A 57,671-nucleotide genomic window follows, 5' to 3' on the forward strand; every position below is an offset into this window, starting at 1 on the left:
TTCACAGGTAACAACTGCTCTACAACACTGACTTGATGTGATTTCTTTTCAGAGAGCTGTGTATCAATATTTGGTACTGGTACAAGCATGAAACCCAATTTATGAGCCCATGCTTTTAACATTGCAGGGTTTTGCGTAAACATTTGGATTGCTTCAAACTTCTTGAGGCTTGGCAAATGGCTTTCCATATTTGGATTTGCATAATTCAAGATTGTCTTATGTGAGTCATTCGTCACCATGGCAATATCTTTAGGATCAATACCAGGAGTTTGGTGCACCATTTTGTATAAAGCTGTTTTGGCTTCTCTACTTAAATCAATGTCGTTTATTTGCATGTGAACCTTTGATATTTTTCACGTTTATTTGTGTAGGTCGATTTGGGATAATTTGTTTAGTCAAAACATCGAATAGAACTAAAAAATGTTTTTAATTACTCAAAGACCTAGCTTTTCATTAATTTTTTTAAAATCTGGGCTTAAATCTATAGCTTTAAATTTACCCATAGTCTTTCTTTCAGCTACTAGGGCAGAATTAATCGACATCTTGGTTTTACCTTTCAACCACGCATTTACTGATGGTTGTTCCAAACCCAGTGCTTTAGCTGTCAATGTCTGACTTCCAAAGTGATCGACCACTTTTTTATATAAATCTCTTAGCTCAACACTCATAATAGTTTAACTCCTATATATTATAGAAAATATATAGTTTTAACTATCTAATGTCAATAAATTTAACTATTTGAGTAAATATAGTCGAAACTATAATATATAGGTATATACCAAGGAATTTTATTAATGTCTGATTTAGCTTCTCGTTTAAAAACTTCACGCTTGAAAGCTAATAAATCTCAAGCTGATGTTGCTGAGTCAGTGGGAATAAAGCAGCCCACATACCAAGCATTAGAGTCAGGAAAAACAAAAAAATCGGCGTTCATACCTTTAATCGCTGAGTTTTTGTCAGTAGATCCTCTTTGGCTAGCAACAGGGAAAAATCCAGAAGCTGTTTTCGATATCCATACACCAACTGTTGTTGATAGTTCTTCAGATAATGATTTCATTTGGATAGATATTGTTGAGGCTAGCTTTTCTTGTGGTGATGGAGAATCTATAGAATTTCACTTCGATACCATTAAAGGAAAGTTTCCATTCCCTCCTAGCTTTTTTAGCAAGAAAGGCGTCTGTAAAAACAACATGAAAATTATCAAAGCCAAAGGCGATAGTATGACCGATCTTATTAATGATGGTGATTATGTTGGAATTGATACAGCTCAGACGGAAATTATAGATGGTGGAATATATGCAATCTATTTTACAGGCGAAGCAATGGTAAAACAGATATTTAAAGAAGCTGACGGATCTGTAGTTTTGCATAGCTTAAATACAAAATATCGGGATCGTATTGTGAATGAGCAAAATGGCTCAAGTTTTAGAGTTATGGGGCGTCAATTTTGGCGAGCTGGTTAATTTCCCTGAAAATTAGTACTAACAAATAGAATTTATAAAGGCTACATATCCAAAATTATTAAATACAATATGGGATTAGAATGAAAATGGAAAAATTTATTCAAAATAATTTATTATTAGGGAGGCTATGCGAAGGTGCAGAAAAAATCTCTGGGGGACAACACCCTATGTTTAAAGGCAGTGTTGTAACTAAAGACGGAGAGACTGAGGCATATATTAAAAATTGCTCCAAATTTTCTGTTGTTTTTACAGAAGTAATTGTGGCATTGATTGGGAGAATGTATGATCTACCTATACCATGTCCAATTATTATTAAACTAGATCCTGACCACCCTGACATTGCTGTAGCAAAAACCACCTATTTGTTTGCTTCCAAAGCTCAAATTGCGCCTAATTTTGAAAGATTTTTACGTAATTTTGATGAAAAAGAGCAAATTATCCTAGAACATAAAGATATTAATAAAATTATTACTTTTGATGAGCTAGTAGCAAACCCCGATAGAACAGGTGGAAATATTTTATATGATGGAACCGATATCCAGCTAATTGATCATGAATACTGCTTTCACGAAAAACAAAATCCAATGGATAGCATTTCAGACTTATGTAAAACGGAAAATCTGGCTGATGTCTATAGATATCACAAAGGCCATAATGACGTAACCGTTAGTAAGACCATGAAAAACATAAGAAGTTATATCAAAAGTCAGATTGACACAACGACTAATGATTCATTAGATGCCATATCTAGTATTAATTTCTTAGGTATTGATTATAATAAACGGGTTGAGTTTGTTAGAAACTTTATCCTAACTAGACTTCCAGTGTTAGGTGTATTGATCGAAGCATCGATTAGCAACAATAAGGAAGATGATGATCTGCTAAGCCAAGGTGGTGGTTATGTTTGACTCTTTAGATTTCCCTACAACCCCATCTTTTAAGGCATCATGGAAAGCTATTTATTTTGAGCCTGTGTTATATAGCGGGGAGAGAATAACTATTTTGATAGCTGTAAGAGATGCAAAAAATAATAAAATAATTTATTTCAATGCTCTACATGATACTGTTATTGATAAATTATATGGCTCTAAAGCATTATCATTTAGAAATTTAGTTAAATACACCAAAGAATTCTTAGAAAGAAATAATGGTGAACTAGATGGTTGCATTGGTGGAGTTTATGAGGGGAAATGGTACAATGCAACCTCTTCCGACCTATCTGGAGTTGCACAACAAGGACTTCGTAAAACAGCAAGTCTAAGCACCCTGGCTATTCATGAGCTTTTACAAGAGCCTGTTGATGAAGAAAAGACTTTGAATATGCAATGGACTGACCGAGTCAAAGGTGAGTTTCTTAAGGCAAATCCTTCATATATAGATGCCTTTAATCAAACACTTTCTATCAAGCATGTGAAAATTAAATGTGGATTCTATACACGAGAATATAGTGCTAAGTTCAATGTATGCATGCCTAGAAATATTAATGCTCTTAAGTCAAGCCTATTTGATTTATTAACGTTGAGCGAATATAACTTAAGTAAAAAGTTTGACTTAATCTTGCTGTTTGAAAAAGATAGTTTGCATTTTTCAAAGGCTCAAAGGCAAAGTCTCTTAGAAAATATTGATATCTTAAGAGAAAGATGCGAGCACATGCCTATTGAAGTCATTACGTGCGATAATGAAAAAGATGGAGCTGAAAGATTAAAAAGTAGATTGGTGGCTTAATACTAATTCTTTCTGAGGTTACATCTTAAATATAAACACCCCTAGCTACAATCTAACCACCATTCAGCCCTGCTTATGCAGGGCTTTTTTTGATTGTTACAAATTAAAAATTAAACCAAAAATCAAAAAACTATATTTTATAGACAAAACTATTGACTAAATAAATAGTTTAAACTATATTCACCTTATCAAAGACAACAAAAAGCCCATTCCGACTCCTACATCCAAATGGGCTTTTCACACAACGAGGTCATTATGAAACAAGTAAATCCAAAAAGTCAAACCACTACATTTAAGCCATCTATGGGTAAAGCAGCCACTGCCCTTTGCACCCTTATCATTGCCACGGCGTTCTTTTACCTCTTATTGGTACAAGCGGACCGTGAGCAGGCAAACCACGAATTAGCTGTTGCAAATGCTCGTGCACAACTTGCTGAACTTAATGCTCAAGAAGCTGTACGTAGGTTAGGAGAAAAGTAAGATGAATGCATTTTTAAACACAGAACACTTAGCTTGGCTCGAATCTCGTAAAAAAGGCATTGGTGGTTCAGATGTCGCTGCAATCTTAGGTTTAAGCAAGTACAAATCTCCATATCAATTATGGCTAGATAAAACAGGTCGTACTGAAGTTGAAGATACTCAAAGCGAACCTGCGTATTGGGGCAATGAACTAGAAAATGTTGTCGCTAAAGAGTTTCAAAAACGTAGTGGACTAAAAGTACAGCGTGTAAATAAAACGCTAGTACACCCAGACTATGACTTTGCTCGAGCTAATATTGACCGTGCTGTAATCAACCCTGAAATATCAGGAAATGTACGCTTAAAAAATGGCGAATTAACCACGGACCATATTTTAGAGTGCAAAACAGCAAATCAATATTTGGCCAAACTTTGGGGTGATGATGTCGAGTCTGTACCCGACTATTACTTAACTCAATGCCAGTGGTACATGGGTATTACTCAAACTCAAAAATGCTCACTTGCGGTTTTAATTGGTGGCCAAAAATTCCTTACTTATGAAATTGCTTACGACCATGAGCTATTCATGATGCTCATAGAAGAATGTGGCAAATTTTGGCATGAGCATGTGCTTGCAGATGTTCCCCCTGCTCCATCTACATTTGACGATGTAACACACCGTTGGTCTAAGCATGATCCAGATACTTCAATTGATGATTATGAGCTGACCACGCTCATTGATGAATACAAGTCTTTAAGTGCCGATATTAAAGAGGCTGATGAAGAGCTTAAATCACTCAAAACAAAGATTGGTACCCACATTCAAGATAAAGAAATTGTATTGAACGGTAATAAGCGTATCGCAACGTTTAAGTATCAAGAGCGCACAACGATTGACAGTAAAGCTCTAAAGACTGCTCACCCCGAGCTATTTGAGCAATTCTCTAAAACATCAAGCACACGTGTTTTACGTATTAACTAAATTACCAGGATTAAATAAATGAACGCACTTACAAGCCCAACAGCAGCAACGACTAATTTTTTAACGCCAACATCACTACAAGAAGCCATGCAAATTGCAGATATTCTTGCGAGCTCTGACATTGTTCCAAAAGACTATCAACGTAAGCCTGGCAATATCTTGGTTGCTATGCAATGGGGTGCTGAAATTGGCTTACAACCACTTCAAGCAATGCAAAACATTGCTGTAATTAATGGTCGTCCATCTATTTGGGGCGATGCCATGCTGGCTCTCGTACGCGGCTCAGGCTTGCTTGAGTTTATTCGTGAAGAACTTTCTGATGATGAAAAAGAAGCCATCTGTACAGTAAAACGTAAAGGTGAAGAAGCAACTATTTCAAAATTCAGCATGGAAGATGCCAAGAGAGCTGGATTGTCAACAAAACAAGGCCCATGGTCACAATACCCTAAACGTATGATGAAACTACGTGCACGTTCTTATGCTCTACGCGATGTTTTTCCTGATGTACTTAAAGGTATGGCTATTGCCGAGGAAGAACAAGACAAGGAAATTGATGTTACTCCAAATGATGAAAACACGACTAAAGCCAATAGCGGTTCATCTGCCCTAAAAAAACGTTTGGCTACCAAAAACAAAGTTGTGAATACTCTAGCTGTAGATCTCACACCATACAAAGAACGTATTCAGAGTGCTGAATCTATTGAAGAGCTAAAACAAGTCGGTGTTGAAATTAAAGCACTCGGTTTGGGTGAGCCTGAACACACAGATATGGCGAACTTATACAGATCAAAAATGAGTGAATTTGTCCTACCTGATGAAGAAATTCAAAGCATTGTAACAGCGCTAGACAATGCCAAAAGTATTGAAGAACTGGCCAATATTCTAGGTGAACGCTTTGAGCCGTTTACGTCAAAAATGACAGATAAACAAATTGATCTGATTAATAAAACATTTGATGCACAAGAAGCTGCATTGTCTGAATAAATACCATGGTGCCCTCAGTAGTGAGGGTACCAAGTTTGAAAATTGAGGCTTGGGAGAATAGAAAATGATTGATTGGAAAAAAGAACAGAAAGAATTTCATAAAGAGTTTGGCTCACTTGATAGCTGGGTTGGTTGGAAAAAACGTGCTGAGCTTGCATATGACGAAGCTGATGCTTTACGTGCTGAAATCAACCACCTCAAACAACAACTCGCAGAAGCACATAAAAGCCGTATAGAGTTTGTTGAATACCATAGACACATTGAGCATATTGTTGCTAACGCTGAGAAATCATATGAAAGTAACTACTAACAAGTGCGATAAAATCGATACATCAATGATGCTGATTTTACGCTATAAAAGACCTGTTATTTCATTAAGAGACATTGTGGAAGATTACATGCCACACTTAGACATGGCAGCAGCTAAGCAACGGGCTTCTAAATGTAAATTACCCTTCCCTGCATTTAAAGTTGATGGAAATAAATCTGAATATTTTGTGAATGTAAGTGATGTTGCTATTTGGTTGGATGATTTACAAAAAGAGTCGCAAAAAAACTGGAGTGAGGTGAAGTAAATTCACCTCTTTTTATACTAAAACTCAATTAAAGTGCTACGATATTGCTACATGCTACACATGATATAAAACAAGTATTTGTAAAATATAAATTATTTAAAAAAATCTATCCCACCTGCCATCGGTGCAACCCAAATCTTCTGATCTATTGATTTATCGAACAACTCTGTAACCACTTTGTTTTTACTCAATTTTATTGTTTCCATATTCTCAAGGATTCTACACTATTCTTTACGCCTATTTTACGCCATAATAACCTCATTGGCGTAAATAGAGTTTATGGCGTAAATGGGAACTATTGCAGAACGCACTACATCTGATGGCAAGACTAGATACAGAGCTCAAATCAGAATAACTCGTAAAGGATTACCACCTTTTATTAAAACAAGAACTTTTGCTAAAGAGTCATTAGCCAAGGAATGGATTAAACGACTTGAGGCAGAAATACTGATTAACCCAGCTATTTTAGATCCTAAAGAGCAAGTTGTGTCAAAAACTTTAGAACAATTTATCACACAATACTTAAAAGAAATTAGTAATGAATTTGCACAGACTAAAACAGCGGCATTAAAAAACATATGTACCTAAGATATTGCGATCAAAGATGTATATACCCTATCAAGACAAGACTTTTCATCTTTTGCAATTGAAAGACGCAAAGGTAATCCGGTGGAAATGATCGATGGTGTTGCTCCATCAACTGTATTAAAAGACTTATCACACATTTCATCCGTACTAAATCATGCCGAACTCGTTTGGGGTGATGATATTGCCCATACAAAGAATGAGCTATCACACTCCTTAATTGGGTTAAAAAAAGCTAGAATTGTTACAAAATCTAAAGAGCGTGATCGTTTAATTGCACATGAAGAGCTTCAAATTTTAACAAATCACTTTTATAAAGGATGGAAACGTGTACGAAATGCAATCCCTATGCATTTAGTCATGTGGCTCGCCATCTATACTGGTCGCCGCGAAGGTGAACTTTGCGAAATGCGATTAGAAGACTTTGATAAAGAAAATAACCAATGGAAAATTAGAGACATTAAGAATCCAGATGGCTCAAAGGGCAATCATAAAAATGCTCATTTAGAACCTAATGCATTTCTAATTATTGAAGAACTACTTAAGCCATCCATTCGCAACAGAATGCTAGAGTTAGGCTACAGTAACGATCTTTTATTACCTGTTAATGTACAAACGGTCAGTGATTATTTTAGACGGGCATGTCAACTAAATGGAATTGAAGACTTGAGAGTTTATGACACTCGCACATAGGTAAATCATTGAGGTAAAACTTGAATCTGTCTAAAAAATCAGTGGATATTCAATATTTTGTCCTTGAGGAGAAATGCAGTCCACGATAGTGTATAGGATCATTACATTAAAAAAGGCGCTTTATACGCCTTTTTTAATGTAGCTTACTTACGTAGTACTCGCTAACAATGTTGTTGTACCATACGTATTTTGGGAAGAAGTCAATGATGAATTAACGCCTGTATTTGAGCTTGTAGCCATTGCATTTTTCATTGCGTTTAAGTTACTTGCAACTGTTGGGTCGGTTTTACCAATCGCTTTAAAAATTTGCGCAGATGTAAACTGGGCCCCTGACGAAAACTTAACAGTTGGTACAACATTTTCTCCACCTTTCAACCAGTTCTGCACAGTAATTTGATCTTTAGTATTTTTGATCTTAATCAACAAATCATTTTTAACAACACCAAACGTCACTTCATTGTTGTTAATACCATTAAAATAAATTTGATCATTGCCACCACCGATATTATTTATCGTATCTTGACCAAAACCTTTGTTGAAAAGGTACGTATCATCACCCTTACCACCAAAGAGTGTATCACTTCCTGTACCACCATCTAAAAGATCATTTCCATCGCCACCCTCTAAGTAGTCAATCCCATCACCACCCTCTAACTCATCATCACCTGCCATACCATATAATTTGTCATTCCCTGCCAAACCTTGAATTAAGTCTGCATTGGCTGTGCCTTGAAGCTTGGCATCATTTTTTGCTGTTCCTACAATTTTATTTTTGCTTGGAATGACCGGTTTTTCTGGTGTTGTGGTCACTTGACCGGGTAATGTTGTCAGTAGTTTTGGTATTTGAGTTGCCATAATTGAGTAACCATCTTCAGGTTGAACATACGTAATAGCTTTATCATTTCCTAAAAAGTGGTCTTTGATACGTACTTGTTGTTTTAAGTCTTTATCAACTAAAATAACAAGATCATTTTTCTCTTGATGATAGCTTAAACGATTGGCTTTAATATTAATGAAGAATACGCCATCATTACCACCACCTGTATTATCAATGGTATCTATGCCATTACTTTCAGAGTAAAGGTATGAATCATCTCCTTTACCCCCAATCAATAAATCGTTACCATCTTCTCCAGCTAATGTATCATTACCTGAACCTCCAAACCACCAGATAAGTAGTCGTTTCCATCCCCACCATCTAGATAATCATCACCTGAAAAACCATAAAGATAATCGTTACCGGTAGAACCTTGAATGAGGTCTTTACCACTTGTCCCGACCAGTTGCTCACCTTGTGAGTTCGTACCTGTAATCACTTTATCGTAACCATTGGCACTCGGTTTTGGCGTAGGGACAACAGGTGTTGTTGGTTGTGGATTTTGAGTTATTGGCGGTGTGGCTGGTGTTTTAAATTGTTTGGCAATATCACTGGCTAAAATAGCATATCCACCGTCTGGCTGCACCATTGCAATCGCTTTTTCACCACCTAAGAAATGATCTTTAATACGTACAGATTGCTGTGGGTCTTTGTCCACTAACACGACTAAGTCGTTAATGTCTTTTGTAAAACTTAAACGATCTTTAGTAATACCATTAGTAAAGAATAAAATGTCTGTACCGCCACCTGTTTGGTTAATAATATCTTGTCCATCACCTAAACGGTAAACATATTTATCATCGCCTACTCCACCATCAAGTATGTCATTACCTAATCCACCATAAAGTGTATCGTCGCCTGAACCACCATATAAAATATCGTTTCCTTCACCACCATCTAAGTAATCATTACCTTCATATCCATAAATAGTTTCATTTAATCTCGAACCAAACAGGTTATTGTTATTTTTATCCCCTCTTAATTCTAAAATAGAACGATTAATCCATTCTTTAGAGATAACATGTTTCCCTTCACTTAACTCAATATGAATAAAGTCTGCAGTATTTTCTTTAAAGTAATTTCGCAAAGTAATTTCATCATTACTGTCACTACCAAAAGATAACTTTAAATCATTGCCTACTTTATTTGCTTTTATATTGTTTAGAGAATAGCCCTCAATCAGCAACGTATTTTTTTGTTGTGTTGAAGTGTCAAAAGTAATAGTATCTTTATTACCCCCTTTGGCATAGTGAACTGTATTTTTACCTTTACCAGCATAAATATTGTTATTATTATTTAACCAAAACTCATTATCTAAGTTATTTCCAAAGACAGTTTTTGCATCTCCCTTTAATATAATATTTTCAATCCCATCTGGTATATAAGTATACGTACTACTTTCACTACTTAAATCGTATGGGTTAATTAAGATTAGATCTCCCCAAAGTTCTAATGTATCAATACCGGTCTGACCATCTTCTATAACTTTATCACCGTAAACAACTTTTAAATTGCCCATTTCATCCTTAGCAGTATGATCAAAATTTTTCATTACATAGTAATCACTGCCTTCCCCGCCATATAACTTATTTGCACCTACACCACCATTTAAATAATCATCCCCTTCACCACCATATAGAATGTCGTCTCCTTCGCCACCATCTAAGGAGTCATTTCCTTCTCCACCATATAGAATATCATTTCCTACGCCACCATAAAGATGATTATTACTACTATTTCCTATAATCTTATTATCAAGTTGGTTGCCAATAACCTGACTATTTTTTTGTCCTATGAGTTCAACTTCCTCAATATATAAGCCCATGGTATCCAAATTATTTTCTGTGATGACTTTATCATAGCCCCCATTTTCTTGTTCTAAGTCTAATCGTACCGTATCCCACTCATCAATTACATACGTATCATTGCCCAAACCACCTTGTAAGTAGTCAGCACCTTCTCCACCATCTAAATACCCCCCATCATTACCTCCAATTAAAGTATCATCTCCATGCCCTCCGTAAATACGAGACCATTGATTTCCAGCATAAATTCTATCATTCCCATTTCCACCATAGATTTCATCTGAAGTTGAATACTTGTTGTTTTTATCTTTTTCAATCACATTATTAAACGTATAAATGATGTCATTTCCTTCTCCACCATAAACCGTATCATGAGCATTTATATCTGGTGTCACAATTAAATCATTACCATCTTCACCATAAACTGTGCTACCACCTAGTCCTGTATCAACTTGGTCATTTCCCTCCCCTGCATAAATAACATCTCCCTCATAATAATATGTACTTACACCTTTAATTACATCATCTTCTGAACCATATGTTTGCTTTACTGTTCCTTGATTGAGAAATTCATCCATAGTGATGACAGTATCAATAAACTTCATTGTATAGCTATTTGTACCAGAAAGATCATATGTGTTAGAAAACCCTCTTGGATTAATAACAGATACTTTAAAGTTTTTTAAACTATCAATTTGCTCTATATTTTCTATACTAAAAACTACATCCTTTACTGTGTATTTAGTTTCAGCTCTTAAAGAATATGATACTGTAATGTCAGAAGAGTCTTTATCTAAAAAAACCTCTATTTTTTTATTTTTTGAGTTAAAGTTAACCGTCGTATTACGCTTGGTATCTGAGTTAACCGCATATACTGTATCAAATTTACCTTGATCAATTAACCTGCCTTGTTTTGGATAAATATTATCATTAGAGTGATCTCCTGTTTGAACAGTATAAAAAGGAGCAAAATTTAATTCAATAGTGCCTGTTAAGTCTTCATCACGAATAATTGTATTTTTTGCACCATCTTTAAATGCATACGTATCATTTCCTTTACCACCATAAAGAATGACATCGTCTTGCTCAGCAATTAAATGATCATCACCATTTCCACCATATAAGGTGTCAAGCTTTCTTCCTATTAAAGTATCATCACCATCTAAGCCCCAAATATCAGTAATATATTGTGTATTGTTATACAAATAATCATTTTGGTCTGTTCCAGTCAAGATTTGTTTAATATGCTTATTCAGATCTATTGTATTCCAACTCGCATTTTTAAACTCAACAATATTAATATTTGAATTCTGTTTAAATCCCTGTACTTTAATCTCACTATTACTTTCACCATATTTAATGATTAAATCATCATTTTGAATGGTAAAAGAAGCGTTTTCCCACAAGGTATCTTTTAAAACAAGTTTTATTTTCCCTTCGGTAGAAATTGTATCTTTACCATCACCTTGTTGGAAAATATAAGTGTTTAAATTACTTTTATTACTTTTTGAATTGAAGACATCATTATCTTTTCCACCCGTAATAATATGATTTCCTGCCTGTGTTGTGATAATGTCACTACCTGAACCTGTAATAATTTCACTATTACCTGTACCAACAGTCACTTGGTTATTTCCATCACCTGCTTGGATTTTTTGATCACCATCTTTTGCAGTAATCACATCACCGCCTGAACCTGTAATAATTTCACTATTACCTGTACCAACAGTCACTTGGTTATTTCCATCACCTGCTTGGATTTTTTGATCACCATCTTTTGCAGTAATCACATCATCGCCTGAACCTGTAATAATTTCACTATTACCTGTACCAACAGTGACTTGGTTATTCCCACCACCTGCTTGGATTTTTTGATCACCATCTTTTGCAGTAATCACATCATCGCCTGAACCTGTAATAACTTCACTATTACCTGTACCAACAGTGACTTGGTTATTCCCACCACCTGCTTGGACTATTGCATTACCACCTTTTGAAATAATGACATCATTACCTAAACCCGTTCCAATATAATTTTGTCCTTGACCTACTTCAACGTAGTTGTTTCCATTACCAGCATAAACTTTATTATCACCACTAGTTAAAGTAACTCTATTGTTACCATTGAATAAGTGAACCTCTTGCTCTCTTGTTCCAAAAATGACATTACTATTTTCATTACCGTAAAAAGTGATCCCAGCACTATTTAGATAAGCACCTTTATAAACACTATTTAATGTCATGCTAGTCTGAACATTTTCCATAAAAAACTTCTTTTGAAAGCCCTCTATAGAAATTTCTTTTTCTTGAATAAATGTTTTGGAAAAATTCTTTAAATCAAATTCTACTATATTGTCACCATGGTAAAGCTTACCCTCGTAGTAATAATCAAAATTTTCGACTAATTCAAAATTCAGCTTAATAACATTATTAAAATCATTTTCTATAATTTTATCATGTCCAAATTTTTCATTAAAAATATAAGTATCATTCCCTAAACCACCAATTAAAGTATTGTTTAGCTGATTACCTAAAATAGTATCGCTTTCACTACTTCCTATTGCATTTTCAATTTCTGTACCATAGCCAATTACCAGTTGGCCTTGATCTAAAATACTTTCAGATTTTTTACCAATATAACTCCACCCACCTTGATTTAAATCTAAATACACAGATTTAAGTTGTGATGCAGCACTTAATGTATCAATACCCGCGCCATCATAAATATAATTCGTATTAAACTCATATATATTATCTTCAGGTTTTAAATCAGAGCGCACCCCATGCAAATAATGTATAGCAGCAATATCATACATTCCCAGAGTAACGTCATTTTTCTGATTTGATGTATAAGACATGACTGTATTGTTTTGATTGTTCTCTTTTTCAGGTAAAACAGGGGCTTCGAAGGGGTGTTCTAAACCTAAGGCATGTCCAATTTCGTGGAGCACCACCTCAAAACCATACATCCCTTGATTAAAAGAACTCTCTTCTTTAAATATATTAGAATTTAAATGAATTTCACCTGTTTGTGCACTGGCGTAACCTGCTGCCGCCCCAGCCTCACCACTCGTTAAATCATCTAAATAAAATTTAAAGTCGACTTTGTCACTTAACTCTGTTGCCTGCTGAAATTCGATATTTGTTATACGGCTATATTCTTTTAATGCAAGTGCAATGGCATTGCTTTGTTGCTGAAAAAATGCTTTAGAATTCGATAGTTTTTCATTAAAAAATAACCCATAAGTCACCGTATTTTTACCTTTGACTTTAATATACTCTTCAGTTGCTAGTGCATTAATAAAATAAGGTAAGTCATCTCGTCCTGTTTTAATGTCCTCTAAATGCTCTGGCGGAGGAGCCATAGCCATAATGTCTGCTGTATTCCAAACTGAGCCATTTGAAAAACGAATTTCTGAAATCTCAATTTGTTCAAATTTTTCTGTATTTTCTAAATAACTGTGGTTACTTTTATTACTGATTTTATAATAGTCTTTAACAGTAACTTGGTCATTTTCTCCATACTGTACAACAAGGTCTACATCATTCTGTCTTGAAACACCTCTGACTTGATTTGGATCAAATTTAAACAATATGTAATTTTCTTTATTTAATGAGGCGATATCACCGACCTCCTCTTTAATCACATCTTGTCCATCTCCGATAGAAAAGGTATATAAGTCTGAACCATTACCGCCTGTTAATGTATCGTTACCTTTTCCTCCATCAATGATATCATCACCCTCACCCCCATAAATTAGATCAGCACCCTCACCACCATAAATAATATCATCACCTTTATCACCAAAAAGCATATCGCTTCCTATACCACCGTAAATTAAATCATTTCCTTCATTACCGAGTATTGAATCGTCCCCTTCATCACCAAATAAGTAGTCATCTCCTTTACCACCATCAGCTAAATCATTTCCATTACCACCAAATAGGTAGTCATTACCATCCTCCCCCCATAAACTGTCATTACCATTGTCACCGTAAACAAAGTCATTACCTTCATTCCCATTTACTTTATCATCATCATTTCCCCCGTAAAGAAAATCATCCCCTTCATCGCCCGATAAATTATCATGACCATTTCCTCCATAAATGATGTCATTACCTGAGCGCGATAAATCAGTCTTTGGTGGTGGTGCATCTGTTGGAGATAAATTGATGACATCTCCATTAATCACGTCGTTGCCATCGCCTCCATAAATAATATCTGAATCATAATCCCCAGATATTTTATCGTTACCTTCATCCCCATAAATATAGTCACGACCCATTCCACCAGAAATTGTATCGTTTCCTTCACCACCATACAGGTAATCATCCCCCCCAAATCCAAATAAATAATCCTGATCATGACCACCATAAATATGATCATTGTCTGCTGATCCTGTTAAGAAATCATTTCCTTTACCACCATAAATAATATCTTTTCCTCTATTTCCATATCCTTGATCACCTAAATCAGCAAAACTTCCTGAAAAATATAGTTTTTTATCCCCTGATTTCAAATATGGCTTAAGATAAGGTACAAGTGTAGGTGTGCTATTTAGAAAGTAAGCATAAGATTGTGTTCTATCGTCAAAAATTTTATCGTATGCTAATTTTATATCCCAGTCGTAGTTGATATCATAAGTTTTTAACTGATTTTCTATGGCTCTGATTTCTTCTTTTAACTTTTCTGCTTCGTCTGGATTTGAAGATTGAAATTCTTTCCGATCACGGTGATTAGGTAAAAGCGCTTGAGCTATATCATATACTGTAATATATTGAGTCACTTGTGCAGAACTTAAAATGACATCATCGCCATCGCCTCCATAAATCTCATCTTCTCCTTTTCCACCCCAAATATAATCATCACCTATTCCCCCAGAAATATAATCATCACTCTCTGTAGCTAGAATAAAGTCATTTCCTGCACCACCATACAGATTAGCTTTACCTCCTGTACCTGAAATTAAGTCATTACCATCGCCACCAGATATATCTCCAGCTTGTTTAATAATATGATTACCGCTAGACCCAGAGCTACTTTCTTGTGGATTATTTTTTATTGTTGGCCGTTTAGAAAAGCTAAGACCAAAGTCACCGTTGGTTTTCCAGTGATTTAAAAATATTGAGTTTTTAAGATCGCCTGCTTTAAAAATAACAATGGTTTTATTGCTACCATCACCTTCAAGCTGATTTAAAATAAACTGACCATCTGCACTACGCCACGCAGAAATGTCTTCATCATAGTTCCCCACCTCTATTGGCTTACCATCAATTTCAAGCGTACCATCTTGATCTGTAATTAATGTAGTTGCTGTAGATAAATCGGTAAATTTAAAACGGTACGTATCTTCTCCTTCTTTTCCATCAAGTACATTAGTTCCTTTGTTTCCTTCTAAGATGTCTATGTCTTTACCACCGACAAGATAGTCATTTCCTTCACCACCTTTGAGCTCATTTTCACCATCATGACCTTGTATGTAGTCATTGCCTGTACCACCATCAATACGGTCTTTGCCTTTACCCCCTTCAATGTGGTCGTTGCCTTCATTACCTTCGAGTATGTTTTCGCCATCGGTTGCGGTAATAACATCATTGCCTTTACCCCCTTTCACATTAGCTTTAGAGTAAGACTGACTAAAGACAGCAACTACATCATTGCCGTCCCCTGCATCAATTTGAATATTACCATCTCGACCTACAATCAGATCGTTGCCTTCATCACCATAAATGGTATCGTTGCCTGTTCCACCATAAATGACATCATTTCCTTGACCACCGTAAATAGTGTCGTGACCTGCACCGCCATAAATAAAGTCATCTCCCGCACCACCATAAACAATGTCATTTCCTTGACCAGCTTCTATATAGTCATTGCCATCTTGTGCATTTATAGTGTCATTGCCTGCACCGCCATATATTTTATCATCCAACGTACCTCCTTTAATATCATCGTCTTTAGACGAACCAAAAATGATGTAATAATCTTCAAATGTGGTTAAATTACTTCCATCAATACCTAATTTAAAATCTGTTTCTAAATCGATAAATAAATGATCACCTTTTTTAAAAGGCAATAAAACATCTGGGATATCTGAGGTTGATAAAAGAGAGCTATTAATTTGTAAACGCCATCGATCTATAAAGGGGATACGACGCGTTGCTCGGAAAGTCTGCTTATCAATCGCTTCTCGTGTTTTCAAAAAGTTTACACGGTCTTTAATCCACTCACCTGTAATGCTACCTTCGCCTGTTACGTCATCATAAGCATCAAATTCTTTTTTGACTTGTTCAGAAACATCAAATGCAACAGAAGATACGGCACTAAGCGCTGCCCGTACATTGGCATACTGTTGTGCCAATTCAAAAATTTGCTGACCGGACATAGGTTCAAGCGTTTTACTTACTGTTGCAAGATCGTATTCCTGAAAAAATGACCGTGCATTTTGTGTAAAGTTATCATCATTGGTGGTTTTATATTTATTTTTACCAACAATCGCCCCTTGTAACATATCTAAAAAGCTATTCTCACCCATATAATCAATCAATTGAAATGCTTTGAGCCACTCCATAATGTTTGAAATAATGTACCACCTTTGTCAAAGACATCACCGCGTTGCTCGTTAAAATATGAATACCCAGTTCTACCAAGCGTCACAGTATCTGATAAGAGTTCTGTTACACTGCTCAACGCTTTTGAAACATTAGATCCATTAAATAATATAAGTGTATCTAAATAAGTAGCGCCCCCTTTTTTTGCTGCTGCCATGACGCCTTTTTTATAGCTGTAGTAGGCATACAAAATATCACGCCAATCGTTTAACGAATCAATCTTAAGTGGGCTGTTTCCACGACCAATCAAACGCCATGTTTGGTCATTGCGTAATAAAGTAAATAGCAGTGTTCCCGACCATGCAGCGTTACCACCATCTCGTGAAGCACTATCTTTTAGATCACGGTTAAATAGTACTTCACCCACTGCAGTTGCATCGGTATTACCAATTTTATCGATAGCAGGAATTTCTGAATAGCTTGCAGGATCATCTCCTTCTCCAAACAAGTTCAAAAGCATTTTCTTTGTAACAGCATCTGATGCTTTTTGCATTAAATCAATAGACACATGTTCGTTATAACGCAGTTGGGCTTGCATGTCGCTATATACACGAATTAGCTCAGACATTACCCCACGCCCTGCATTTGCTTCGGTTGCTCCTCTTAACCATAATACGGTAGAATCACTAGTTTCGTAGTTATATTTGTTTACTAATAAATTTGCAAAAGCCTCATAAATTTCATAATAACGCCCTGTTCCAGCTTGTTGGGCATCTCTGGCATTGGCCTCATCACGCATTTTTGCAATGGTTTGCATATCTTCAGGCTTGAGGAATGTAAGTTTATCTAACATAATGAACTTCCTTAATTTCGTCGTTTAAAATTTTAAGTGCAGTTAAGCAAACATCTTTTTTTTGCTCTAGAGTAATTTCTGAAGAACTTAAAGTTTGTGTATAATCGGGACCAGAATTAAGATCAAAAATATTAATTAAAATTCCTTTCCATTTAAAGCGGTTATACGATTTGGTTTCTGCTGATAAAGTACATGGAGTATCTAAAAAAGTAGAAACTTTCCCATGTTCTGCTTGCTCAAAATACTGTGGTGAATACATAAATACACGGAAGTATACATCGTCTTTGAGACGGCTTTTCCATTGTTTATGCAGTAGGCGATTAACATCTGAAGGCCATGCTATTGTAAACATGTCCCCAGCTCCATAATAGTACCGAGGAATGACTAAAAATTTATTATTAAGTTTAATCATGGCATCCTTTTTTGAGTCAAACTTTGGCAACCGCCAAAAATCTTCATCTCTAATGGCATTGAATTGCATTTCCTGCTGACGTGCTTCATAAGCAAGTCTACTTTCCACTTTCCGCTGAATTTGCAAATCTGTTTTGGGCACGAAAAGGTCACTATTAAATTTTGCCAGTAACCCAATCATCACGAGCGTGACGATAAAACCTGCTGAGGGTCTGTATTTAAATTTCATCATTTTTTAATCTATCTAACATAATGAACTTCCTTAATTTCGTCGTTTAAAATTTTAAGTGCGGTTAAACATAAATCTTTTCTAAGCTCAGGCGTTCGCTCTTCTAAGCTCAAAGTCTTATTTGGATTATTTACTGAAATAGGTGCATAAATTTGTATAAGTATGCCTTTCCATTTAAAGCGATTATACGATTTGGTTTCTGCTGATAAAGTACATGGAATATCTAAAAAAGTAGAAACTTTACCTAAATTATAAATTTGCTCAAAATATTGTGGTGAATACATAAATACACGGAAATAAACATCCTCTTTTAGACGGCTTTTCCATTGTTTATCTAGTAAGCGGTTAGTATCTGAAGGCCATGCTATTGTAAACATGTCTCCATATCCATAATAGTAACGAGGGACGACTAAAAACTTATTATTAAGTTTAATCATGGCATTCTTTTTTGAGTCAAACTTTGGTAACCGCGCCATTTCTTCATCTGTAATAGTATTGAGTTGCCTTTCCTGTTGCTCTGCTTCATAAGCAAGTCTACTTTCAACTTCACGATAAATTTGCAAATCTGTTTTGGGCACAAAAAGGTCACTATTACATTTTGCCAGTAACCCAATCATCACGAGCGTGACGATAAAACCTGCTGAGGGTCTGTATTTAAATTTCATCATTTTTTAATCTATCTAACATAATGAACTTCCTTAATTTCGTCGTTTAAAATTTTAAGTGCGGTTAAGCAAATATCTTTATCAAAATCGGGTTTTTGTTCGTCTAAACTTAAAGTTTTTTCTACATTAGTTATTGAAAGAGGTGCATAAATTTGTATAAGTATACCTTTCCATTTAAATTGATTATATGACTCTTTATTTTCACATGGCGTATTAGAAAAAGAGGATATTTCTCCATTTTTTGCTTGTTCAAAATACTGTGGTGAATACATAAATATACGGAAATATACCTCCTCTTTTAGACGGCTTTTCCATTGTTTATGCAGTAAGCGATTGGTATCTGAAGGCCATGCAATATTAAATCCATGATACCCAGAATAGTGACGGGGTACAAAAAGCATAATGTTATTACGTTTAATTAAGGCATATTCTCTTGAGTCAAATTCTGGCAACCGCCAATAATCTTTAGAGGGAATTGTGTCAAATTGCTTTTCTAATTTCCATGCTTCCTTCATTAATTGCTCATCTATTTCTCGCTGAATTTGCAAATCTGTTTTGGGCACGAAAAGGTCACTATTACATTTTGCCAGTAACCCAATGATCACGAGCGTGACGATAAAACCTGCTGAGGGTCTATATTTAAATTTCATCATTTTTTAATCTATCTAACATAATGAACTTCCTTAATTTCGTCGTTTAAAATTTTAAGTGCGGTTAAGCAAACATCTTTTCTTTGCTCGAGAGTAAATTCTGAAGAACTTAAAGTTTGTGTATAATCTGAACCAGAAGTCAGGTCAAAAATATCAATTAAAATTCCTTGCCATTTAAACCGATTATACGATTTGGTTTCTGCTGACAAAGTACATGGAATATTTGAAAAAGTAGAAATTTTTCCGTTTTTTGCTTGCTCAAAATACTGTGGTGAGTAAAGAGCTATACGGAAGTATACCTCCTCTTTTAGACGGCTTTTCCATTGTTTATGCAGTAAGCGGTTGGTATCTGATGGCCATGCAATATTAAATCCAATACCACCTTCATAGTAACGAGGAATGACTAAAAACTTATTATTTCGCTTAATCATGGCATTCTTTTTTGAGTCAAATTCTGGTAAGCGTGCCCTTTCCTCATCTGTAATGGTGTTTAATTGAGCATCTAATTTCCATGCTTCCTTCATTAATTGCTCATCTATTTCTCGCTGAATTTGCAAATCTGTTTTGGGCACGAAAAGGTCACTATTACATTTTGTCAGTAACCCAATGATCACGAGCGTGACGATAAAACCTGCTGAGGGTCTATATTTAAATTTCATTGAAAGAATCAATTTTACTGTCTTATTAAATTCATTTAGAGAATACTTATTTTTGCGTTAACAAACTTTTAGGTCTTACGCTTTCAGCGTCTTTAAATAAACTAAACGTTTGGCTTACATAATTCACAACACCTGATATTTGTTCCATATAGTTTAATAACTCAGGTGTTTTCTCAGCCTGAATAAGCTTAGTAGCGCGTGAAGGGTCAAACCCATCAAACTGACAATAAAATAAAGGTTCACCACGTTTTAAAATTAAATCTTGTGTTGTATCATGCCATTCAAATGCCCACATTAAAGGTCTTGGCCAAATATGAATAGGAAAACGTCCACCAAAAATAGTGCCAGGTAGTGGATTCTTTCGATAATTGCAAAATGCATCTAATTGCGTGATATAAGCTACTTCATCTGCAATAAAACAATATGGAAGTTTGAGTTGAAGAATTGGAATTTTTGGCGATCGCCACTCTTTTTCTTGTACTAAACTTAAAAGTTGAGACAATTTATTTTGTCGAACCGCTGATTTATCACCCAAAACATTGACAAGAATAGGTTTACCTTCAGAGTCTCTCGCAAATCTCAAATGCAAATCATAAGGACAATTAATCACAAAATAGCGACTTTCTAATTGTAAAATTGCAGGACAACGAGATGCAGATTTAGCATGCCTATTCTGAGACATACTTCTTAATCGGTAAGGTGCTTCAAAAAGTAGAGCACCCTGCTCTTCCGTTAAAAACCAGCCTACTTGTAAAGGCCCATCTAAAGCCTTTTGCTCACAATCACCTATTGTAAAATTTATTTCCATCTACTTCTCCCAAATCACGTTCATTTACATATCAATGACTAAAACAAATCAAACACTCTTGAACTAAAGCCCCCTGTAATTTGCAGTAAATTGATCTGTGCTTGTAAAAACTGATATTTCGCTTGCGTCAGCTTTAACCGTGCGTCATACAACTCTTTTTCAGCCCGTATACGTTCAACATTGCTCATTAAGCCATAACGTTGCCCCAAGGTACTTGAAGTGACTTTGGTTTCATTAGTGTGTACCAATGTTTCTAATGCATGTATACGCTGTTGCCCTGTTTGCACTTTGCTGTAGTTTTCAATTACGCTTAAACGAACTTTGTCTTGAGTAATACGCAACTCACTTTGTGCCACTTGTAGACTTGCTTGCGCTTGTCTAACTTGGGCTTTGGTTTGCCCACCGGTAAAAAGGGGTAGATTAATACCAACCCCTACATAGGCTGTACGTGTATCTTGAGCTTGGTAAATGCCTGTATCACTGGGGTTATAGGTATAGCCAGAAGACAGCTCAACTGTGGGATAATAGTTTGCTTTGGCAATTTTCAACTCCTGCTGTGCTTTATTGATGAGTTGTTCTTGCATCTGTATTTCTAGGTTGTGCGATGTTGCTTGACTTTGCCATGTAGATAATGTCTCTGCTGGAAAGTGAAGCATGTTTAATTGGGTGTTCTTCATTTCACTCAGTGCAATCGAACGTCCAACATAGGTTTCTAGTTGAGCCAATGCTTGCTGTAATTGAGCTTGTATGTCTAACTCATCTGCAAATGCCGATTCATAGCCTGCTTGAGCTTCTTGTACATCTACAATAGACACCACCCCTTTTTCAAATTGAACTTGTGCTTGCTTTTGTTGCATTAAAAAAGAGGCTTGGGCTTTTTGGCTACTGAGCAACGACTCTTGTGCAATCAGCACATTAAAGTAGGCTTCGGATACTTTTAATAAAAGTTGTTGCTCGGTTAAATCGAGTTGCTGATGGGCAATATGAAGAATGACATCCGTATTTTTGTACTTATACCACTGGCTTAGGTTAAAAATGGTTTGTGTGGCACTGAGCCTAAAACTTTGACTATTTCGTTGTAACTGTCTAGGTTGCGTCTGCTTTTGTAATTGATACGCACCACTCATGCCAATTTGTGGTAGCAGTGCAGCTTGAGCAAGGGGTTTCTGCTGTGCTGTCACCATATATTCATAACGGCTTTTTTCTAATACCGCAGCATTGTTTTGTGCAGATAGCAGGGCTTCTTTTAGGCTTAAGGCGTATGTAAATGTTGTAGTCCCTAAAAGCAATCCAACCATGAGTGTACGATAAAGATAAAGATGAGATCGAATCGTCATGGTTATCGCTCTCTCATACTTTCATCAACTTTGGTTTGTAATGGGCTTAACAGATACGAAATCACACGACGTTTGCCTGTTTTAATTTCTGCAGAAACATTCATCCCTGCATCTAATCGTACCTCTTTTCCATCAATATTTAGCTTGTCTCGATCAAGGGTAATAATGGCACTATAAACTAAGCCTAAATCCTTGTTTTCTACAGCATCAAAGCTCACGCTTTTTACTTTTCCTGTTAAATAGCCATAGCGAGTATATGGGAAAGATTCCACTTTAATCACAGCCTCTTGTCCAGCATGAATAAAACCAATATCTTTGTTCGGTACAATGGCTTCGACCTCTAGTTGGTCTTGTGGCACAATGGTCATCAGCGGTTGTGCAGCTGTAACCACGCCACCTAAAGTATGTGTAGCCAATTGTTGTACTGTGCCATCTACAGGCGACGTGATTTGCATAAACCCTTTACGTTGCTGACTTTTGAGTAACTCCGCACCCAGTTGTGGAATTTGTTCATTGGCTTGTCTGAGTTGATCAAAAGCCTCTCGTTTTAAGTTTTGGGTATTGAGGATTAGCTCATCTTCAGCTTGTCGAATGGCATGTTGTACTTGTTCAGCATTTTGTCTTTGACTCATCAAATCATTTTTAGCTTGTATGTATTTACTTTGTTGCTCTAATAAGTTGTGTTTTGCTAAAAAGTTTTGTGAAACCAGTTCTTGATAATCTGAAGTTCGTTGCTTTTCAATATCTGTCATAGCCACTAACTTTTGAATCTGTGCTTGAGTAGATGCACGTTCAGCCATGTGTTGCTCTTTTACAGAGATAAGCTGTTTATTCTTAGTGAACCATGCTTGGTATTGGTTAGAGACTAAATGTTCTGCTTGGATTTTTTCTTCTGTACTAATTGATGACAGTACTTGCTGAATGATGACGGAATCGTGAGGTTTAGCAACGGTTATAACTTTGTCTAAAGAGATATATTTTTGTTGATCAAGTGACTGTAAAAGCGCTTCTGCACGCCATTTAGCAATATAGGCGGCTTTTAACGCATCATGAGCACGCTGATAATCTGTATCAGAACCAACCCCTGCAAGTTGTAGTAACGTCTCGCCTTTTTTGACCACCTGTCCATCATGGACATTAATCTTTTCTACCACCGCAGTTTCTAAAGACTGTATGGTTTTACTGCGTCCACCTAGACTCGTTTTCCCTTGTGCTGTCGCAACAATATCGAGCTTACCAATCAGTGACCATATCAGTGTTAATAGTGCAAATAATATGATCAAGCGTGCGATCCATTTCGGGGCAGCAGACAATGGGGTTTCCGTCAGCTCTAAATGTGCAGGTAAAAACTCTCGCTCATCTTTATCACGCTTGGGTGGGTCAAGTTGGTCTCGAATCGCCCACACTTGTTTCCATATTTTAATATATCTTTGAATAAAATCTTTAAAGGCTTCTTTATACATAACGCATACCTAAGATGACTGTAGATCAAATAGGTATTTGTAATACCCTTGTTTTTGCAGTAATTCTGCATGTGAACCGTGCTCAACAATTTGCCCTTTATCCATGGCCACAATACGATGACAACCACGTACAGTAGATAATCGATGGGCAATAATAATCACTGTTCGACCTTGGCAAATGGCACGCATATTTTTCATAATGGCGTGTTCAGACTCATAATCGAGGGCACTAGTGGCTTCATCTAAAATAAGAATACGTGGGTTTACCACCAAGGCTCTGGCAATCGCGATACGCTGACGTTGTCCACCTGAAAGACCTGAACCTTGCTCTCCTACCACCGTGTCATAACCTTCGGAAAGTTCTGAAATAAACTCATGTGCACCTGCCAGCTGTGCCGCTCGAATCACACGTTCAAGTGACATACCGGGGTCACTTAAAGCAATGTTTTCTCGAACACTACAATTCATTAAAATATTTTCTTGCAGAACAACCCCAATTTGTCGACGTAGCCATGCAGGGTCAGCTAATGCTAAATCATTACCATCAATTAAAACTCGCCCACTTTCTGGCACATATAAACACTGAATAAGACGTGTAATGGTGCTTTTTCCTGAACCTGACCGACCAACAAGGCCTAATACTTCACCGGCACGTATATCTAAAGAAAAGCCTCTTAAAACTTCAGGTGCATCTGGGCGATAGCGAAAAGAGATTCGTTCAAATTGAATTTTTCCTTTAATTTCAGGCAATGCCATACGACTGGTTGGGTTTTCAGTCGGTGTATTTAAAATATCTCCCAAACGTGCAACAGAAATTCCCACTTGTTGAAAGTCTTGCCACAGTTGAGCCAAGCGAATTACAGGTGCGGCGACTTGTCCTGCAAGCATATTAAAAGCAATCAATTGACCGACCGTTAAATCACTTGAAATAACCAGTTTGGCACCGAACCACAATGTTGCGACCGTAACGAGCTTTTGAATCAGTTGTATCCCTTGTTGCCCAATGGTGGCTAAACGAGTCACCCTAAACCCTGCAGCAACATATGCTGCAAGTTGTTGATCCCATCGACGAGTCATTTGTGGTTCAACCGCCATCGACTTAATGGTACTAATTGTTGTCACTGACTCCACTAAGAAAGACTGACTGTCGGCATTTCTTGCAAATTTTTCATTCAAACGAGTACGTAAAATTGGACTAATACTGGCAGACCACAGTGCATATAAAGGTAAAGAAGCCAATACAATTAATGTCAGCCAGCCACTGTAGTACCACATCACCGCCAAAAAATGGACAACTCACAAATAAACACAGCACTCACGAGCGAGATATCGTCCTTGATCAACGCCAGCGCCTCGGTGATTTCGAAGGTGATACAGTGATTAGCCATCATAAAGGGTATTTTAACACCTGTAGAGCGTAAGAGCTTATATGTACGTATAGGTAGGTGGAACAAGAGGTTCAACAAATACGATCAACCACTGTATAAACAGACTAAAAATAAGCCATGCAAATAGTGTCACATTTGATAATGGAAAAGAATTTACTCAACATCAAAGGATTAGTGAACAGGGCATAGAGACTTATTTTGCAGAGCCATATCGACCAAATCAGCGTGCAAGAAATGAAAATACCAATGGTTTAATTCGCCAGTATCTGCCAAAATCATCTTCATTTGAGCATGTGACACAGGCAGATATTCAAGACATCGAAGACACTTTGAACTGTCGTCCTCGTAAGAGTTTAGGATGGCGAACCCCAAGTGAAGTCATGGCTGGTTTTAATACCGTTGCACTTGCTGCTTGAATCCGCCATTACAAAGATCTGAGTCATATAAATACACATCATCCTATCTATCATTCCTTGTAGTACAGAAATAGGTACAGATAGCGAATTATTTAGATAAGGCTCTTTTCTATATAAAAAATTGTCTAGGCATTTAGCTAGGATCAGTATAACAGGAAGACTAGATTAAAGATTTTTGTGATTTAATAATTTTTATATTTGAGTATAGATAAAGATGTATTCACGTTATTTACAACGTACTTGAAATATTAAAAGCTCTCCTCCGCCAAAAAAATGCAAGTTAAATTGAAAGTGCCTCTCGCTAAATCAGAGATATTATGTATGCCAACCAAAAGAATTAAATCACTTTTAGCAGGCATACATTTCAATTAATGCTCAATAAAAGTTAAAATATCTGCATTAATAATGTCATGGTTAATTGTTGGCATACCATGAGATAAGCCTTCGTAAATTTTTAATACACTATTTTTTACTAAATCATGTGCTAAAACACTAGAGGTTTTATATGGCACGACTTGATCTGCATCACCATGCATAATCAAACATGGCAAATCAATACCTTTTAAATCATTTGTAAAGTCAGTTTGAGAGAAAGCAACGATCCCATCGTATTGTGCTTTAGCACCACCCATCATTGCTTGTCGCCACCAATTTTGGATCACAGCTTCATCTGTTGTTTCTGGTGCAGTGTTGTATCCATAAAATGGGCCTGAAGGTAACTCTTTAAAGAAGTGTGCTCTATTTGTTGCAAGTTGCACCTGAAAGCCATCAAACGTTTCTTTAGGTAACCCATTAGGGTTAGCTTCTGTTTGAACCATTAAAGGTGGAACCGCCCCAATAAGTACAATTTTAGCTGTTTTTTCTGGCCCATGTTTTGCTACGTAGCGAACGATTTGTCCACCACCTGCTGAGTGACCAACATGTATAACATTTTCAAGATTCAATTCACTTACAATGTGAGCAACATCATCTGCGTAGTGATCCATGTCATGACCTGTATCAATTTGGCTCGATCTTCCATGCCCTCGACGGTCTGATGCAATCACTCGGTAGCCTTTATTTAGAAAAAAAAGTAGTTGATTGTCCCAATCATCTGCACTTAAAGGCCATCCGTGATGGAAGAAAATCGCTTGAGCATCTTTTCTTCCCCAATCTTTGTAAAATAATTCAAGTTCATCATTTCTTTTAATGTATGGCATTTTAAATTTACCTATAAAGTTAAATAAGTTGTTGTGGTTTTGACTATTAATTTGAGTGATTCAAATTATTTTTTACGTTCAATTATCTAGTAAATAAGCAAACATCAGTTTAGATATAAAAAGTGAAACAGCGAGCTTCTCTTTCTTTTGACATCTGCCTAATACAAATAACCAAATTTAATTATCCACCGACCATCATGCCACCGTTAGGGTGAATAGTTTGACCAGTAATATAAGAGGAGTCGCTACTTGCTAAATACACAAACGTAGGTCCGAGCTCATACGGTTGAGCACAGCGACCCATTGGAGCACCTTCGCCGTAGTTTTCGACAAGTTTTGGATCTGTTTGGCCTAGTGTTGCTGGCTGTAGAGGGGTCCAAACTGGCCCAGGTGCAACCGCATTTACGCGAATGCCCTTTTCAAGTAATTGATTGGATAATGCTCTTGTAAACATAATTTGAGCACCTTTTGTTGTCGAATAATCAACAAGATTGCCCGGACACAAATAACCGTTCACTGAAGACACGTTAATAATGGTGTCGCCTTCACTAAAGTGAGGTAAAACTGCTTTACTTAAATAGAACATTGAATGTACATTGGCATCAAACGTATCTAGCCATTGCTCATCACTAAGTGTTGATAGATCTTCATTAATCCATTGTTTGCCTGCATTATTTACTAATATATTTATTTTTTTAAAATCTGTAACGACGGTCTTCACCAAAGTTTGACACTCTGAACTGTGGCGTAAATCAACTGGATAAATTCGACAAATACCACCTTCATTTTCTACCCAAGTTTTTACCCACTCAGCATCTACCCTTTCCATTTCACAGTCTTTTAAATAAGTGATTGCAACTTCAGCGCCTTCTTTTACAAAATATAAAGCGGCTGCACGGCCTATACCACTATCGCCACCTGTAATTAAAGCAACTTTTCCTAATAACTTTTTAGAACCGATGTAGTCTTTTGTTATAAATTCTGCTTGAGGTTTAAGCTGTGCATCACTACCAGGATATTCTTGTCTCTGTGCGGGAATTTTAAATTTATTAGCCACGGTATAACCCTTTTATTGTATATAAAGATATACAGTAAATTGAAAATAGATTAGTGAATGCACTAAATTTGTTGCAAATATTAAGTTTATGTAATGAATGTGTAGATTTACGTGTCTTATATCAAAAGTAAAAAACAGATTTATAAAACCAATAATTTTATTAAATATAAAAAATTTAAATGACGATTGTACGTCCATTTTTTATCTATTCATGATGATTCAAGCCTGTGTTTTGACTCTATCCGTAATAATTTCCTTTATAGCCTAAATGTCTTTTAAATAACCCCTACTTATGGTTAAAGTGTGTGCTTCTAAAAAACTTACTTCATCTAAATGATGGGTCACATAAATCATCGGTAAATTGGTTTGAATTTTAATTGTTTTAAAAAAAGGTAAAATTTGATTCTTTAGCCGTGTATCCAAACCTGTAAGGGGTTCATCGAGCAATAATAAATCGGGCGAAGAAAGCAATGCTCTGCCAATAGATACCCTTTGGGCTTCCCCGCCAGACAATTGGTTCACTTTGCGCTTGAGTAAATGATCAAGTTCCAATAATTCAACAACATGATTCAACTCAAATTTTCTTTGTGATTTTTCTACCAATTTTTCAGCATACTTCAAATTTTGTAATACATTTAAATGTGGAAATAAAAGTGGGTTTTGAAAAATAAGTGCAATACGCCTTTGATAAGTTGGTATATTTATGCCTTGCTGATGATGAAACAATATTCGATTTCTAAACGAAATTTCACCATATTCAGGTGTCAACACCCCCACAATATTTTTTAATACCGTACTTTTCCCACTGCCTGAAGCACCCACAATTGCCAAAACTTGATCAGTCATTTCAAATTGTGCATGTATATTAAACTGATTATAATGAAACTGAAAATTGCACTTCAACATTTTATGCTCCCAATTTGCGTTGATACTTTTGCACAATAAAGTAATTTGCAGTCAGTGCTAGAAATGCTAACAGTAACGATAAAACTACCAAACGTATGGCCATCACATCACCATCTGGTTGTTGAAGCAGTGAGTAAATGGCAATAGGTAACGTGCGTGTTTCATCTGGAATATTACCCACAAAAGTAATGGTTGCGCCAAACTCACCAAGACTACGACTAAAGCCCAAAATACTCCCCACCATTATACCAGGCAGTGCCAAAGGCAGACTGATACTAAAAAAAACCTTTAACGGTGATGCGCCCAAACTCGATGCAACCTGTTCAAGCTGTTGATTCATATACTGAAAAGACAGTCTAATTGGTTGTACCATAAGTGGAAAGGCAACCACCATCGACGCAAGTACAGCCCCTTTCCAATCAAAGGCTAAGCGAATGCCAAAATGGTATAAGTATTTGCCCAACACCCCTTGTGTACCAAATACCACAAGAAGCAAATAACCCAAAACCACTGGTGGGAGTACCATGGGCAACTGTAATAATGCTTCAACAAAAAACTTCAGACGAAACTCATATCGAGCTAGGCACCAAGCAACCACTATCGCAATGGGTAAACACATAAAAGTCGCAAAACATGCCACTTTCGCTGATAAATAGACTGCACTTAGTGCTTCTGGACTCAACATTGCTATTTTACTGAGTAAAATATAAAGCCATACTTTTCAAACACCACACGTGCTTGTGGGTCACTTTTTATAAATTGAAATACCTTTTGCGCATCTTTATTATTTTCCCCTTGCTTTGTCATCGCGACAGGATAACTGATTGGCGCATGCGAACTTTCAGGAAATACACCTAATATTTTCACTTTTGTACTAATCAGCGCATCTGTTTTATATACAATGCCCACATCACATTCGCCACGCTCTACAAAAGTCAGTGCTGCACGCACATCATCTGTACCAACAATACGGCCATTTAATGTATTTAACCAATTAAGTTTAATTAAACTTTGTTTTGCATATTTCCCTACAGGTACCGACTCCATTTGACCTGTACATAAATGACCACGAAAAGACTGTGAAAAATTAAACTGCGGTATGGCTTTAAAGGTCATTTTTGATGCTATTGGCGCAATCACCACAAGCTGATTCATTAATAACGTTTTTACCTGACTAGTGTCTACTTTTTGCTTTTTTACTAAATAGTCCATCCAGTCTTGGTCTGCCGAGAAAAAAATATCACTCGGTGCACCAGCTTCAACTTGTTTTGCGAGTGTTGATGATGCGGCATAAGCTGGCACAATTTTCGTCTCAGAATGTTTTTTTTCATATAAACTAGATATTTCATTGATGGCATTGGTTAAACTTGCAGCTGCATAAATTCGAACGGGATCTGCATTTACAGTCATACACAAAGCCAATGTCATACTGCCAAGAATTATTTTTTTCATTTTATTATCTCTCACTGAATTAATAAAATTTTGACCATTTCCCCACTCAAATACGTCTGGTTTGCTTCAAGATAAACCAAACAATTTGCTTGCATCAAATTACTTAACATATGCGATTGTTGCTTTTTTAAACCATAAACACGTAAAACAGCATCTTCAGACTGTACATGCATTCGTAAAAAACGTGAACGAAGGTCTGATTTTTGGGCTTGATCAAGCCTTGCAGTGTACCAAGTCAATGCGTTACGATGGCCTTGTAAAGCAGCAATTAATGTTTTCACATAAATAAACAAGCCGACATAAACTGCAGCAGGATTACCCGGTAAACCCAGTAAATAGCAACGTTTTTTCTCACTTTTATCTAGCGTAGCAAAAAACATTGGTTTACCCGGCTTTTGTTTTACCTTCCAAAACACTTGTTCAAAGCCCAAATTTAACGTTGCCGGTCGAATAAAATCATAATCTCCAACCGATACGCCGCCTGTTGTAATAATCAGATCATACGTTTGACTGAGCTCTTGAATCAGTTGTTGTACTTCTTGCAGTGTGTCTTTCACATAGAAATGATCTGCATGCTGTCCAACACTGTGTAACCAATTCATGATCAACGGCGTATTTGCATCAAAAACTCTGCCTTCAGTTAAAGTAGCATTACTCTCAACATCAGATATTTCATCACCAGAAACCACAACTGCAATACGTGGGGATTGATAAACGGTAATCTCTTTTACACCAGCCATACATAGCGCAGCAATGGCACCCACGGTCAAGTGTTGGCCTTGAGCTGCCAATGTTTGACCATGACCAACTTCTTCACCTAAATAACGAATATCTGTATTTAACTCAACTGCACGATCTACACAGATTATGGCATCTGCCATATCACTGACATACTCTTGCCTGACAACTGTGGTTGTACCTTGTGGGATTTGAGCACCTGTAAAAATACGAACTGCCTGCCCAGATTTTAAATGGACTGTTGTTGGATCTCCTGCTTTCATCTCTCCAATACACTCAAATGTTTGATTCTGCCAAAGAGTTTCATGGCTACATACGGCGTAACCATCAACTGCACTTTGGTCAAACAAAGGCAAAGCATACGGCGCATGTACGTCTTTCGCCACATAATGCCCCAATGCATCAGACACTTTTATTATTTGAGTAGGCAAAATACGTGCTTGCTCAATCAATAGATTTAAGGCCTGATCTACCGCTAATAATCCAAGTTCGGCACCACAACCGGACATTACTCATACCCTCCACGGTGAGGTATATTTTTTTGCACGTCAAATAAATGAATTAATGCAGGTAAAATAGCAAGCAAAGACTCTTTAGCCCCTTGCCGACTGCCCGGTAAAGTCACCACAACACTCTGCTCGATATACCCTGCTACACCACGACTTAATGCAGCATACGGCGTTCTTTTTTGGCCAAAACTTCGTGCCGCCTCCATAAGGCCGGGTATTTCTCGTTTGAGTAATGGTTGAATGGTTTCAACGGTTAAATCTTTGGGGCCAAGCCCTGTGCCGCCTACTGTTAAAATCAGTGGATAATGATTTTTTTGTTGTTCAATCAATGCCAGTAATTGCTGTGGGTCATCGGGAATCACTTGATATAACACCTGAGTGAAATTTGCTTCATTTAATATATCTAAAACATGTTTACCTGCCGTATCTGGCTTTTTTCCCATCGCTACGGTGTCTGATAAAACAATTACAGATGCAGTAATACTGTCTGTTAAAAAACGACTATAGTGCGATTTACCACCTTTTTTCTGTACCAATTTGCATTGATCTAAACTTAAATCTTCAGGGTCGCAATGCGGTTTTAACATGTCATATAAAGTTAGCCCTGCTAAACTTGCAGCGGTCAGTGCCTCCATTTCAACCCCTGTTGGGCCAATGGTTTCTACTTGTGCAATAATTTTGACGGCGCTGTCTAACAATTCAAATTCAACATCTGCTTGGTAAATAGGTAATGGATGACACAACGGAATCAATTCATCTGTCCGTTTAGCAGCCAATATACCCGCAATACGTGCAGTTTTTAGTGCATCGCCTTTCTCTGTCTGCCCTATACGCAATAATTCAATACAATGTGGTGGAGCATGTAAAATTGCATGTGCAATCGCAATGCGGTAACTTTCGGCTTTCATGCCAACATTTTTCATTCCATGCTTCCTCTTTTTTAATCAATGTCTCTATTTTAATGTTCAATAACACTAAACACTCATCGATGCATATGTGATGAATCGTCTTTTCGAATACAGCACCCTGCGACATATTGATGTGTACCATCACGATAAAACTCTTCTTTCCAAATCGGAACTTCGTGTTTTACTCGCTCCACCGCCTCTTCACAGGCTTGAAATGCTTCACGGCGATGTGCTGCATACGCCATTGCAATAATGGCTTTTTCACCAACTTCTAGTCGGCCAATACGATGAATCACCCGTACATACGGCACAGCATATTTTTCACTGACTTCTATTTCAATCTGTCGAATCATTTTTTCGGCAATTGGTGTATATGAGGTGTATTGCAATGCGTCTACATCTCGCCCTAAATGGTGATTTCGCACTGTACCAATAAAGACACCTATCCCACCACATTCAGGAAAATGAGCAATATCATCAAACACATCTTGTTCAAGTGGCAACGTATGAATACGTTGAAATTGATTTAATTCCAAAGGATTAGCCTCCTGCAACAGGAGAAAGTAAAACTAAAGCACTGTCTGCATGAAGCAAAGTTTGGCGTGACACCATCTGATCGCCAATTGCACATGCGCATTGTTCTAACAAAAGTCTGCTGTTTGAGTGCGCTACGGCAATTTTTTGTAAAACATGCCCCACGTCACTGCCTTCATCACATATCACATGTAATGTTGACGGTAAGACTGTTTTAATCATGCCATAGCTTTCAATCATGACTGTTATTGTTGCCATGTTACCCTCCCATCATATGCATACTAATTCTTCCAGACTTTTGTTGCTTTTGTGCTTGAATGGCTGAAAAGCCCAATGCTTTTGACCAAATTACGTCAGTGAGTTGCTGTTCTAAGTCTTGATATGTTGCGTCTTTATCACCTATTAAATGATCTAACAAAAGTTTGATATTTAAACCCTCTTGTGCAAATAAACAGGTATAAAAATCGCCTTGAGCCGTTAAACGTAAGCGATCACATTGATGACAAAATGAATGACTAATCGTTGAAATAATACCAATCGTTGTATGATCGACCCGATATAGACGCGCAGGATTATTGCCTTGTTCCAGCGCATCAATCTGCTTAAATACCGTTGCCAGCTCATTTAAAATGTCTTGTTCTGTTACGACATCTGTCGCTGACCATTTTTGATCACCATCTAATGGCATAAACTCAATAAATCGCAATTCAATCTCTTGCTTTATGGCCCAATGCGTCAATGGTACAATTTGATTGTCATTACAGTGTTTAATCAGCACACAATTGACTTTCACCTTTAAGCCCACCAATTGCGCTTGAGCAATACCTGCCAATACAGGCTGTAAATGCTTTTGTGTCAGCTGTTGAAACTGTGCTTCATCTAAACTGTCTAAACTGACATTTAAATCATCTAAACCTGCTTGTTTTAAGTCCAAAGCATATTTTGTTAAATAATGCCCATTGGTGGTCATAGAAATACGCTTTAATCCCAATGGTTTTAACTGCTGTAGCTGTGCAATAAAATGAACAATGCCTTGGCGCATGAGAGGCTCGCCACCAGTAATACGTATTTGCTCTATACCACGCTGTACCATAAATTGACAAAATTGATATAACGCCTCAAAACTCAACAGTGTGTGTTTTTCTGCCCATTTCGGATGTTCAGGCATGCAATAACTACATTTAAAGTTACAACGGTCTGTTACAGAAATTCTTAACTTCCGTTTTTGGCGACCATATTGATCAATAAACGCTGTATTGTCTGCCAGCTGTATTGCAGTACTCATTCACACCCTCGATCTATATTTAAGCATTTAACTTAAATCACGTGCTTGCCGATACTGCTGTAACTCATCTATTGAGTTAATACTATGAAACATGCTCATCTCGTGCTTAAACACGATTTTTTCTGCACCTAGATGCTTAAAACATTGTTTTAGCGAATATTGACCTAACCTCAGTTGCTGGGTTAACACAGCTAGACTTTCACGATTCATTACACAAAATGGATATAACGGATCATAATTTACCTCTATATATACCACCTGTGCAGAAGCCGATTGCTTTAATTTTTCATGCAAAATGCTCACCACATTGGGTGGGATATACGTCACATCACAAGGAATAAACACAATATAATCAGATTCGACATAAGACCATGCTGTTTTCATGCCCATAAGCGGGCCTAAAAACCCGTCATCATGGTCTGGGAAAAACCCTATATTTGGAATTAAACGCCGATACAATGTCAAATCTCGATGGCTATTTACCCAAACTTTATTTACCCCATGAGCCACATGCTGATAAATCTTAACCAATTGAACTTTATCCTCAAAGGTTTGTAAGAGTTTATTTACACCTGACATGCGCCGTGCCTGTCCGCCCGCCAAAATTACCACATCTGTTGCTGGGTAATTGCTCATGTAAAATCCTCCTGCTGACAGGCTTTAATGAGCCCTCTAATTTCAGGTAAACATGACCCACAGTTTCCGCCTGCTCTTAAACACGCCGTGACTTCTTTTTCGTCAGTGATTTTTTTCGCTTGAATGGTGTCTATAATGCGTTGTTTTCCCACTTTAAAACAACTACACACCAGCGGGCCTTCAGACGATGCCATAGACATGGCTTGCCCTGCTAAGAGTGCTTTGCGATGCATTGCACCTAAGCGCTGTCGTTGAAATAAACTACTTAACCAATGTCGATCAGGCAATTGCTCTTGCTTGGCAATATATAGTGTCGCCACTAATTTTCCTGCATGTAACACCACGGTATGGCTTACTTGCGCAGAAGCATCATCGACATTTAACCACTCAAACGATTCATCTTGAAAATCTAAGTAAACTTTTAACGCTCGAACAATATGCTGTAATGGTCTACGATCAGCCAACTCATAACGTATGGCAGGCGTAGCAGGTATTTTCACCCACCATGTCACACTCTGTATGAATTGCTGTATGTGTACTTGATACTGGGCATCGACATATAACGTGCCATACCATTCAGATTGAAAATGCTGAAGCAAAACAGGCGTATGTTTAAATTCAGGCTCGCCAGAAATCTGATCTACTACAGGGTTTACCACCTGACCAATACGTGCATCAGATGCAAATTGATCATTCCAATGAATGGGTGCAAAAACCTGACCACGGCGTATATTGGCACTAATTTTCACACGTAAAACACACTGCCCCCATGCAGATTGAATTTTTACTAAGCCTTCATGACGTAAGCCGTATTTTAATGCATCTTGTGCATGTATTTCGCAGTAAGGCTCACTCAAATGATGGGTTAAATTAGCAGATAACCCTGTTCTGGTCATGGTATGCCACTGATCTCTCACACGGCCTGTATTTAAAATGAGTGGATAGCGCTCACTCACCTGATGTACTGGGTCAACTACAGGGGTTGCAATAAATTTGGCACGTCCATTTTTATGGCTAAACTGACCTGCTTGACCATATAACTGCTGCACACTGTTGTGCGATAAATGTGCTGAAACAGGCCATTGTATTGGCTGTAAATTGTTGTACGCTGTTGCGCTTAGATCTGTTAAACCTGCTAAGTTCAAATAACGAAAGTATTCAGAACGCTGCGTTTGATGATACTCAGTATTTTTATATGCAGTGAGCTTGGCATGCTCTAAAAATATTTCATGACTATCTTTAAAGTCAAACCCTGAAAAACCCATTCGCTGTGCCACTTGGCAAATAGCCCACCAGTCAGCTTTTGCTTGCTCTGGCGCAGGTAAAAATGCACGCTGTCTAGAAATTCGACGCTCAGAGTTGGTGACTGTGCCATCTTTTTCTCCCCAACCCAGCGCAGGTAGCAATACATCTGCATAAGCTGTGGTGTCGGTATTTTGAGAAATATCTGACACCACAACAAACTCACATGCCTCAAGCGCACGCTGTACTTGAGTTGCATCTGGCAAACTCACTACAGGATTGGTGGCCATAATCCATATAGCTTTAATTTCACCACGCTCAACGGCTTGAAATAAATCAACAGCTTTTAAACCTGCACGACGTGCAATATGTGGACTTTGCCAAAACGCTTGTACTAAAGTTTGATGTGAAGCATTGTCTAAATCTAAATGAGCCGCCAACATATTAGACAAGCCACCCACTTCTCTGCCCCCCATTGCATTGGGTTGACCGGTCATGGAAAAAGGCGCTGCACCCAGCTTACCTATTTTTCCAGTGAGCAAATGGCAATTAATAATACTATTGGCTTTATTAACCCCTTGTGAAGACTGGTTTACCCCCATAGAAAATAAAGTCATTACTTTTTCAGTGCGGGCAAATGCTTCATAAAATTGCGTTAAACGCTCAATGGAAATCCCTGTTTTTTGTGCAACTGTAGCAAGATCCGACTCAGACATACTGGCCTGCAATGCTGCTTGTAAATCATCTGTATAAGCTTGAACAAACGCACTGTCTTCATAACCATGAGCCACCAAATACTGCAATAATCCATTAAACAGGCAAACATCTTGACCGGGTAAAATCGGTAAATGTAAATCTGCACTTTCACAGGTTGCGGTAAATCGTGGATCAATCACCACCACAAAAATCTGACGCTGTTGTTTGGCCTGCATCATGCGCTGAAACAAAATGGGATGACACCATGCTGTGTTTGACCCCACCAATACCACCATGTCTGTGTGTTCAAAGTCTGTATAACTCGCAGGAACAATATCTTCACCAAAACTGCGTTTATGTGCTGCAACGGCAGATGACATACATAAACGTGAGTTGGTATCAATATTGGCTGTACCCAAATAGCCCTTCACAAATTTATTCACCACATAGTAGTCTTCTGTCAGCAGCTGACCAGACACATAAAATGCAACACTCTCTGGGCCATATTGTTCAATACATGTTTTGAATTTCTCCGCCACACGCTGTATAGCATGGGACCATGTACTTACTTTTCTGTATTCCCCACGCCCAACTTGAGGATGAAGTAAACGCTGACTTAAACCCACCGTATCAGCCAAATGACTGCCTTTAATACATAGTTTACCCAAGTTTGCCGGGTGATTTGGGTCGCCTTTTACAGTCAACTGTAAACCAGACGCATCTTCTACAACACGTGCAGTGACACCACAGCCCACACCACAATAAGGGCATGTGGTTTGGGTTGTCGTCACTTTTTGTTGTAAATCAACCACTGGAATAGATGTCATCGCAATTTCCCTCAAGCACCCTAATCGCCGTTAACTGGCCTGCTTCATGGCAAAGTCACGACCAAAAAGCAACTTATGACGAATCTGTCGAATACTTGTTTGATCTGCAATCAGTTCTGCATACCAAGCACCATCATCTGTATCGCCAAACAAAACTGCCCCAATCACACAGTCGTTTTGAATAATAATGCGCTTATAGACCTGTCTTTTTTCATCATTTAACACAATATCTTCGAAGTCGCCTGAAGGTTCAATATTTCCTGCAGAAAATACATCACATCCGCTGACTTTAAGTTGCGTGGGTACAGTCGGTGCTTTAAACGTCAAACCGCCACGTTCTGCCAGTTGATTGGCGCAAATGAATGCTTGCCCCCACAGTGGTTCAACCAAACCAAAGGTGTGTTGACGATGCTCAATACATTCACCGACTGCATATATACTTGGGTCAAACGTTTGCATGGTGTCATTTACAACTATCCCTCTTTGACAATGTAACCCTGCTTGTTTAGCTAAAGTCATATTGGGCCGAATACCCACAGCAAATACGACAAGATCTGTTGCAATGACCTCTCCCGACGCTAAATGCACTGCGGTAACATGGCCATTTTCACCCGCCAAACGCTGTGTTGATGCAGACGTGATGACTCGAATGCCTTTGGCTTCAATGCTTTTTTGTAGTAAAGCACTGGCATGCGCATCTAGTTGACGATTCATAATTCGATCTGTTAAATGCAATACCGTAACATTCATGCCTTGTTTTTTTAGCCCATAAGCTGCTTCTAAACCTAGCAGTCCGGCACCCACCACCACAGCATTTTTACTGTGTTTTGCGTATTGCAACATCTGATTGACATCATCTATATCGCGAAAGCTCATCACACCATTTAAATCCGTCCCTGCAATACTTGGAATAAACGGTGTTGAACCTGTCGCCAAAATCATACGATCATAATCAACTACCAGACCTGATTGGGTATGTAATTGTTTTTTAGCGCGATCTATACCTATCACGGCGTCTCCAGTAATTAAGCGAATACCTCGTTCGCTATACCACAGTGGCTCATGTAACATAATTTGCTCAAGCGTTTTGTCGCCTGAAAGTACAGGTGAGAGCATAATCCGATTGTAGTTGCCTCTCGGCTCGGCACCAATCACGGTAATTTCATAACGGTCTGGCGCCATGTCTAATAGATCTTCAAGACAACGCATACCCGCTAGCCCATTCCCCACTAAGACCAATCTAAGCTTGTGTTGGCTAGCATAAGTATTGGTTATATATGCCTTTTGTGGTGTCCGACTAACCAACACTCGACCATACTCTATTTTTGTTGCAAATGCTGTCAGACGTTGTTGCCCATCTTCTAAACAGCGTCCTGTAACTAAACTAAAATGCTGTTTGTAAATTGGAGATGCGACTACACGTTCACCTTGAATATCCCCAATAATACCTCGCGACATCACATACGATTGGCTAAAGGGGTCTTTATTACTTAATGCATAAACTCTTTGCTCATGCCCTACACGAAACACAGCAATTTGCTCACCGTTAAGTAAAACGCCAACCCCAGTATTGGGTGTAATGTCATCTAAAGCACAAATATCAATCCAATCTGTCATTGGTGATGTTGTTTTTAATACGGTCATTATTATGCCTCCACCACTGAAATACGACTTTCATCACGCTCAACTTGTGTTTTAGGTCGAATTTGTCCACGTACTTCAGTGAATTGAATATTTGGATCACTTTTCTCAGGTGCATTAATAAACGTTTTAAAGCGTTGGCGTATTTCAGGCGTTTCTATTGCGGTGCGCCACTCGTCTTGGTACGTACCCACCACATGTTGCATACGGCGCTCAAGCTCACTGGCAAGTCCCAACGTATCATCAACAATAACCGCTTTCAAATAGGCTAAACCACCTTCTAAATTATCACGCCAAACACTGGTGCGTTGTAAGCGGTCTGCCGTTTGAATATAAAACATAAAAAAGCGGTCGATATAGCGAATTAATGTCGTTGTATCTAAGTCGGACACCAACAGTTCCGCATGACGTGGTTTCATCCCGCCATTACCACACACATATAAATTCCAGCCTTTTTCTGTCGCAATCACACCAACGTCTTTGCCTTGTGCCTCAGCGCACTCACGAGTACAGCCTGACACAGCCATTTTTAGTTTATGTGGTGAGCGTAAGCCTTTATATCTATTTTCTAAAAAAATGGCCAAAGCAACAGAATCATCTACGCCATAGCGACACCATGTACTGCCGACACACGACTTCACTGTACGTAATGATTTACCATAAGCATGACCAGACTCAAAGCCTGCCTGAATCAATTTTTCCCAAATTTCAGGCAATTGATGAACTTGTGCACCAAATAAGTCAATACGCTGTCCACCTGTAATTTTGGTATACAGTTGGTACTCTTTGGCGATTTGACCAATATGAATCAAACCATCTGGTGTAATTTCTCCACCTGCAATTCGTGGCACAATGGAGTAAGATCCATCTTTTTGAATATTGCCCAAGTAGTAATCATTGCTGTCTTGCAAACCAGCATGTGATGGTTTGAGTACAAAATCATTCCAGCACGATGCCAAAATATTGGCCACAGTAGGTTTGCAAATATCACAGCCTAAACCATGCCCATGTGTTGCAATTAAATCATCAAATGTTCGAATCTCATTCACACGAATGAGGTGATACAACTCTTGTCTTGAATATGCAAAGTGCTCACATAAATGATTATTTACACTCACACCTTGACGTTGTAACTCTGACTTTAATACCTGAGTCACCAATGCTGTACAACCCCCACATGCTGTGGCTGCTTTGGTACATTTTTTTAGTGCGCCAAGAGATGTTGAACCATCGGCAATAGCGGTACAAACATCTGATTTAGATACATTATTACATGAGCAAATCACGGCGGTATCTGGCAGTAAATCTATACCGCTTGCACCCGACTTACTTGTGGTTGCTGTACCATTGGGCATGATTAAGTTTTCTGGGTGTGCTGGAAGCGGTGAAGTATTGAGCATCATTTGTAAAAGGTCGTTATATTCTTTTACGCACCCAACCAACACAGCACCAAGCAACTGATCTTTTTGCTGATTTACGACAATTTTTTTATAGATTTTTGCATCTTCATCGGCATAAAAATAACTCAAACTGTGTGGTGTAATTGCATGAGCATCACCAATCGAGGCCACATCTACACCCATCAGTTTAAGTTTAGTGCTCATATCTGCACCTGAAAAACCTGATGTTTGTTCAGCTAAAATATGCTTGGCTGTTAAACGTGCCATGTCATAGCCGGGCGCAACCAAACCATAAATTTTACTTTGCCACAGCGCACACTCACCTATGGCATAAATATTGGGATCAGAAGTTTGGCAATAGTCGTTAATCACAATACCACCGCGCTCACCAATACTTAGTCCACTTTGGCGAGCCAATTCATCTCGTGGTCGAATGCCTGCTGAAAATAAAATAATATCTGTTTCTAAACTTGACCCATCTGCAAACTTCATTACATGTACTGAGTCTGTCCCGTCTTCAATGGCAGATGTGGCCTTTTGGGTATGGACTTGCACTCCTAAATCTTCAATTTTTGAGCGCAGTACTTTGCCACCTAAGTCATCAATTTGTACAACCATTAAACGGGGTGCAAATTCAACCACATGGGTTTTGAGTTTTAAATCCATTAAGGCTTTGGCAGCTTCAAGCCCAAGTAATCCACCTCCAATCACCACACCAGTTTGGGCTGTACAGCTTGCTGCTCGAATTGCATCTAAATCATCAATTGTTCGATAGACAAAACAGTTTTTTCGATCATGCCCTGTAATGGGTGGTACAAAAGGGTAAGAGCCTGTTGCTAAAATCAACTTATCATAACCAATCAAATCGCCAGTATGTGTTGTGACTGTTTTATGGTAGCTATCAATTGCAACGGCTTTGGTATTTAAACGTAAATCTATGCCATACGCATCGGCAAAATCCGCCCGTGCCAAAGACAAGTCTTTGAGCGTTTTACCCGCAAAATACTCACTTAAATGCACTCGGTCATAGGCAAGATAAGGTTCTTCAGCAAGAATTGTTAGCTCAAGGGTATCGTCTGCTTTTTCAAGTAAGCTTTCAATACACTTATGTCCCACCATACCGTAACCAATCATCACTATTTTCATTTCGATTCTCCTGAATTCAATTGAGTGCTGTTGTTACACTACGGCGTCTCGGTCCATAATGGCCTGATCATATAAACGCTGTTCTTTTGCTTTATGTTCAACTGAAAAACGTATGCTAAGCACGCATACTGCTGCCACAATCACTAATCCACCCAAGGCCATTAAACAGGTTTGAATATCTAACATGCCTTTAAGTAAAAAGCCTGCAGCCACTGCTCCCACATTACCGCCTGCACCAATAATACCTGCCACACCACCGAGTGCATCACGATCAATAAAAGGAACTAAAGCATACGTTGCGCCACATGACATATGTGTAAATAATGCAAAAATAGTCATACTTAAAATCGCTAACACGGGTGTTTGCATTTGAGAGAATAAAACTAAAAACACACCTTCTAAAACAATCATTAAAAATAAAACTTTAGTTCGACCATCTAAGCCTTTTTTAACTGCAATCCGGTCAGAAACAATACCGCCCAATGCACGAGCAAATAGCGCAAGTAACCCAAAAATTCCGGCAGTTAATCCTGCTTCTTTTAAACCAAATTGAAAATGGTCAACATAGTACATGGCAACCACATTATGAATAAAAATCTCAATACCAAAACAAGCGGCATAAGCAACAAATAACACCCAAACACGGTAGTTTTTAGCCGCATGCATTAAAATAGCTATACCACCTTTTTTATCACTCCCAACCTGTACACCTTGAGCACGAAGTGCTTTAAAGTCACCTTGTGGGCAGTCTTGCGTATATTTCCAATACATCATGCCAACAATCAGCATCATTACGCCGGGCACAATCAGTGCAAATCTCCAACCTAATGCTTGCTCTACCCCAAACATAACCAGTGCAGAGAGCAATAATGGCATGAGCGCTTGTGTTGCACCGCCCCCTGCATTCCCCCAACCTGCAGATGCAGCATTGGCTGTTCCCACCACATTGGGTGCAAACATAATGCTCGTATGGTACTGAGTGATGACAAAACTGGCACCAATCGCACCAATCAATAATCTAAAAAATAAAAACGTTTCATAGCTGGTAGATGCAGCAACACCAAACACAGGAATACTGCCAATAAAAAGCAATGCAGTATAAGTTTTACGTGGGCCGTATTTGTCACACAACGGCCCAACGATGAGGCGTACTAAAATCGTAATCGCTACTGCAGCAATATTAATATTGGCAATTTGATTTTTGGTCAGATGAAATTCACCTGCAATGACGGGCATTAAAGGCGCACAGGCAAACCATGCAAAGAAACAAACAAAGAAAGCGAGCCAACTCATGTGGAAAGCGCGCATTGCTGCAGTTTTAAAACTAAATAAATTAATTCTTGTGGCTTTTTTGGCATTCAAATTTATAGACATGGCATTACTCTTTTGAGCTAACGTATTCATCATTTTGTTTGAGACATTGCACAAACAAATGGATTAGAACGGGCGCCATTGACCGTCATATAAATTTTAAGAGTCGTCTTTGACTCAAAATATATTATGCATAAATAGTGCCAACACTAAAAATACATATAAATAAGATGATTTGAACCTGTGAATATCTAAGTTGAATCCTTTTTTCACAGTATAAATCTACATAGCAGTCGATAGTTGCTTCAAATGAGTGCATTAATGCTGAACCACTGCATGAAATACTGGTATAAAAATTGCTTAGCATATTATGAAATATTGCCGTGCTTATATTTAAGTTTATGTCTACTTTAAAAATTGCCCTGATTGATGACGATCTCGAACGTGCTGAACTAATTAAGTGCTCTTTACTTGAGCATGATTTAGAAATTGTGGCATGTTTAACCATTGAGCACGTAAACACCCTCCAACTAGAGCAACTACATGCCGATGTCATTTTGCTCGACATGGCAAATCCCCATCGAGACATTATTGAAAATTGTGTGAGTCAATTCGATTTACCCACAGTATTATTTACTAAAAACACCAATAAAGATGTGATTAAAAATGCTATAGATGCGGGTGTCACTGCGTATATTGTAGATGGGATTGACCCCATTAAACTGCAAAGTATTCTTGAAATTTCCATAGAGCAGTATAAAAAACATAAACGGTTGCTTCACGATTTACAAGACACCAAAAATAAGCTTGCCGATAGAAAAGATATTGAAAAAGCGAAAGTTTTTTTAATTCAAATTCATAAAATCGATGAAGAACAAGCATTTCAACTCTTACGCAAAAATGCAATGAGCCTTAGAATTACGCTTGGAGATATGGCGCGTAGACTGATTGATGCACAAAAATTATTACAGTTTCAGCTCAAGGAATAACGATGCATACTTTAGAAAAAACGGCTATACAGCTCGGCTATATTCCACTTTTGGACTGTATTGCAATACTTTGGGCGAAGCAACGTGGTTTTTTTGAAGAGTTTGGCCTAGACGTGACTTTAGTCAAAGAAGCCTCGTGGGCTAGCCTCAGAGACCGACTGGCATTTGGGGTACTGGATGCAGCCCATTGTTTATCTGCCATGTTGCCTGCGGCAGCGGTAGGTACAGATCAAATTGGAATACCATTACAGACCCCTTTAGTACTGAGTATTAATCGTGCGTTTATCAGTTTGAACCAAAGTATCTGCTTTGAGCAAAACATTTCAGCATCTGACACCGTATTCAGTAGCGCAAATAAACTGGTGCAATTAATTAAAAAAAAACAGAACATTCATTTAGCGCATGTATTTAAACATTCAATTCATCACTACTGCATCAAAGAATGGCTCTCTTTGGCAGATATGGACGTCGCACAAAATTTACAACTCATGACTTGCCCACCGCCTTATATGATTGAAGCCATACAAAAACATACGATTGATGGTTTTTGTGTTGGAGAACCGTGGAATATTCAATCACAGGTACAAGGGTATTCACAGATTATTGCTGAAAGTAAGCAAATTATTCCCGAAGTTGCAGATAAAGTCTTAGCAGTTACCCAAAGTTGGGCAAAAGATCATCCGCATACGTTAGCAGCGCTAACACATGCAATTTCAAAAGCACAATATGAATTACAAACGTTAGATTCATTTTCAGACGTATGGAAAATGCTCAAAGCGTATCATATTATTCAGTTTGACTGCTCACCCTCAGTTCATGTTCAAGCATATTATAAACTCATACATATTATTCAGAATTTCACAGAACAACAAAAACCTAAAGTTACTGATTTTGAATGGATTATTCAACAAATGTGTAAATGGGAAAATCTATCTTTAACTGAAAAAGAAGCACGGCATATTGCAACAACCTGTATCATCTCATCAGATTTCATTTAATTCGCTGATAAAAAGCCCCCTACAAAAGGCTTTTGTAGGGGGCTCTAAATACTTGGAATTATGTCAACTGTGCCGCAGAGATTTTTTTCGTATCTACTTTTAATGCAGCAGATTGATACTGCGCCATTTGATCAAAGTTTAAATACTTATAAATATCGGCAGACATGCTATCAATTTGAGAAGCATACTGTTGGTATTCCTCAGGTGTAGGTAACTGACCTAAGACCGCAGCCACAGACGCCAACTCAGCAGATGCTAAATAAACATCTGCTCCTTGCCCTAAACGGTTTGGAAAGTTACGCGTAGAAGTCGAAACAACAGTCGTGTTTGGTGCAACGCGTGCTTGGTTACCCATACACAATGAACACCCTGGCATTTCTGTACGTGCGCCTGCTTTACCGTATGTGCTATAGAAACCTTCTTCCATCAACTGGCGTTCATCCATACGAGTCGGTGGTGCAAGCCACAAGCGGGTTGATAACGCCCCACCGGGTACTTTATCTAGTAACTTACCCGCAGCGCGGAAATGACCAATATTGGTCATACATGAACCAATAAATACTTCATCAATTTTTGCACCTTGTACATCAGAAAGCAGTTTTGCATCGTCTGGGTCATTTGGACAGCACAATACTGGCTCTTTAATCTCTGCTAAATCAATTTCATATACACGTGCATATTCTGCATCGGCATCTGCTTGAAGCAATTGTGGGTCTTCTAGCCATTTTTGCATATTTTCTACACGGCGTGCCATGGTTCGTGCATCGCCATAGCCTTCTGAAATCATCCACTTCAGCATGGTAATATTCGAACGTAAATATTCAGCCACTTTATTTTCAGATAAAGTAATTGCACAGCCCGCAGCAGAACGCTCAGCAGACGCATCAGATAATTCAAAGGCTTGTTCTGCAGTCAGTTCCGTTTCCATTTCAGTGAGGTCGATTTCTAAAATACGGCCAGAAAAAATATTTTTCTTTCCTTTTTTCTCAACCGTTAAATCGCCAGCTTGAATGGCATAATAAGGAATAGCATGCACAAGGTCTCGAAGCGTAATCCCTGGTTGCATTTTACCTTTAAATTTCACTAGAACAGATTCTGGCATATCAAGTGGCATTACGCCTGTTGCTGCAGCAAATGCGACAAGACCTGAACCTGCAGGAAATGAAATACCAATTGGGAAACGTGTGTGTGAATCTCCTCCGGTACCTACCGTATCTGGTAGCAACATACGGTTGAGCCAAGAGTGAATAATACCATCGCCCGGACGTAATGACACACCACCACGGTTCATAATAAAATCAGGTAATGTATGCTGTGTTTGTACATCTACAGGTTTTGGGTACGCTGCGGTATGGCAAAATGATTGCATGACTAAATCTGCAGAAAAACCTAAACATGCAAGATCTTTGAGTTCATCACGTGTCATTGGCCCCGTGGTATCTTGCGAACCCACAGTGGTCATACGAGGTTCACAATAGGTATCTGGACGAATACCTTGCCCTTCTGGTAAGCCACATGCTCGACCAACCATTTTTTGTGCCAAAGTAAAACCTTTACCTGAGTTCGCTGGTTGTTTTGGTTGACGGAATAATGTAGATGTCGGTAAGCCTAATGCTTCTCGTGCTTTCGTAGTCAAACCACGACCAATAATTAAATTAATACGCCCACCTGCGCGTACCTCATCTAAGAGTACAGGCGTTTTCAATTTAGAGTGTGCAATCTGTTGTCCTGCTTTAAATGCAGTGACTTCGGCATTCTCTTTATCGATTTTTAAGGTGATTTCATCACCCATATTCATCTCTGATACATCAATTTCTACAGGTAACGCACCTGCATCTTCCATGGTATTAAAGAAAATTGGGGCAATTTTTGTACCCAAACAGACGCCACCATCTTTTTTATTTGGAATATGCGGTAAATCATCACCAAAGTACCAAAGCACTGAGTTGGTTGCAGATTTACGAGATGAACCTGTACCCACAACATCCCCAACATAAGCCACTTGGTTGCCTGTTGCAATCATCTGCTTGATTTGCTGGATTGGACCCACTTCGCCTTGTTTTTCAGGCACAATACCATCACGCTCATTTTTAAGCATCGCTATTGCGTGCAATGGAATGTCTGGGCGACTCCATGCATCTTGGGCCGGTGAAAGATCGTCAGTATTGGTTTCACCCGTCACTTTAAATACTGTAATTTTAATTTCTTCAGGTACATCTTTACGTGATGTAAACCATTCTGCGTCTGCCCATGACTGCATCACTGCTTGCGCTTTGCTGTTCCCAGCTTTGGCTTTGTCTGCAACATCATGAAAAGCGTCAAATACTAATAAGGTTTTTTTGAGTGCATCTGCCGCAAGATCAGACAATTCAGCATCATCAAGCAACTCAACTAATGGGGCAACATTATAACCACCCAACATCGTACCTAATAAGTAAACTGCTCTTTGCTTTGTCACCAATGGTGAGCTGGCTAAACCTTTAGCAATCGCAGCTAAAAAAGCAGCTTTTACATAAGCGGCTTGGTCAACACCTGCAGGGATTCTATTTTCCAAAAGGTCAACCAAATATGCTTCTTCACCTGATGGTGGGTTTTTTAATAATTCAACAAGACTGGCAGTTTGTGCATCATCAAGTGGCTTTGGTGGTATTCCTAGTGCGGCACGTTCTTGAACGTGTTGGCGGTAAGCTTCTAGCACGGTGTTCTCCCTGTGTTTTAAATAAACTTATAAAGGTTGTTATTCCATATTTATAAGTCACTTGTGTGTTTCTGATTTTACTAAAATTATGAGATAAAGTTAATGTCATTCATCGCTTTATACGTGATGATCACTATTTCCTAGCGAAATGATGCAAGCTGGGTTTTGATCATCAAAAAGCATCATATAAGACTCTAACAAAAGATATGTAGCAAAGCGTAACGCGAAGTACGAGAGTTTCGATTTTTTATGTCGTCAGCGACACCTTTTAATAGATGTCGCCTTATTTTTAATTATAAAATAGACTTAAAGTTGCTTGCGATTTTACTGTGCCTGCTGCCAATGTAGTGCTTCCATTTCGGTGATATACCGCATAAAAACTTTTACTTACTGTTGGTGTGGTACTTGAAGATGTTGTACCAAAAGTAAAACTGCTGCCACTGCCCCCCAAAGGAATGGCAGTATTTGAAGTATCATATAATTTAACAGATACATCTGTGGCTGTACCTGTATTACTTAAAAGATAAGTTGAGTTACTCACGTTATTTGCGTCTAACATCACTCCTGTCATAGACGTACTGGCCAACCCAGAACTGCACGTTGCTGTAATCGTGAACCCTGTACGCCCTGCATCTGAACCACTGGTGCTCAGTGCAGAGATATTTGTCGTTGGTAAGGTCACGCTCGCATCTGCCACAGAACATGTTTTTGTAGATACTGGTGTGAAATTAATCGTGGTATACAGTGTTGGTGCATTATTATATGTCGTGCCATTGTACACTACGCTAAAATTAAGCGTTCCCCAAATAATGTTTTGACTGATACTTGAAGTCGGTACTTTAGAAAAATAAAACGTTGGTGTAAGCTTTAAGCCTTGTGTCGCTCGACCTGTAGCAGAAGAATACATCGTCCAAGAATTACCATTACTCACCATACTTGGCAAAGTCGTTGATGGTGTACCCGCTGTATTGTTATCTGTTGCAGAAAAATAAACATACGCAAAATTATCTACAAACTCATTCCCTGTATTCACAATTTTATAGTACGTCATGCCATTATTGGTCACACTGCTACTACTATCAATATTTGAACCTGCTAAAGTCAATGTGGTCGTTACTGTACCGCTATATGTATTATTGGTTTTAGATAAACAACTAATAATACTGGCATGTGTAATTGTAGATGCAGTATAAACGTGGGTGGTTGATGCCGCATTTGTAGGTGAAACACTCCCCCCTCTTAAATTACCTGAAGAAATTGTACAATCATCTGCATGAGCAGAAATACATGTAAATACACATATCAGTATTAGAAGTAAAAAATAGGATTTATTCATTGGCACACCACATCAATGATTTGGAATTGTTTTTTGCTCAGCGTCTTATTTATCTGCGTACTGATTGCTGGAATAACACACACTTGCTGGTTTAATACTCCCCAACGTAGCGTCAATGGTTGTTTTAAACTCTGATCAGAAGAGATAAACAGTTGATTAGATTGTCCCATTACAGCCACAGTTGAATGATCTTTTGTTTTAACTTCTACGCCCATTGGAATTTTTTCTTGCGTGGCCGTATGAACATTCAATAAAATATTAGAAGTTTTTTCGGTTTCAAAATTCAGTAAAGTTGAGCTGTAACGGCGTGGAATGACTTGAGATTGATTGTTTTTAATTACCACATCAAGTGGTAAGTCTTTGCTATTAATGCTTAATGTATTGATATGATAAGGATCAACCACTGGATAAATTGCATTACCAAAACGGTCTAATTTCACCCCCCATGCATTTACAACCTGCGCCCCAACAGCATCTTGTGCATGAATAATTGTAAATGTATCAGATAAACTATTGGTTAATGTCACACCATACGGGTGTGCAACGATTCCACCTTGTAAACTCACTCCGTACTGCCGTTGTGAATCGGCTTTCGCAACTGTTAACCCTAAATTAGTTTCTGGCAACAAATAGTTCATACTGGCATTTACTGTAGACTGACGTTGTGTTTCGTCTCTACTGGCATTTAAAGCATATGTCATTTGATTTTGATCACCAGCTGTACCACTTAAACCTGCTGCAAACATATCTGTGGTATTACTGTGCTGGAAGGTGTTATTTAAGTACAGTTTTTTATCTTTCCAAGACAGCGGAAAAGATATACTGACATATACACTACGATTGGCTTGACTACTCACTGTTTGAGTTTGTGCCACATTTAGACTGTAATTTAATTGTTTATAGTGATTAGAATAACCCAAAGTATATTGATTATAACCGTGCTGATCATTCCAATACTCTGAACGTGTGCCTGTCAGGTATAACGCCCCCCAACCCGCTTTAAACTGTTGACGTAAAGTCAAATTGGTTTGAGATTTTAAACGATAGGTCAAATAAAAATTATCGACCTCATCTTGCGTGAGTTGATCACGATTCACTAAAGATACAGCATTGGCAAAAGACAGATAACCTTGCGTAAGTTGCTGCATATTAACATTTAAACTCAGATTTAAAGGCATAAAACTATAGCGGTAACTCAGCTTATATTTTTGACCATTTTTTTGAGTCCCATCTAAATTAGCATTACCCTGCTCTACATCAAAAGTCATCCCCCCCAGTAAACTATTTATACCACCACCCAGTAAATACCCCTGATAGTGGTGACTTAAAGTTGTGCCACCATGTAATGTAAAATTATTTGACACACCATACTCTAAAGTTGCTTGGGCCAAACTTTCATCTAGAACCTTTTGTTCTAACTTATAACGACCTAAAGCAAAGTTATAATTAAATTGGCTCGCACGAACCAAATTAGTTACCCCTTGAAGAGGCACAATAAAGCTTCTTTTTTCACCACTTTGTTCCGTTACTTGCACCGTTAAATCGCCGTTGGTTGCAAGTGTTGTTAAATCTTTAATATCAAATGGCCCTATTGGAACTGTACGTTCATAAATTTTTTGGCCATTTTGAAAAATAGAGACCAACGCATTAGAATTTGCAACACCAGAAATTACTGGTGCATAACTTTGTACAGACCACGGGCGCATAGAACTATCATTACTGAGCTCAAGTCCTCGTATAAGGTAAGAACTCATATAGTATGCATTGGTTGTAAAATCACCCAGCGATAGACGTGAATTGAGTGACGTAATATCTCTCGATAACACATTGAGTGAAGGTATATAGTCCGTTAAACGGTTATTTGTTGACTCAAAACTCCCCACATGGCGAAAGTTAAATCCTGCAATATTTAAACCTGCAGTGAGACCTAGATAATTGTTGTCTGTCGTTTTCGATAGGTTGTTACTGCTATAATGATTATAGTTGTACGTCAAATAGCCCGCGGTTATGCCCTGATCAAATAAACGTGGTGAAATATAACCTACAGGCCGATCATTCAATAACGCCAAAGGAATACTAAAGCTTAAAGATTGATTACTATCATCATAACTATATTTGGCATCTGGGCTAATATCTTGAACACTTATGCAAGGCTGCAGAGGTAAATGCGAGCGTATGTCATCTTTTAAGCCTATTTTTTCTAGCAAAGCTTGGTTTACACATAAAATTGCAGGCTTTTTTAGATCAGGTTGCCAAAAGCGGATATTTACCTGACCCAAATATTGATCATTTATACCAACACCTAAAACGTATGACCCGACAGGCACACTGTTTTCTACATTAAAGGCACTTAAATCAATATTTTTATTACTTGATCCAAATAAAGCAGATGAATCAAAAGTTAATAATTCTTCAGCACTTGCAGGGTTCAAGCAGAACAACGGTATAGTTGTGACAATAAACCCTACACTTAATATAGATTTATTCATAAACTTAATCGGCTATTGTATTGAAAGATTCCGTACCACCAAAGTCATTAATTAAGGTATAAGTGATAGCACTTGGCGACGGTACTTTTGTTTTAAATGTTTGTTCACCCAAAGGACCAACCATCAAAGGACTGGTATATATTTCTTGATCCATCCCTTTTTTACTTTGTATAACAACCTGTTGAAAACTCATATAATATGGGCTTGGATTCGTCACTTTTATACTCTGAGTTTCAGCATTGTATTTAAAATGGAGCTTTTGAAAAAAATGCTCTGGTTTACCTATCAGCTGAATTGGTCTATAAAAAAGTTTAATTCTTGAACGTACTGAGATATTTAATTTATTAATTACTGACTGATCTGTCGGTGCAACATCTAAAATATTAAACCAATATAAAGACTCACGATCTTTAGGTAATTGATCTACATTTTTTGCAAACAAACGAATCATTTGACCTTTATTGGCTTCAATGCGCACCAAAGGTGGCGTTAAAATAAAAGGCATTCGCTCTGCAGATGGAATTTCTTTTGGATCACCATCATCTAACCAAGACTGTACAAGTGCCGCACGCTGATCAGGATTATTTAACTGAACCACCACTTGTTTTTGGTCAGATGGAAAGACAACTCGTGTCCCTGTAATGGTGACCCCAGATACAGCATGTTGTTGTACACATAAACTGGCTATTAAAGCAATGCAATACTGTTTCACGTGATATCTTCCCATGGTCAATCTTTATTATTTATAAATAATAGAATAGTCAACTTGACCAACTACAGTACCCGCAGTGGTTGTACCTGTTGCGTAATAACGTGCATAGTACGGATAGGTATAAGTCGCAACACTTGAACTGTTGGTACCAGTTGTTGCAGTTGAATATGTTTGAGAAGATGAATCTGTATACAAATTAATAATGGTTTGAGCATTGTTTAAAAGCTGAATATCTACATTAGACGCTGTACCTGTATTGGTTAAACGCCCATTTGTATTTACATTAGACACACTTGGTTCGTAATACGGCGTTGCAATACCTGCGCTAGTACTACACCCAGCACCCGTTAAAACAATTTTATATGCTGTTAAACCCGCAACAGCTGCAGATGATGTCAACGCAGAAACATGTGTTGTTGGAAGAGAAACTGTGGCTGTAGCAGAAGAACCACTATTTATACTGGCAGAACACGTACCACCAACCAATGTGCCACTAAAATTAATTGTACCATCTACTGCATAAACTGAAGATGACGCCACAACTGCGAGTAATACTGTGGCAAATATTTTACTATTTTTCATAATTGCTACCTACTTGTAAAAAAAGGAATCATTTGAAACAAAATTCATATTAGTTGTTAACAATGTACAAAATTAGATGGGAATATGTATTTTTGTGAAAAACAAGTATATATGCTTGTTTTATATTATATTTATAGTCATTTAACAGATTTATAGACTGATTAAACGCAAAAATTAAAAAATATAAGTTACTGTTTTATAATGGTAAAATTTAAAAACTAAAAATTAATATATAAGAATAATTTTGTTTAGTATTTATATATAGATAAGTAGATTATTCACGATTTAAAATATCAACGATTATTATTTTATATAAATTATTAGATAATTCTAAAACTTCACAAATACGTAACGATATGAGATTTTAAGAATTTATTACTATGATGTATTCGTGTAATGTAAGTTTTACCTGCATGTATTTTTCAGGAGTTTCACCTATAGACAGTGAAAAAACATTTGAGCAGTTTATTTATACAGTAATACTGTGTATACCAAGTAACCATTAATTTTTTAGTCATCATAACTGACTGAAACCTAATTCAGAATAAGCGAGAAAACTATGTCAAATACATCATGGAATTTTAATAAATTATAAAAGTGTTCTATTTTTAGACTATCATACGTATTAGTCTGTAAAATATCTTGCAAAGTATCTTCACTTTAGCTATATTCTTTCGCATCAAATCTTTCAAATACAAGTATTTGTAAAGTTTTGGGCCTATAGCTCAGTTGGTTAGAGCAGCGGACTCATAATCCGTTGGTCCCGTGTTCGAGTCACGGTGGGCCCACCATTTATTAAACCTTGTAACTTTCTGAGTTATGAGGTTTTTTAGTCTCTAGCATTTGTGTTTTGATGCCTTTCTCACGGACCGTAAAGTGGTCCATCTTACAAAAGATCCGTTGGTCTATTTTGTGTAAGCATTATGTAAGCAAATCCATCTAATTTTTATTGACTTCAAACTTTTAAAAATAAGTTTATATTTTACTCTATTGCATAAGTTTTCCTTTTAACTAATATAGGTTACACATCCATATTAAATAAAAGGAAAAGAAAAATGCCATCTCCAAAAGACACTAAAGGACCTATAGTTAAGACTGGACCAACAGCAGGAGAAAATCGCTCTCGTAACGAAGATGGTCGGTGGCGTAAAAAACGTTCTGATGCAGGCAAAAAACGAGATAAATAAATGACTCATAAAGCTATTTTGTTCAAAAATCTATCTCCGTTGTAATTTCTGCTTCATACAACTTTTCGAGTTCATTTAAGTCGTGAAGACTCACAACTAAAAACTCTGATCGACTGCGATGAAGTCGAAATTTTGTAGATGCTTGGGGGATTTTTAGAAAAATGGAAATGCAGGTTTTTCCCCTAGGTTTGGTGGAGAAAATGGTTCTTTGAGGGGGAGTTTTGCTAAAGATTGGTTTGAGTGAAAGCCCTTGAAAGTGATTCTAACTTTAGGCAAGGGCTATATATTATCGAGATTGTTGTTTGCTTATAACCCTTTGTAAAATTTTTCAATGAATAATTTTGTCTTATTCACTAAATTGGTTAATACAGATTGCCGTTCTTTGAGCTTTGGTGATTTAGTTGGTAATTTTGAGATGTCATTACGCTCAGGCATTCTTTTTGTATACTCGTACTGTTCTAGTACTTTCTTAAACTCATCAGCTTTTAGGTTTTCTTCTTTACAAATGTGTTGGTAGGCTTGCTCTTTTTCTATATCCCAGAAAGACTTAAAAGCATCTTCGACCTTTTGCCCTGTAATGAGTTTAGGGATGTTTTGATCGATAAACTTTTTAATCAATTCTTGTTTGTCATGTAGACTCACTTCACCTTCAATGAGGTCATTGACCTGAGCTTGGTATTGCTGTCTTTTTTCTACACTCGGATTATCAATTGCAAGTTGTAGTAAGCTGATGATGTATCCCACGTTAATGCGGTCACTGTGTAGTAGTTCCAGTTGAAAATCAACTTCATCTAAAATGGATACTTTTTCTTTACTTGGTGTTTTACGGACTTGATGACACAAGTCTTTGTACTTTGATGCAAAATCAGCAAAGTTTTGTTTGTCTAAGGTTGTATTGTCTTGATCGTATTCGACAAAGGTTTCTAATTGAGCATTGGTACGCATGACTTCACGAAAGGCTTTAATAAACTCAAGTTGGTCGTCTTCTGTCAGTAAATCGTCAACGTCTTGGCAGTTGGGTGTTAGGTCATATAGTTTTTGAACCGAAGTCTCATAGTTTTGCTGAATCTCTGCAAATTCAGGGACTAAAACCACTTGAGGTGTTTCTTTGTTAGAGAAAATTTTAAGGGCTTCATCTGTGGCTTGTTTTAGATTTCTGAAACAAATGATATTGCCAAAGGGTTTATTGCTGTTAAACACGCGGTTAGTACGTGAAAAAGCCTGTATGAGTCCATGATGCTTTAAGTTTTTGTCTACGTACAACGTATTAAGCCTTTTTGAGTCAAAGCCTGTAAGGAACATGTTCACTACCAGTAATATGTCAACTTCACAGTTTTTTACACGTTTAGCAATGTCTCTATAGTAATCGTAGAACTGATCACCTGAGTTGTAATTGGTTTTAAACTGTTGGTTATATTGGGTAATGTAATGATCAAGCTTATCTCGTTTAGATGGATTGACTGTACTTGGAATGTCAGTATTTTCTTCATCCAGTAAACCATTTGCATCATCGTTGACAGCTTCGTTGGCTGCGTATGAGAAAATGGTGGCAATGGTGAGTGGTTTAAACAAACGTCCATGTTCAGCATCTTGTTGTTGCTTTTGACTTTGTAAGCGTTTAAAGATGTCGTAGTATTCTATGAGGGTGTCTACTGAACTAACACAGAACATGGCTGTAAATTCACGTTTTTTGGTTTTTGTATCGTGGGTATCTAAAATGTACTGTGCAATTTGTTCTAAGCGTTTTGGGTCTTCCAATAACTCTTGTGTATCTATGCCTTCAACCTGATCTATGGATTGATGTGATGAATGAGTTTTCAAACTGTACCGTCCACGGTAGTCAATTTGAAAGGGGAGTACGTTTTTATCTCGAATGGCATCTACAATGACGTATTGGTGTAATAGTTCATCAAATAGATGACTTGTGGTGAGTTTCAATCCTGCTATTGTTTTTGCATTGTCATCTAAAATAGGTGTACCTGTAAAACCAAACATTTGGGCTTTTTGGAAGAACTTTTTAATTTTTAGGTGAGTTTCACCAAATTGGCTACGGTGGCATTCATCAAAAATGAATACGACTTTTTTGTCGCGTAGGTGTTCAATCTCTTGGCTGTATTTATCTTTTCCAATGGCATTGTTGAGCTTTTGAATGGTAGTCACGATCAGCTTGTCATGCGGTAGGTTTATTTGTTCGATGAGTTTCTTTGTATTGGTGGTACTGTCTACACTGTCTTTTTTAAACGCATTAAATTCTTTCGCTGTTTGTGTATCTAAGTCATTGCGGTCTACCACAAACAGTACTTTTTCAACATCAGGCATGTTCATAATAATTTGACTGGCTTTAAATGAGGTCAGTGTCTTACCTGATCCTGTCGTATGCCAAATGTAGCCGTTTTTGTTACTGTGTTTAACTTGTTGCGTAATTTGTTGAACAGCATAAATCTGATAAGGGCGTAGTGCCATTAACACTTGGGAATCTTTAAGCAAGACCATGTATTCATTAAGCATCTTTGTTAAAAAGTCAGGTGTTAAGAAACTGCTTGTAAATGCTGAAATGTCATTAATCTGTTTATTCTTGCTGTCTGTCCAAGGAAAGGCAAAGGCATCGTTGGTTGTACCATGTGCAAAGTAACGTGTATTTACGCTATTGCTCATAATGAAGAGTTGTACAAAGTTAAATAGCCCATAGCCTGTATGGTATGTTTCTCGTTTGTAACGTTGTATCTGGTTAAAGGCTTCAGCCATTTCAGTACCACGTTTTTTGAGTTCAATTTGAACCAGTGGTAAGCCGTTAATGAGAAGCGTAACATCAAAACGGTAAGTTCGTTTATTGTCATACTTAGGGTCAATGGTTACTTGATTGGTGACTTGAAATCTATTTTTATGGGGCTCTTTAAACAGTAGGTCGATATGGTGACTTGTGCCATCATCTAGTTTAATCGGGAGTTTATTTCTGAGTTTGGTTGCATGCTCGAAAACGTTGCCTTGACTAATTTGGTGAAAGACTTGTTTCCACTCTGTATCAGACAAAGTTGGAATACCATTAGCTCGTTCTAACTGTAGTTTTAGATTGCTCATCAGTTGGGCTTCATTATGAATGCTGACACGTTCGTAATGAAGTTGATTAAGTTGTTCTAATAGTTGATTTTCGAGTTGGTACTCGCTTTGTGTAGTCATGTTTCTCTCTAAATTATTTATTATTTGAAGATTGATAAAGCATTTTAAGCTTTTCAATCGTCATTGGAGTACCATTAATGGTTTTATGAAGCATTGCATGGCAGTTAGGGCAGACAGGAATTAAGTCATTAATTGGATCAACTTCATATTCATCAGATATTTTATGTAAAGGCGTAATATGGTGAACATGTATAAAGCCTTGAGCAAATGCACCATAGGTTTTTGCAAATTCCATCTTACAAATTTGGCAAGATAAACCATAATGTTGAATACACTTAGATCGTGCTTCAGGGTTTCGCTCGTAACGATTAACCTGAACTATTTGTTTTGCACCTTCTGGAAATTTTTTATCATTAAGATTTGCTTCATCAGGATAATCAAAATCAATCATCTCATCATTAAATTGAGATGTAATATAATTTAATAGTACAGAAATA

General features: G+C 37.6%; 48 protein-coding genes, 1 tRNA gene and 1 pseudogene (1 of these 50 running past the window's edge). 15 read left to right on the forward strand and 35 right to left on the reverse strand.

Going from position 1 to position 57,671, the window contains the following annotated elements; translation table 11 throughout:
- Together BLS38_RS09830 and BLS38_RS09835 are read right to left on the reverse strand one after the other, a co-directional pair.
- Positions 1-329 (reverse strand): phage regulatory CII family protein (locus BLS38_RS09830; RefSeq protein ID WP_425283479.1); only part of this gene is annotated, 329 nt, incomplete at its 3' end.
- A 105-nt stretch (positions 330-434) separates the two neighbouring features.
- Complete coding sequence (locus tag BLS38_RS09835) at positions 435-668, reverse strand: YdaS family helix-turn-helix protein (protein ID WP_092749111.1); 234 nt, start codon at positions 666-668, stop codon at positions 435-437.
- A 126-nt stretch (positions 669-794) separates the two neighbouring features.
- Here BLS38_RS09835 and BLS38_RS09840 point away from each other — a divergent pair, with 126 nt between their 5' ends.
- The 10 genes from BLS38_RS09840 (at position 795) to BLS38_RS13195 (ending at position 7,466) form a co-directional block, all read left to right on the forward strand.
- The gene (locus tag BLS38_RS09840) at positions 795-1,463 is read left to right on the forward strand and encodes an XRE family transcriptional regulator (protein WP_092749113.1); all 669 of its coding nucleotides are present in this window, start codon (positions 795-797) and stop codon (positions 1,461-1,463) included.
- Positions 1,464-1,543: 80 nt separating this feature from the next.
- Positions 1,544-2,371, forward strand: a complete 828-nt coding sequence (locus BLS38_RS09845; protein WP_092749115.1) for a HipA family kinase — start codon at positions 1,544-1,546, stop codon at positions 2,369-2,371.
- Positions 2,364-3,188: a hypothetical protein gene (locus BLS38_RS09850; RefSeq protein WP_092749117.1), complete on the forward strand. Its 825-nt coding sequence runs from the start codon at positions 2,364-2,366 to the stop codon at positions 3,186-3,188. Before BLS38_RS09845 ends, BLS38_RS09850 begins: the two co-directional genes overlap by 8 nt.
- 255 nt (positions 3,189-3,443) lie before the next feature.
- Positions 3,444-3,668: a hypothetical protein gene (locus BLS38_RS09855; RefSeq protein WP_092749119.1), complete on the forward strand. Its 225-nt coding sequence runs from the start codon at positions 3,444-3,446 to the stop codon at positions 3,666-3,668.
- A gap of 1 nt (position 3,669) precedes the next feature.
- Complete coding sequence (locus BLS38_RS09860) at positions 3,670-4,629, forward strand: YqaJ viral recombinase family nuclease (RefSeq protein ID WP_092749121.1); 960 nt, start codon at positions 3,670-3,672, stop codon at positions 4,627-4,629.
- Between the two features lie 18 nt (positions 4,630-4,647).
- Positions 4,648-5,613, forward strand: a complete 966-nt coding sequence (locus tag BLS38_RS09865) for a recombinase RecT (RefSeq protein WP_092749123.1) — start codon at positions 4,648-4,650, stop codon at positions 5,611-5,613.
- A gap of 64 nt (positions 5,614-5,677) precedes the next feature.
- Positions 5,678-5,923, forward strand: a complete 246-nt coding sequence (locus tag BLS38_RS09870) for a hypothetical protein (protein WP_092749125.1) — start codon at positions 5,678-5,680, stop codon at positions 5,921-5,923.
- The gene (locus tag BLS38_RS09875; RefSeq protein ID WP_092749127.1) at positions 5,907-6,188 is read left to right on the forward strand and encodes a pyocin activator PrtN family protein; all 282 of its coding nucleotides are present in this window, start codon (positions 5,907-5,909) and stop codon (positions 6,186-6,188) included. The genes BLS38_RS09870 and BLS38_RS09875 overlap by 17 nt, the downstream gene beginning before the upstream one ends.
- A gap of 288 nt (positions 6,189-6,476) precedes the next feature.
- Entirely contained in the window at positions 6,477-6,776 is a 300-nt protein-coding gene (locus BLS38_RS13190; protein ID WP_244518272.1) for a hypothetical protein, read from the forward strand.
- Positions 6,777-6,863: 87 nt separating this feature from the next.
- Positions 6,864-7,466, forward strand: a complete 603-nt coding sequence (locus BLS38_RS13195; protein ID WP_244518276.1) for a tyrosine-type recombinase/integrase — start codon at positions 6,864-6,866, stop codon at positions 7,464-7,466.
- Positions 7,467-7,613: 147 nt separating this feature from the next.
- On the opposite strand, the gene BLS38_RS13290 is transcribed toward BLS38_RS13195, so the two are convergent.
- The 11 genes from BLS38_RS13290 to BLS38_RS09935 all read right to left on the reverse strand — a co-directional run bounded on the left by BLS38_RS13290 (position 7,614) and on the right by BLS38_RS09935 (position 25,050).
- A complete protein-coding gene (locus tag BLS38_RS13290; RefSeq protein WP_092749129.1) occupies positions 7,614-8,579 on the reverse strand; it encodes a calcium-binding protein in 966 nt (321 codons plus the stop codon).
- Positions 8,580-8,602: 23 nt separating this feature from the next.
- On the reverse strand, positions 8,603-16,720 hold the full coding sequence (locus BLS38_RS13205) for a matrixin family metalloprotease (protein WP_092749131.1): 8,118 nt from the start codon (positions 16,718-16,720) through the stop codon (positions 8,603-8,605).
- Positions 16,693-17,553: a hypothetical protein gene (locus BLS38_RS09895; protein WP_092749133.1), complete on the reverse strand. Its 861-nt coding sequence runs from the start codon at positions 17,551-17,553 to the stop codon at positions 16,693-16,695. Before BLS38_RS09895 ends, BLS38_RS13205 begins: the two co-directional genes overlap by 28 nt.
- Positions 17,543-18,106 carry a hypothetical protein gene (locus BLS38_RS09900; protein ID WP_143230127.1) on the reverse strand — a complete coding sequence of 188 codons (564 nt, stop codon included), beginning with the start codon at positions 18,104-18,106 and terminating at the stop codon, positions 17,543-17,545. The genes BLS38_RS09895 and BLS38_RS09900 overlap by 11 nt, the downstream gene beginning before the upstream one ends.
- Before the next feature lie 98 nt (positions 18,107-18,204).
- Positions 18,205-18,861, reverse strand: a complete 657-nt coding sequence (locus BLS38_RS09905; protein WP_143230128.1) for a hypothetical protein — start codon at positions 18,859-18,861, stop codon at positions 18,205-18,207.
- An 8-nt stretch (positions 18,862-18,869) separates the two neighbouring features.
- Positions 18,870-19,421 carry a hypothetical protein gene (locus BLS38_RS09910; RefSeq protein WP_143230129.1) on the reverse strand — a complete coding sequence of 184 codons (552 nt, stop codon included), beginning with the start codon at positions 19,419-19,421 and terminating at the stop codon, positions 18,870-18,872.
- A 98-nt stretch (positions 19,422-19,519) separates the two neighbouring features.
- Positions 19,520-20,080 carry a hypothetical protein gene (locus tag BLS38_RS09915; RefSeq protein WP_143230130.1) on the reverse strand — a complete coding sequence of 187 codons (561 nt, stop codon included), beginning with the start codon at positions 20,078-20,080 and terminating at the stop codon, positions 19,520-19,522.
- Positions 20,081-20,213: 133 nt separating this feature from the next.
- Positions 20,214-20,975 carry a hypothetical protein gene (locus BLS38_RS09920; RefSeq protein WP_092749143.1) on the reverse strand — a complete coding sequence of 254 codons (762 nt, stop codon included), beginning with the start codon at positions 20,973-20,975 and terminating at the stop codon, positions 20,214-20,216.
- Between the two features lie 38 nt (positions 20,976-21,013).
- Positions 21,014-22,312, reverse strand: a complete 1,299-nt coding sequence (locus BLS38_RS09925; protein WP_092749145.1) for a TolC family outer membrane protein — start codon at positions 22,310-22,312, stop codon at positions 21,014-21,016.
- 2 nt (positions 22,313-22,314) lie between these two features.
- On the reverse strand, positions 22,315-23,775 hold the full coding sequence (locus BLS38_RS09930) for an HlyD family type I secretion periplasmic adaptor subunit (RefSeq protein ID WP_092749147.1): 1,461 nt from the start codon (positions 23,773-23,775) through the stop codon (positions 22,315-22,317).
- Between the two features lie 9 nt (positions 23,776-23,784).
- Entirely contained in the window at positions 23,785-25,050 is a 1,266-nt protein-coding gene (locus BLS38_RS09935; protein ID WP_213030513.1) for a type I secretion system permease/ATPase, read from the reverse strand.
- An 8-nt stretch (positions 25,051-25,058) separates the two neighbouring features.
- On the opposite strand from BLS38_RS09935, the pseudogene BLS38_RS13210 reads away from it, so the two are divergent.
- Positions 25,059-25,579 (forward strand): annotated as a pseudogene (locus tag BLS38_RS13210) (IS30 family transposase); the annotation flags it as partial.
- A 368-nt stretch (positions 25,580-25,947) separates the two neighbouring features.
- Here BLS38_RS13210 and BLS38_RS09940 read toward each other — a convergent pair.
- From BLS38_RS09940 to BLS38_RS10010, 15 genes are all read right to left on the reverse strand, one after another.
- Positions 25,948-26,778 (reverse strand): alpha/beta fold hydrolase, encoded by an 831-nt coding sequence (locus BLS38_RS09940; RefSeq protein ID WP_092749149.1) that lies wholly within the window; start codon positions 26,776-26,778, stop codon positions 25,948-25,950.
- A 181-nt stretch (positions 26,779-26,959) separates the two neighbouring features.
- Positions 26,960-27,835: an SDR family oxidoreductase gene (locus BLS38_RS09945; RefSeq protein WP_092749151.1), complete on the reverse strand. Its 876-nt coding sequence runs from the start codon at positions 27,833-27,835 to the stop codon at positions 26,960-26,962.
- A 264-nt stretch (positions 27,836-28,099) separates the two neighbouring features.
- Positions 28,100-28,741 (reverse strand): ATP-binding cassette domain-containing protein, encoded by a 642-nt coding sequence (locus BLS38_RS09950; protein ID WP_092749153.1) that lies wholly within the window; start codon positions 28,739-28,741, stop codon positions 28,100-28,102.
- 1 nt (position 28,742) lies between these two features.
- Positions 28,743-29,426 carry a molybdate ABC transporter permease subunit gene (modB, locus tag BLS38_RS09955; protein ID WP_092749155.1) on the reverse strand — a complete coding sequence of 228 codons (684 nt, stop codon included), beginning with the start codon at positions 29,424-29,426 and terminating at the stop codon, positions 28,743-28,745.
- A gap of 2 nt (positions 29,427-29,428) precedes the next feature.
- Complete coding sequence (modA, locus tag BLS38_RS09960; protein WP_092749318.1) at positions 29,429-30,193, reverse strand: molybdate ABC transporter substrate-binding protein; 765 nt, start codon at positions 30,191-30,193, stop codon at positions 29,429-29,431.
- Positions 30,194-30,204: 11 nt separating this feature from the next.
- A complete protein-coding gene (locus BLS38_RS09965) occupies positions 30,205-31,440 on the reverse strand; it encodes a molybdopterin molybdotransferase MoeA (protein WP_092749157.1) in 1,236 nt (411 codons plus the stop codon).
- Positions 31,440-32,363 (reverse strand): bifunctional molybdenum cofactor biosynthesis protein MoaC/MoaB, encoded by a 924-nt coding sequence (gene moaCB / locus BLS38_RS09970; RefSeq protein WP_092749159.1) that lies wholly within the window; start codon positions 32,361-32,363, stop codon positions 31,440-31,442. The genes BLS38_RS09965 and moaCB overlap by 1 nt, the downstream gene beginning before the upstream one ends.
- Before the next feature lie 59 nt (positions 32,364-32,422).
- Positions 32,423-32,884 (reverse strand): molybdenum cofactor biosynthesis protein MoaE, encoded by a 462-nt coding sequence (locus BLS38_RS09975; RefSeq protein WP_092749161.1) that lies wholly within the window; start codon positions 32,882-32,884, stop codon positions 32,423-32,425.
- 4 nt (positions 32,885-32,888) lie between these two features.
- Positions 32,889-33,140, reverse strand: a complete 252-nt coding sequence (locus BLS38_RS09980) for a MoaD/ThiS family protein (RefSeq protein WP_092749163.1) — start codon at positions 33,138-33,140, stop codon at positions 32,889-32,891.
- A 1-nt stretch (position 33,141) separates the two neighbouring features.
- On the reverse strand, positions 33,142-34,167 hold the full coding sequence (gene moaA / locus BLS38_RS09985; protein ID WP_092749165.1) for a GTP 3',8-cyclase MoaA: 1,026 nt from the start codon (positions 34,165-34,167) through the stop codon (positions 33,142-33,144).
- 27 nt (positions 34,168-34,194) lie between these two features.
- Positions 34,195-34,803 carry a molybdenum cofactor guanylyltransferase gene (gene mobA, locus BLS38_RS09990; protein WP_092749167.1) on the reverse strand — a complete coding sequence of 203 codons (609 nt, stop codon included), beginning with the start codon at positions 34,801-34,803 and terminating at the stop codon, positions 34,195-34,197.
- Positions 34,800-37,568 carry a nitrate reductase gene (locus BLS38_RS09995; protein ID WP_092749169.1) on the reverse strand — a complete coding sequence of 923 codons (2,769 nt, stop codon included), beginning with the start codon at positions 37,566-37,568 and terminating at the stop codon, positions 34,800-34,802. Before BLS38_RS09995 ends, mobA begins: the two co-directional genes overlap by 4 nt.
- Before the next feature lie 30 nt (positions 37,569-37,598).
- Positions 37,599-39,212, reverse strand: coding sequence for a nitrite reductase small subunit NirD (gene nirD, locus BLS38_RS10000; RefSeq protein WP_092749171.1), 1,614 nt, complete (start codon positions 39,210-39,212; stop codon positions 37,599-37,601).
- Between the two features lie 2 nt (positions 39,213-39,214).
- A complete protein-coding gene (gene nirB, locus BLS38_RS10005) occupies positions 39,215-41,755 on the reverse strand; it encodes a nitrite reductase large subunit NirB (RefSeq protein ID WP_092749173.1) in 2,541 nt (846 codons plus the stop codon).
- 33 nt (positions 41,756-41,788) lie between these two features.
- Positions 41,789-43,129 (reverse strand): MFS transporter, encoded by a 1,341-nt coding sequence (locus BLS38_RS10010; RefSeq protein ID WP_092749175.1) that lies wholly within the window; start codon positions 43,127-43,129, stop codon positions 41,789-41,791.
- Between the two features lie 338 nt (positions 43,130-43,467).
- On the opposite strand from BLS38_RS10010, the gene BLS38_RS10015 reads away from it, so the two are divergent.
- Both BLS38_RS10015 and BLS38_RS10020 read left to right on the forward strand, forming a co-directional pair.
- Entirely contained in the window at positions 43,468-44,055 is a 588-nt protein-coding gene (locus BLS38_RS10015) for an ANTAR domain-containing response regulator (protein ID WP_092749177.1), read from the forward strand.
- Positions 44,056-44,057: 2 nt separating this feature from the next.
- Positions 44,058-45,053, forward strand: coding sequence for an ABC transporter substrate-binding protein (locus tag BLS38_RS10020; RefSeq protein ID WP_092749179.1), 996 nt, complete (start codon positions 44,058-44,060; stop codon positions 45,051-45,053).
- 58 nt (positions 45,054-45,111) lie between these two features.
- Here BLS38_RS10020 and BLS38_RS10025 read toward each other — a convergent pair whose 3' ends face one another.
- The 5 genes from BLS38_RS10025 to BLS38_RS10045 all read right to left on the reverse strand — a co-directional run bounded on the left by BLS38_RS10025 (position 45,112) and on the right by BLS38_RS10045 (position 52,870).
- Positions 45,112-47,751, reverse strand: coding sequence for a bifunctional aconitate hydratase 2/2-methylisocitrate dehydratase (locus BLS38_RS10025; protein ID WP_092749181.1), 2,640 nt, complete (start codon positions 47,749-47,751; stop codon positions 45,112-45,114).
- Positions 47,752-48,040: 289 nt separating this feature from the next.
- The gene (locus BLS38_RS10030) at positions 48,041-49,087 is read right to left on the reverse strand and encodes a fimbrial protein (protein WP_092749183.1); all 1,047 of its coding nucleotides are present in this window, start codon (positions 49,085-49,087) and stop codon (positions 48,041-48,043) included.
- A complete protein-coding gene (locus BLS38_RS10035; RefSeq protein ID WP_092749185.1) occupies positions 49,084-51,576 on the reverse strand; it encodes a fimbria/pilus outer membrane usher protein in 2,493 nt (830 codons plus the stop codon). The genes BLS38_RS10030 and BLS38_RS10035 overlap by 4 nt, the downstream gene beginning before the upstream one ends.
- A gap of 4 nt (positions 51,577-51,580) precedes the next feature.
- Positions 51,581-52,288 carry a fimbrial biogenesis chaperone gene (locus BLS38_RS10040; protein WP_244518274.1) on the reverse strand — a complete coding sequence of 236 codons (708 nt, stop codon included), beginning with the start codon at positions 52,286-52,288 and terminating at the stop codon, positions 51,581-51,583.
- 27 nt (positions 52,289-52,315) lie between these two features.
- Positions 52,316-52,870: a fimbrial protein gene (locus BLS38_RS10045; RefSeq protein WP_092749189.1), complete on the reverse strand. Its 555-nt coding sequence runs from the start codon at positions 52,868-52,870 to the stop codon at positions 52,316-52,318.
- 714 nt (positions 52,871-53,584) lie between these two features.
- Here BLS38_RS10045 and BLS38_RS10050 point away from each other — a divergent pair.
- Positions 53,585-53,661 (forward strand) — tRNA-Ile (locus BLS38_RS10050).
- Between the two features lie 264 nt (positions 53,662-53,925).
- The gene (locus BLS38_RS13295; RefSeq protein ID WP_280137757.1) at positions 53,926-54,057 is read left to right on the forward strand and encodes a hypothetical protein; all 132 of its coding nucleotides are present in this window, start codon (positions 53,926-53,928) and stop codon (positions 54,055-54,057) included.
- A gap of 306 nt (positions 54,058-54,363) precedes the next feature.
- Here BLS38_RS13295 and BLS38_RS10055 read toward each other — a convergent pair whose 3' ends face one another.
- On the reverse strand, positions 54,364-57,234 hold the full coding sequence (locus tag BLS38_RS10055) for a type I restriction endonuclease subunit R (RefSeq protein WP_092749191.1): 2,871 nt from the start codon (positions 57,232-57,234) through the stop codon (positions 54,364-54,366).
- Between the two features lie 13 nt (positions 57,235-57,247).
- On the reverse strand, positions 57,248-57,671 hold the 3' portion of the coding sequence (locus BLS38_RS10060) for an HNH endonuclease (RefSeq protein WP_092749193.1). The gene runs 407 nt beyond the window's last position; only the last 424 of its 831 coding nucleotides appear in the window; its start codon lies beyond the right edge, outside the window; it ends in the stop codon at positions 57,248-57,250.

Origin of the sequence: Acinetobacter boissieri (genome assembly GCF_900096955.1) — a bacterium.
GTDB classification, from domain to species: domain Bacteria; phylum Pseudomonadota; class Gammaproteobacteria; order Pseudomonadales; family Moraxellaceae; genus Acinetobacter; species Acinetobacter boissieri.

Bases quoted from the DNA above. Each gene is read 5' to 3' on its own strand.
- BLS38_RS09835 (WP_092749111.1), bottom strand. From the start codon at position 668: ATGAGTGTTGAGCTAAGAGATTTATATAAAAAAGTGGTCGATCACTTT.
- BLS38_RS09840 (WP_092749113.1), top strand. From the start codon at position 795: ATGTCTGATTTAGCTTCTCGTTTAAAAACTTCACGCTTGAAAGCTAAT.
- BLS38_RS09845 (WP_092749115.1), top strand. From the start codon at position 1,544: ATGAAAATGGAAAAATTTATTCAAAATAATTTATTATTAGGGAGGCTA.
- BLS38_RS09850 (WP_092749117.1), top strand. From the start codon at position 2,364: ATGTTTGACTCTTTAGATTTCCCTACAACCCCATCTTTTAAGGCATCA.
- BLS38_RS09855 (WP_092749119.1), top strand. From the start codon at position 3,444: ATGAAACAAGTAAATCCAAAAAGTCAAACCACTACATTTAAGCCATCT.
- BLS38_RS09860 (WP_092749121.1), top strand. From the start codon at position 3,670: ATGAATGCATTTTTAAACACAGAACACTTAGCTTGGCTCGAATCTCGT.
- BLS38_RS09865 (WP_092749123.1), top strand. From the start codon at position 4,648: ATGAACGCACTTACAAGCCCAACAGCAGCAACGACTAATTTTTTAACG.
- BLS38_RS09870 (WP_092749125.1), top strand. From the start codon at position 5,678: ATGATTGATTGGAAAAAAGAACAGAAAGAATTTCATAAAGAGTTTGGC.
- BLS38_RS09875 (WP_092749127.1), top strand. From the start codon at position 5,907: ATGAAAGTAACTACTAACAAGTGCGATAAAATCGATACATCAATGATG.
- BLS38_RS13190 (WP_244518272.1), top strand. From the start codon at position 6,477: ATGGGAACTATTGCAGAACGCACTACATCTGATGGCAAGACTAGATAC.
- BLS38_RS13195 (WP_244518276.1), top strand. From the start codon at position 6,864: ATGATCGATGGTGTTGCTCCATCAACTGTATTAAAAGACTTATCACAC.
- BLS38_RS13205 (WP_092749131.1), bottom strand. From the start codon at position 16,720: ATGGAGTGGCTCAAAGCATTTCAATTGATTGATTATATGGGTGAGAAT.
- BLS38_RS09895 (WP_092749133.1), bottom strand. From the start codon at position 17,553: ATGTTAGATAAACTTACATTCCTCAAGCCTGAAGATATGCAAACCATT.
- BLS38_RS09905 (WP_143230128.1), bottom strand. From the start codon at position 18,861: ATGATGAAATTTAAATACAGACCCTCAGCAGGTTTTATCGTCACGCTC.
- BLS38_RS09920 (WP_092749143.1), bottom strand. From the start codon at position 20,975: ATGGAAATAAATTTTACAATAGGTGATTGTGAGCAAAAGGCTTTAGAT.
- BLS38_RS09925 (WP_092749145.1), bottom strand. From the start codon at position 22,312: ATGACGATTCGATCTCATCTTTATCTTTATCGTACACTCATGGTTGGA.
- BLS38_RS09930 (WP_092749147.1), bottom strand. From the start codon at position 23,775: ATGTATAAAGAAGCCTTTAAAGATTTTATTCAAAGATATATTAAAATA.
- BLS38_RS09935 (WP_213030513.1), bottom strand. From the start codon at position 25,050: ATGTGGTACTACAGTGGCTGGCTGACATTAATTGTATTGGCTTCTTTA.
- BLS38_RS09940 (WP_092749149.1), bottom strand. From the start codon at position 26,778: ATGCCATACATTAAAAGAAATGATGAACTTGAATTATTTTACAAAGAT.
- BLS38_RS09950 (WP_092749153.1), bottom strand. From the start codon at position 28,741: ATGTTGAAGTGCAATTTTCAGTTTCATTATAATCAGTTTAATATACAT.
- modB (WP_092749155.1), bottom strand. From the start codon at position 29,426: ATGTTGAGTCCAGAAGCACTAAGTGCAGTCTATTTATCAGCGAAAGTG.
- modA (WP_092749318.1), bottom strand. From the start codon at position 30,193: ATGAAAAAAATAATTCTTGGCAGTATGACATTGGCTTTGTGTATGACT.
- BLS38_RS09965 (WP_092749157.1), bottom strand. From the start codon at position 31,440: ATGTCCGGTTGTGGTGCCGAACTTGGATTATTAGCGGTAGATCAGGCC.
- moaCB (WP_092749159.1), bottom strand. From the start codon at position 32,363: ATGAAAAATGTTGGCATGAAAGCCGAAAGTTACCGCATTGCGATTGCA.
- BLS38_RS09980 (WP_092749163.1), bottom strand. From the start codon at position 33,140: ATGGCAACAATAACAGTCATGATTGAAAGCTATGGCATGATTAAAACA.
- moaA (WP_092749165.1), bottom strand. From the start codon at position 34,167: ATGAGTACTGCAATACAGCTGGCAGACAATACAGCGTTTATTGATCAA.
- mobA (WP_092749167.1), bottom strand. From the start codon at position 34,803: ATGAGCAATTACCCAGCAACAGATGTGGTAATTTTGGCGGGCGGACAG.
- BLS38_RS09995 (WP_092749169.1), bottom strand. From the start codon at position 37,568: ATGACATCTATTCCAGTGGTTGATTTACAACAAAAAGTGACGACAACC.
- nirD (WP_092749171.1), bottom strand. From the start codon at position 39,212: ATGACCGTATTAAAAACAACATCACCAATGACAGATTGGATTGATATT.
- nirB (WP_092749173.1), bottom strand. From the start codon at position 41,755: ATGAAAATAGTGATGATTGGTTACGGTATGGTGGGACATAAGTGTATT.
- BLS38_RS10010 (WP_092749175.1), bottom strand. From the start codon at position 43,129: ATGTCTATAAATTTGAATGCCAAAAAAGCCACAAGAATTAATTTATTT.
- BLS38_RS10015 (WP_092749177.1), top strand. From the start codon at position 43,468: ATGTCTACTTTAAAAATTGCCCTGATTGATGACGATCTCGAACGTGCT.
- BLS38_RS10020 (WP_092749179.1), top strand. From the start codon at position 44,058: ATGCATACTTTAGAAAAAACGGCTATACAGCTCGGCTATATTCCACTT.
- BLS38_RS10030 (WP_092749183.1), bottom strand. From the start codon at position 49,087: ATGAATAAATCCTATTTTTTACTTCTAATACTGATATGTGTATTTACA.
- BLS38_RS10035 (WP_092749185.1), bottom strand. From the start codon at position 51,576: ATGAATAAATCTATATTAAGTGTAGGGTTTATTGTCACAACTATACCG.
- BLS38_RS10045 (WP_092749189.1), bottom strand. From the start codon at position 52,870: ATGAAAAATAGTAAAATATTTGCCACAGTATTACTCGCAGTTGTGGCG.
- BLS38_RS13295 (WP_280137757.1), top strand. From the start codon at position 53,926: ATGCCATCTCCAAAAGACACTAAAGGACCTATAGTTAAGACTGGACCA.
- BLS38_RS10055 (WP_092749191.1), bottom strand. From the start codon at position 57,234: ATGACTACACAAAGCGAGTACCAACTCGAAAATCAACTATTAGAACAA.